This window comes from Paractinoplanes hotanensis, assembly GCF_023717965.1.
Lineage (GTDB): Bacteria > Actinomycetota > Actinomycetes > Mycobacteriales > Micromonosporaceae > Actinoplanes > Actinoplanes polyasparticus.
In genome coordinates this window covers 172105-228748 of record NZ_JAMQOL010000023.1, presented here as the reverse complement: position 1 = coordinate 228748, position 56644 = coordinate 172105, and the positions used below count along the sequence as shown (strand labels likewise).

54 protein-coding genes and 1 pseudogene (1 of these 55 cut by a window edge) are annotated in these 56644 nt (G+C 71.5%); 24 read left to right on the top strand and 31 right to left on the bottom strand.

All coding sequences use genetic code 11. From position 1 onward, the window contains the following. From LXN57_RS19350 to LXN57_RS19320, 7 genes are all read right to left on the bottom strand, one after another. Window positions 1-437, bottom strand: a 437-nt coding sequence (locus LXN57_RS19350; protein WP_251799571.1) for a hypothetical protein, incomplete at its 3' end; no start/stop codon positions are given. Between the two features lie 143 nt (window positions 438-580). Beyond that, the gene (locus LXN57_RS19345) at window positions 581-1408 is read right to left on the bottom strand and encodes an SWIM zinc finger family protein (RefSeq protein ID WP_251799570.1); all 828 of its coding nucleotides are present in this window, start codon (window positions 1406-1408) and stop codon (window positions 581-583) included. Then, window positions 1401-4364, bottom strand: coding sequence for a DEAD/DEAH box helicase (locus LXN57_RS19340; RefSeq protein ID WP_251799569.1), 2964 nt, complete (start codon window positions 4362-4364; stop codon window positions 1401-1403). The genes LXN57_RS19345 and LXN57_RS19340 overlap by 8 nt, the downstream gene beginning before the upstream one ends. Continuing rightward, entirely contained in the window at window positions 4361-4804 is a 444-nt protein-coding gene (locus tag LXN57_RS19335; RefSeq protein ID WP_251799568.1) for a DUF5990 family protein, read from the bottom strand. The genes LXN57_RS19340 and LXN57_RS19335 overlap by 4 nt, the downstream gene beginning before the upstream one ends. A gap of 56 nt (window positions 4805-4860) precedes the next feature. Further along, the gene (locus tag LXN57_RS19330) at window positions 4861-6120 is read right to left on the bottom strand and encodes an ATP-grasp domain-containing protein (protein ID WP_251799567.1); all 1260 of its coding nucleotides are present in this window, start codon (window positions 6118-6120) and stop codon (window positions 4861-4863) included. Between the two features lie 16 nt (window positions 6121-6136). After that, a complete protein-coding gene (locus tag LXN57_RS19325; protein ID WP_251799566.1) occupies window positions 6137-6898 on the bottom strand; it encodes an alpha/beta hydrolase in 762 nt (253 codons plus the stop codon). 54 nt (window positions 6899-6952) lie between these two features. Continuing rightward, window positions 6953-7303: an STAS domain-containing protein gene (locus tag LXN57_RS19320; RefSeq protein ID WP_251799565.1), complete on the bottom strand. Its 351-nt coding sequence runs from the start codon at window positions 7301-7303 to the stop codon at window positions 6953-6955. Between the two features lie 194 nt (window positions 7304-7497). On the opposite strand from LXN57_RS19320, the gene LXN57_RS19315 reads away from it, so the two are divergent. Beyond that, window positions 7498-7683: a universal stress protein gene (locus tag LXN57_RS19315; RefSeq protein ID WP_251799564.1), complete on the top strand. Its 186-nt coding sequence runs from the start codon at window positions 7498-7500 to the stop codon at window positions 7681-7683. A 177-nt stretch (window positions 7684-7860) separates the two neighbouring features. Here LXN57_RS19315 and LXN57_RS19310 read toward each other — a convergent pair whose 3' ends face one another. Next, window positions 7861-8826 carry a serine/threonine-protein kinase gene (locus tag LXN57_RS19310; protein ID WP_251799563.1) on the bottom strand — a complete coding sequence of 322 codons (966 nt, stop codon included), beginning with the start codon at window positions 8824-8826 and terminating at the stop codon, window positions 7861-7863. Window positions 8827-8922: 96 nt separating this feature from the next. Here LXN57_RS19310 and speB point away from each other — a divergent pair, with 96 nt between their 5' ends. Then, a complete protein-coding gene (gene speB / locus LXN57_RS19305) occupies window positions 8923-10023 on the top strand; it encodes an agmatinase (protein WP_251799562.1) in 1101 nt (366 codons plus the stop codon). A gap of 170 nt (window positions 10024-10193) precedes the next feature. Next, complete coding sequence (locus LXN57_RS19300) at window positions 10194-10754, top strand: GntR family transcriptional regulator (RefSeq protein ID WP_221381015.1); 561 nt, start codon at window positions 10194-10196, stop codon at window positions 10752-10754. Between the two features lie 62 nt (window positions 10755-10816). On the opposite strand, the gene LXN57_RS19295 is transcribed toward LXN57_RS19300, so the two are convergent. Continuing rightward, a complete protein-coding gene (locus LXN57_RS19295) occupies window positions 10817-11941 on the bottom strand; it encodes a GNAT family N-acetyltransferase (protein WP_285904643.1) in 1125 nt (374 codons plus the stop codon). 647 nt (window positions 11942-12588) lie between these two features. Here LXN57_RS19295 and LXN57_RS19285 point away from each other — a divergent pair. Further along, window positions 12589-13725, top strand: coding sequence for a M20 family metallopeptidase (locus tag LXN57_RS19285; RefSeq protein ID WP_251799561.1), 1137 nt, complete (start codon window positions 12589-12591; stop codon window positions 13723-13725). Here LXN57_RS19285 and LXN57_RS19280 read toward each other — a convergent pair. From LXN57_RS19280 to LXN57_RS19270, 3 genes and pseudogenes are all read right to left on the bottom strand, one after another. Further along, window positions 13652-14113 carry a response regulator transcription factor gene (locus tag LXN57_RS19280; RefSeq protein ID WP_251799560.1) on the bottom strand — a complete coding sequence of 154 codons (462 nt, stop codon included), beginning with the start codon at window positions 14111-14113 and terminating at the stop codon, window positions 13652-13654. The genes LXN57_RS19285 and LXN57_RS19280 overlap by 74 nt on opposite strands. Before the next feature lie 322 nt (window positions 14114-14435). Continuing rightward, window positions 14436-14765, bottom strand: a complete 330-nt coding sequence (locus LXN57_RS19275; RefSeq protein ID WP_251799579.1) for a hypothetical protein — start codon at window positions 14763-14765, stop codon at window positions 14436-14438. 281 nt (window positions 14766-15046) lie between these two features. Further along, window positions 15047-15241, bottom strand: a pseudogene (locus LXN57_RS19270) (hypothetical protein); the annotation flags it as partial. Between the two features lie 641 nt (window positions 15242-15882). Here LXN57_RS19270 and LXN57_RS19265 point away from each other — a divergent pair. The 5 genes from LXN57_RS19265 to LXN57_RS19245 all read left to right on the top strand — a co-directional run bounded on the left by LXN57_RS19265 (window position 15883) and on the right by LXN57_RS19245 (window position 22073). Further along, window positions 15883-16746, top strand: coding sequence for a glycosyltransferase family 2 protein (locus LXN57_RS19265; protein WP_251799559.1), 864 nt, complete (start codon window positions 15883-15885; stop codon window positions 16744-16746). Window positions 16747-16790: 44 nt separating this feature from the next. After that, window positions 16791-17756 carry a glycosyltransferase family 2 protein gene (locus tag LXN57_RS19260; RefSeq protein ID WP_251799558.1) on the top strand — a complete coding sequence of 322 codons (966 nt, stop codon included), beginning with the start codon at window positions 16791-16793 and terminating at the stop codon, window positions 17754-17756. Beyond that, on the top strand, window positions 17753-19099 hold the full coding sequence (locus tag LXN57_RS19255; RefSeq protein WP_251799557.1) for a glycosyltransferase family 2 protein: 1347 nt from the start codon (window positions 17753-17755) through the stop codon (window positions 19097-19099). The genes LXN57_RS19260 and LXN57_RS19255 overlap by 4 nt, the downstream gene beginning before the upstream one ends. Window positions 19100-19195: 96 nt before the next feature. Continuing rightward, on the top strand, window positions 19196-21637 hold the full coding sequence (locus tag LXN57_RS47930) for a hypothetical protein (RefSeq protein WP_285904640.1): 2442 nt from the start codon (window positions 19196-19198) through the stop codon (window positions 21635-21637). A 67-nt stretch (window positions 21638-21704) separates the two neighbouring features. Further along, window positions 21705-22073 carry a hypothetical protein gene (locus tag LXN57_RS19245; protein WP_251799556.1) on the top strand — a complete coding sequence of 123 codons (369 nt, stop codon included), beginning with the start codon at window positions 21705-21707 and terminating at the stop codon, window positions 22071-22073. A gap of 20 nt (window positions 22074-22093) precedes the next feature. Here the strand turns inward: LXN57_RS19245 and LXN57_RS19240 are convergent, their stop codons facing one another. The 3 genes from LXN57_RS19240 to LXN57_RS19230 are packed head-to-tail and all read right to left on the bottom strand — an operon-like array spanning window position 22094 to window position 25286. After that, a complete protein-coding gene (locus LXN57_RS19240; RefSeq protein ID WP_251799555.1) occupies window positions 22094-23479 on the bottom strand; it encodes a right-handed parallel beta-helix repeat-containing protein in 1386 nt (461 codons plus the stop codon). Beyond that, complete coding sequence (locus LXN57_RS19235; protein ID WP_251799554.1) at window positions 23476-24477, bottom strand: glycoside hydrolase family 26 protein; 1002 nt, start codon at window positions 24475-24477, stop codon at window positions 23476-23478. The genes LXN57_RS19240 and LXN57_RS19235 overlap by 4 nt, the downstream gene beginning before the upstream one ends. Further along, window positions 24474-25286, bottom strand: a complete 813-nt coding sequence (locus LXN57_RS19230) for a polysaccharide deacetylase family protein (RefSeq protein ID WP_251799553.1) — start codon at window positions 25284-25286, stop codon at window positions 24474-24476. The genes LXN57_RS19235 and LXN57_RS19230 overlap by 4 nt, the downstream gene beginning before the upstream one ends. Window positions 25287-25445: 159 nt before the next feature. Between LXN57_RS19230 and LXN57_RS19225 the strand changes: the two genes are divergently transcribed. Together LXN57_RS19225 and LXN57_RS19220 are read left to right on the top strand one after the other, a co-directional pair. Next, a complete protein-coding gene (locus LXN57_RS19225; protein ID WP_251799552.1) occupies window positions 25446-25685 on the top strand; it encodes a hypothetical protein in 240 nt (79 codons plus the stop codon). A 118-nt stretch (window positions 25686-25803) separates the two neighbouring features. After that, entirely contained in the window at window positions 25804-26409 is a 606-nt protein-coding gene (locus tag LXN57_RS19220; RefSeq protein WP_251799551.1) for a hypothetical protein, read from the top strand. On the opposite strand, the gene LXN57_RS19215 is transcribed toward LXN57_RS19220, so the two are convergent. Then, window positions 26398-27039 (bottom strand): ScyD/ScyE family protein, encoded by a 642-nt coding sequence (locus tag LXN57_RS19215; RefSeq protein ID WP_251799550.1) that lies wholly within the window; start codon window positions 27037-27039, stop codon window positions 26398-26400. The genes LXN57_RS19220 and LXN57_RS19215 overlap by 12 nt on opposite strands. A gap of 87 nt (window positions 27040-27126) precedes the next feature. Here LXN57_RS19215 and LXN57_RS19210 point away from each other — a divergent pair, with 87 nt between their 5' ends. The 3 genes from LXN57_RS19210 to LXN57_RS19200 all read left to right on the top strand — a co-directional run bounded on the left by LXN57_RS19210 (window position 27127) and on the right by LXN57_RS19200 (window position 32642). Then, window positions 27127-27813: a nucleoside/nucleotide kinase family protein gene (locus LXN57_RS19210; RefSeq protein WP_251799549.1), complete on the top strand. Its 687-nt coding sequence runs from the start codon at window positions 27127-27129 to the stop codon at window positions 27811-27813. An 8-nt stretch (window positions 27814-27821) separates the two neighbouring features. Further along, the gene (locus LXN57_RS19205) at window positions 27822-29006 is read left to right on the top strand and encodes a metallophosphoesterase (protein ID WP_251799548.1); all 1185 of its coding nucleotides are present in this window, start codon (window positions 27822-27824) and stop codon (window positions 29004-29006) included. 150 nt (window positions 29007-29156) lie between these two features. After that, window positions 29157-32642, top strand: coding sequence for an ATP-binding cassette domain-containing protein (locus tag LXN57_RS19200; RefSeq protein ID WP_251799547.1), 3486 nt, complete (start codon window positions 29157-29159; stop codon window positions 32640-32642). Between the two features lie 49 nt (window positions 32643-32691). Here LXN57_RS19200 and LXN57_RS19195 read toward each other — a convergent pair whose 3' ends face one another. Next, window positions 32692-33753, bottom strand: a complete 1062-nt coding sequence (locus LXN57_RS19195; RefSeq protein WP_251799578.1) for a hypothetical protein — start codon at window positions 33751-33753, stop codon at window positions 32692-32694. A 57-nt stretch (window positions 33754-33810) separates the two neighbouring features. Beyond that, the gene (locus LXN57_RS19190) at window positions 33811-34713 is read right to left on the bottom strand and encodes a S1C family serine protease (RefSeq protein ID WP_251799546.1); all 903 of its coding nucleotides are present in this window, start codon (window positions 34711-34713) and stop codon (window positions 33811-33813) included. A gap of 224 nt (window positions 34714-34937) precedes the next feature. On the opposite strand from LXN57_RS19190, the gene LXN57_RS19185 reads away from it, so the two are divergent. The 3 genes from LXN57_RS19185 to LXN57_RS19175 all read left to right on the top strand — a co-directional run bounded on the left by LXN57_RS19185 (window position 34938) and on the right by LXN57_RS19175 (window position 36597). Then, on the top strand, window positions 34938-35216 hold the full coding sequence (locus tag LXN57_RS19185) for a peptidoglycan-binding protein (protein ID WP_251799545.1): 279 nt from the start codon (window positions 34938-34940) through the stop codon (window positions 35214-35216). Between the two features lie 10 nt (window positions 35217-35226). Next, on the top strand, window positions 35227-35934 hold the full coding sequence (locus LXN57_RS19180; protein WP_251799544.1) for a TIGR03089 family protein: 708 nt from the start codon (window positions 35227-35229) through the stop codon (window positions 35932-35934). Window positions 35935-35997: 63 nt separating this feature from the next. Next, on the top strand, window positions 35998-36597 hold the full coding sequence (locus LXN57_RS19175) for a class I SAM-dependent methyltransferase (protein WP_251799543.1): 600 nt from the start codon (window positions 35998-36000) through the stop codon (window positions 36595-36597). Here the strand turns inward: LXN57_RS19175 and paaE are convergent. From paaE to paaN, 9 genes are all read right to left on the bottom strand, one after another. Continuing rightward, complete coding sequence (gene paaE / locus LXN57_RS19170; protein WP_251799542.1) at window positions 36594-37643, bottom strand: 1,2-phenylacetyl-CoA epoxidase subunit PaaE; 1050 nt, start codon at window positions 37641-37643, stop codon at window positions 36594-36596. The two genes, LXN57_RS19175 and paaE, sit on opposite strands and share 4 nt — an antisense overlap. Before the next feature lies 1 nt (window position 37644). Then, on the bottom strand, window positions 37645-38136 hold the full coding sequence (gene paaD / locus LXN57_RS19165; RefSeq protein WP_438872890.1) for a 1,2-phenylacetyl-CoA epoxidase subunit PaaD: 492 nt from the start codon (window positions 38134-38136) through the stop codon (window positions 37645-37647). A gap of 218 nt (window positions 38137-38354) precedes the next feature. Beyond that, a complete protein-coding gene (gene paaC, locus LXN57_RS19160; protein ID WP_251799541.1) occupies window positions 38355-39305 on the bottom strand; it encodes a 1,2-phenylacetyl-CoA epoxidase subunit PaaC in 951 nt (316 codons plus the stop codon). A 7-nt stretch (window positions 39306-39312) separates the two neighbouring features. Continuing rightward, on the bottom strand, window positions 39313-39609 hold the full coding sequence (gene paaB, locus LXN57_RS19155; protein ID WP_221381041.1) for a 1,2-phenylacetyl-CoA epoxidase subunit PaaB: 297 nt from the start codon (window positions 39607-39609) through the stop codon (window positions 39313-39315). Next, window positions 39606-40529 carry a 1,2-phenylacetyl-CoA epoxidase subunit PaaA gene (paaA, locus tag LXN57_RS19150; protein WP_251799540.1) on the bottom strand — a complete coding sequence of 308 codons (924 nt, stop codon included), beginning with the start codon at window positions 40527-40529 and terminating at the stop codon, window positions 39606-39608. The genes paaB and paaA overlap by 4 nt, the downstream gene beginning before the upstream one ends. Window positions 40530-40694: 165 nt before the next feature. Next, window positions 40695-41567, bottom strand: coding sequence for a 3-hydroxyacyl-CoA dehydrogenase family protein (locus LXN57_RS19145; protein WP_251799539.1), 873 nt, complete (start codon window positions 41565-41567; stop codon window positions 40695-40697). Window positions 41568-41676: 109 nt separating this feature from the next. Beyond that, entirely contained in the window at window positions 41677-42405 is a 729-nt protein-coding gene (locus LXN57_RS19140) for an enoyl-CoA hydratase/isomerase family protein (protein ID WP_251799538.1), read from the bottom strand. After that, complete coding sequence (locus tag LXN57_RS19135) at window positions 42402-43604, bottom strand: thiolase family protein (RefSeq protein ID WP_251799537.1); 1203 nt, start codon at window positions 43602-43604, stop codon at window positions 42402-42404. Before LXN57_RS19135 ends, LXN57_RS19140 begins: the two co-directional genes overlap by 4 nt. An 18-nt stretch (window positions 43605-43622) precedes the next feature. Continuing rightward, on the bottom strand, window positions 43623-45293 hold the full coding sequence (paaN, locus tag LXN57_RS19130; protein ID WP_251799536.1) for a phenylacetic acid degradation protein PaaN: 1671 nt from the start codon (window positions 45291-45293) through the stop codon (window positions 43623-43625). Window positions 45294-45367: 74 nt separating this feature from the next. On the opposite strand from paaN, the gene LXN57_RS19125 reads away from it, so the two are divergent. Further along, window positions 45368-46003, top strand: coding sequence for a TetR/AcrR family transcriptional regulator (locus LXN57_RS19125; protein WP_251799535.1), 636 nt, complete (start codon window positions 45368-45370; stop codon window positions 46001-46003). Window positions 46004-46022: 19 nt separating this feature from the next. After that, window positions 46023-47219: a glycoside hydrolase family 3 N-terminal domain-containing protein gene (locus LXN57_RS19120; RefSeq protein WP_251799534.1), complete on the top strand. Its 1197-nt coding sequence runs from the start codon at window positions 46023-46025 to the stop codon at window positions 47217-47219. Between the two features lie 34 nt (window positions 47220-47253). Here LXN57_RS19120 and ileS read toward each other — a convergent pair whose 3' ends face one another. After that, complete coding sequence (gene ileS / locus LXN57_RS19115) at window positions 47254-50367, bottom strand: isoleucine--tRNA ligase (protein ID WP_251799533.1); 3114 nt, start codon at window positions 50365-50367, stop codon at window positions 47254-47256. 286 nt (window positions 50368-50653) lie between these two features. Then, entirely contained in the window at window positions 50654-51646 is a 993-nt protein-coding gene (locus LXN57_RS19110) for a LacI family DNA-binding transcriptional regulator (protein WP_251799532.1), read from the bottom strand. Between the two features lie 99 nt (window positions 51647-51745). On the opposite strand from LXN57_RS19110, the gene LXN57_RS19105 reads away from it, so the two are divergent. Both LXN57_RS19105 and LXN57_RS19100 read left to right on the top strand, forming a co-directional pair. Next, window positions 51746-52906 (top strand): Gfo/Idh/MocA family protein, encoded by a 1161-nt coding sequence (locus LXN57_RS19105; protein ID WP_251799531.1) that lies wholly within the window; start codon window positions 51746-51748, stop codon window positions 52904-52906. A 13-nt stretch (window positions 52907-52919) separates the two neighbouring features. Next, on the top strand, window positions 52920-53921 hold the full coding sequence (locus LXN57_RS19100; protein ID WP_251799530.1) for a sugar phosphate isomerase/epimerase family protein: 1002 nt from the start codon (window positions 52920-52922) through the stop codon (window positions 53919-53921). Window positions 53922-53934: 13 nt separating this feature from the next. On the opposite strand, the gene LXN57_RS19095 is transcribed toward LXN57_RS19100, so the two are convergent. Next, window positions 53935-54405 carry a hypothetical protein gene (locus LXN57_RS19095; protein ID WP_251799529.1) on the bottom strand — a complete coding sequence of 157 codons (471 nt, stop codon included), beginning with the start codon at window positions 54403-54405 and terminating at the stop codon, window positions 53935-53937. Window positions 54406-54519: 114 nt separating this feature from the next. Between LXN57_RS19095 and LXN57_RS19090 the strand changes: the two genes are divergently transcribed. The 3 genes from LXN57_RS19090 (at window position 54520) to LXN57_RS19080 (ending at window position 55955) form a co-directional block, all read left to right on the top strand. Beyond that, window positions 54520-54837, top strand: a complete 318-nt coding sequence (locus LXN57_RS19090; protein ID WP_251799528.1) for an ArsR/SmtB family transcription factor — start codon at window positions 54520-54522, stop codon at window positions 54835-54837. Further along, entirely contained in the window at window positions 54834-55316 is a 483-nt protein-coding gene (locus LXN57_RS19085) for an SRPBCC family protein (protein ID WP_251799527.1), read from the top strand. The genes LXN57_RS19090 and LXN57_RS19085 overlap by 4 nt, the downstream gene beginning before the upstream one ends. Window positions 55317-55400: 84 nt before the next feature. Continuing rightward, window positions 55401-55955 (top strand): AAA family ATPase, encoded by a 555-nt coding sequence (locus tag LXN57_RS19080; RefSeq protein WP_251799526.1) that lies wholly within the window; start codon window positions 55401-55403, stop codon window positions 55953-55955. Window positions 55956-56040: 85 nt separating this feature from the next. Here LXN57_RS19080 and LXN57_RS19075 read toward each other — a convergent pair whose 3' ends face one another. Then, window positions 56041-56644, bottom strand: partial view of a sugar phosphate isomerase/epimerase family protein gene (locus tag LXN57_RS19075; RefSeq protein ID WP_251799525.1) — the 3' portion only. Its footprint extends 260 nt past the window's final position; 604 of the gene's 864 nt are visible here — the last part of the coding sequence; its start codon lies beyond the right edge, outside the window; it ends in the stop codon at window positions 56041-56043.

Sequence of the window (56644 nt, the reverse complement as noted above, 5' to 3'; positions counted from 1 at the left end):
TCGTGCCGGTCGCGGTCGTGCCGGTCGCGGTCGTGCCGGTCGCGGTCGTGCCGGTCGCGGTCGTGCCGGTCGCGGTCGTGCCGGTCGCGGTCACCGAAGCGGAACGGGAAACGGTCGCCGCCGTGGTGGCGGTGGCCGTGGCCGAACCGGTCGCGGTCCCAGCTGACCTCGAGGGCCCACGTGAAGCGGCCGACGCGGTCGCAGTCGAAGTCGTCCCAACGGCCGAAACGCTCGCCGATACGCCCCGCGATGACGCACTCGCGGCGGCTGTCGAAGTAGCGGATGACGCGGTCGCGGTCGGAACCCTGGGCGGCCGACGCCGTCTTGGCAGGGCCGGCGTCCGTGCTGGTCGCCGCCAGGGCCGGGCCGGCGCCGACGGTAAGACCGGCGAGGATGCCCAGACCGGTGACGGACAGCATCCGGGTAATACGGTTCATTTCACACCTTCTCTTGACAAAACGTCATGTCGAGAGAAGGAGATCATCTACACGGTATGTAACAGAAAGGTTTCGGAGCGTTATGCCCCTAACGGGGAACAACGCCACGGATGGGATTAATCCGAGCGGTCGGCGCTACTCGGCTATTCGTCCGGTAAAGCCAGATACGCGGGCCGCAAGACCTCCACGATCGGCCGGCCGTCCTGCGCCAACGGGGGCGGATCGAGCTGGTCGAGAAGCGCATCCGGCCTGCTCACAGCGCCCGGCCGGCCACCGACCGGCGCCGCTGCGGACAGAGTGCTCCCCCAGAACTCGTCCGCCTCACCCAGGTGCTCCCCCCGCCCGGCGGATGGATTACCGCCTCGCGCCATCCCGCGGTCGTCGGCCGAAGCGGAGGAGCCGGGGGCGGTCGGCAGGAAGCCGTCAGGGTGCGCCGAGGTCGCCGCGACCGCGTGGGCGTTGCGGAGCTCGCGCAGATGAACCAGCAACTCGTCCCGGCCCCGGCCGCGCCAGGTGAACGCGCCGAACGGATCCTCCTGGAAGCTGCGCGCCACGGCGTAGCACGTCGCCGCGAGATGCACGCACGGCATGGGCCACCGTTCGCACGAGCAGTCCATCGCGACCTCGTCGAGTGACAACGGCACCAGACTGAGCCCGGCCGCGGCGAAGACGTCGGCGATCCCGGCCGGCATCCGGCCGCCCAGCAGCGAAGCCGCATAGCGTGCCTCGCCCGCCATGGTCTCTTCCAGCGCCGCCCATTCGGAGGCGCCGAAGGCACGCACCGCTATCCGCGCCCGGAACGCCCGCGGGTCGTCGGGCCCCCGCACCTGCGCCATGACCAGACTGCTGGAGATGGTCAGGCTGCGCACATGCCCCGACCGCTCATCACGCCGCCCGCGTGCGAACGTCGGCCCCATCCGCAGCGACTCGAACGTGCCGAGGAAGGCGACAGCCAGCCGGTCGTCAGTCAACGATGGCCTCCGGGGCGAGGGTCAGCAGGTCGCGGATCTCGGTGGTGGACAGGGCGGTCAGCCAGCCCTCGCCGTTGCCGACCACGCGGGCCGCCAGCACGCCCTTGTCGGCCAGCAGGCGGTCGATGCGTTCCTCGAGCGTGCCCAGGCAGACCAGGGTGTGCACCTGGACGTCGCGCTGCTGGCCGATGCGGAAGGCGCGGTCGGTGGCCTGTTCCTCCGTGGCCGGGTTCCACCAGCGGTCGACGTGCACCACGTGGTTGGCCGCCGTCAGGTTGAGGCCGGTGCCGCCGGCCTTGAGCGAGAGCACGAAGATGCCGGGCCGCTCGTCGGCCTGGAAGTCGGCGACCATCGCGTCGCGGTCCTTGCGGGACGTGCCGCCGTGCAGGTAGCGCACCGGCACCCCGAAGCGGGCGGCCAGATGCGGCGTCAGCATCGACCCGAAGCGGGCGAACTGCGTGAAGCACAGCGCGCTCTCGCCCTGGGCCAGCGCGCCGTCGAGGATCTCTTCCAGGCGTTCGAGCTTGCCCGACCGGCCGGGCAGGGGCGAGCCGTCGCCCAGCAGCAGGGCCGGGTGGACACAGGCCTGTTTCAGCTTGGTCATGGCGGCCAGCACGATGCCCTTGTTCCACCGCTGGGTGGTCTCGTCGAGCCGGTCGGTCATCTCGTCGAGGATCGCCCGGTAGAGGGTGCTCTGCTCGCCGGTCAGCCCGCACAGGTGCCGCACATGGCGCTTGTCCGGCAGGTCGTCGACGATGATCGGGTCGGACTTGGTGCGCCGCAGCATGAACGGGCGGGTGGCCTGGCGCAGCCGGGCAGCCGCGTCCTCGTCGCCGAAGCGCTCGATCGGCACGGCGAAGCGGGCCCGGAACGTGTGCGGCGAGGCGAGCACGCCGGGGTTCAAGTAGTCGAGGATCGACCACAGCTCGGCCAGCCGGTTCTCGACGGGCGTGCCGGTCAGCGCGATGCGCATGCGGGACGGGAAGCGCCGGATGGCCCGGGCTGCCGTGCCGGCGCTGTTCTTGACGTGCTGGGCCTCGTCGAGCACCACCCTGTCCCAGGCGATGGCGGTCAGTTCGTCGGCGTCGCGCACGGCGGTGGCGTAGGTGGTCAGCACCAGGTCGGCGTCCCGGGGGACCACCCGCTCGTCGCCGTGCAGCACCGCGACGCGCAGCGAGGGCGCGAACCGGGCGGTCTCGCGTTGCCAGTTGCCGAGCACCGACAGCGGGCAGATCAGCAGCGCCGGCCCGTCCCGCTTGTGCAGTAGCAGCGCGAGCAGCTGGATCGTCTTGCCCAGCCCCATGTCGTCGGCGAGGCACGCGCCCAGCCCGAGCGAGTCGAGGAAGGCCAGCCAGGAGAAACCGCGCCGCTGATAGGGACGGAGCGAGCCCTGCAACCCGGCCGGCGGATCGAGCAGTTCGAGCCGCTGCTCCAGATCGCCCGCGAGCAGGTCGGCCACCCACCCCTCGCCGCTGCTGGCCGTCACCGGCAGCGGCAGCTCCTCCGGCGGCAGCAGCTTGATCGTCTGCAGCGCGCGGCCGGCGCTCATCGTGCCGCCGCCGCGCGCGAGGAAGCGCAGCCCGGCGTCGAGGCGGTCGGCGTCGAAGTAGACCCAGCGCCCCCGCAGGCGCACGAGGGGGACCTTCGCCTGGGCGAGGTCGGTGAGCTCGTCGGTGGTGAGCATCTGACCGCCGAGTGCGAGGTTCCAGTCGTAGTCGACCAGGTGTGCGAGGTCGGCCGCCTCGTCGCGCAGCACCCGGGGCACCGGCTCGCGGGGGCGGACGTTGAGGCCGAGCCCGAGGCTGGGACGGTCGCGCCACCAGGCCGGCAGCAGCACGCCGTAGCCGGCCCCTTCCAGCGCGGCGGCATGGGTGAGGAAACGGTGGGCCTCTTCGGTGCCGAGCACCATGTCGACCGGGCGGGGCAGGCGCAGCGCGGCCTCGAGGTCGGGGTAGAGCCGGGCCGCCCGGCCCAGACCACCGAGCAGGCGTTCCTGCGGATGGCTGGTCCAGCGGCGCAGCGGGGCGTACCGGTCGCGCCAGACGTCGGCCGCCGTCACCAGGGCGCTCGGTTCGTCGACGGCCTGCAGCAGGAATTCGAGCAGCCACGAGTCGCGGGGGGCGGCGGCCGGGTGGGGGCTCACCGCGTCGGGCTCGTCGGGACCGGGCTCGTCGAGGTGGCTGAGCCGGAAGCAGAGCCGCACGGCGGCGCCGGTCGTGGCGCCGGTGTGCCAGGCGTCAAGGCGCTCGGTCAGCTCGTCGACCAGGGCCGGGGCGGCGGTGAAGGACGGCTCGCCGGTGAGCGCGGCGAGCCAGCCGTCGCCCAGCCGCACGCCGGACTCGGCCAGCCGGGTGCGGACCAGGCCGTCGACCAGCCGCTCGAGGGCTGAGGCCAGCGCGTCCTCGGCGGGCAGGCCGGCCACCTCGCCGGGGCGGGCGCGCTCGGCCCGGGCCGCCGCGGGCAGCCGCCGCAGCAGGTCGTCGCGGTGGATGGCGTCGAAACCGGTGAGCACGGGCCGCCACCGGGCCACCGGACCGTGCGGGTGGACGGCGGGCAGCACGCGGCCCCGGCGGACGAGGTCGGCCGCGAAGTCGCACAGCTCGACCAGCCACTCGACCGAGTGGCCGGGCCGCCCGTCGAACTCGCCCAGCACCTCGTCGTCGACGAACGGCACCACCACGGCCGGAATCTGCCACGGGCGCAACCGCGGCGTGCCGCGCCGGGGCGGCAGGCCCAGCTGCGGGGACGGCAGCGGCCCGGCACTCGTCGAGGGCAGCACCAGCGTGGCCGGCCCCCGTGTTTCGCCCGCCGGCAGACCCGCGGCCGGCACGGCGAACGGGTGCTCGCCCCGCTCCGAGGCGGGCAGCGGACCCGCCTCACCCCACAGATTGATCGAGCCGTCGCGCCCCACGAACCCGTGGAGCACGCGAACCTCGACTGCCACCAGGGAGGTCATCGCACCGACCACTCGATGGCGGGTGGCCGCACCCGGGCGCACACCGGCCCGCCCAGCTCGTCGGTGAGCCCGAGCGAAGCGGTGAGCACGCCGCCGCCCTCGTGCGCCGATCGCAGCACCGCGGTCGGCACGTCGCCGAACATCAACTTGGCCCGACGGAACATGTCGAACCCGAAGTCGCCGACGTTGCCCCAGCTCAAGTACAGGAAGCGGGCCCCCGGACGGCCGTGCACCCAGGGCCCGCCGACGTCGAGCAACTCGTCGACCTCACGCGAGGTGATCTCGAATTCCCAGGTGGCCGACGAATCCCACGCCGGCACCAGCTCGACGACCGCACGCTGCCGCTGCACCCCGACGTGCACGTTAGCCAGGCGCAGGGCATCGGCCTGCGCCCCGCCCCGCTGGGCCGGCAGGTCGTGACCCTCGATCCGGATGTGCACGTCGCCGACCCTAGCCCTGGGGTCTGACAGAAGAGTTGCTCAGCCTTCAGTCCGGTTCAGGGGCGGTGGCCGGGGTGGTTGGACGGGTTGTCGCGGATCCAGGCGTCGGTCAGCCCGCCGAAGTGGGCCAGGAACTTCTCGTGCTCGTGCACCGGATAGGTCGCGCGAACGGTCTCGCGCAGCAGCGAACGGTACTCGTCCGACGTCACCCACTCGTAGACGATCTCGTCGACGTTGCCGAGGTAGCGCGCGCAGAAGTCGGCGTACCGGTCGGCCTCGAAGTAGTCGTCGGCGAGCCGGCGATAGGCGGCCAGCTTCTCGGCGTACGAGAGGGAAGGGTCGTCGCCGATCGCGAAGTAGGCCGCCGTGTCCGTGTCGAGGCGCGGCTTGCGGCCGGTGACGACGCAGTAGACCGTCCAGCGCAGCAGGGCGGCCATGGCCCACGGGAAGTAGTAGTGCAGCGAGGTGATCGCCACGTCGGGACAGGCGTTGGCGTAGTCGATCGGGTGCACGTCGTCGCCGCGCACGAGCGACTCGCACGAGTTGAACTCCCACCGGAAGAACGCGTTGACCAGCCGCGAGATGGTCACCACCTCGTCGCCCTGGGCGGCGGTGAGGAAGCCGTGCTGCACCTCGTAGCGGTTGTGCATGGGCTGCTCGGGCCGGAACTTCATCACCATCGTCTCGGGCCCGATGGACAGCGAGCGCGCGAACACGTCGTACCCCTCGACCGAGGCCTGCAGGTGCATCAGCCGCTCGCCCGAGGCGTCGTACGCGGTGTGCAGCTCATCGGGGTTGCGGATCTTCGAGACGCCGACCCAGGCGCCGCCGTCGTACGGCTTCATGTACATCGGATAGCCCACCTGCGCCGCCGTCGCGTCCAGGTCGAAGGACTGGTTGTAGCGGGCCGCCGTGTACGCGTACCGGCTGTTGTCGAGCGGGTTCTTGTACGGCACCAGCACCGTCTCGGGCACCTTGAGCCCGAGCCGCATCATCGCGCAGTACGCCGCGTGCTTCTCCATCGACTGGAACGTGAACGGGCTGTTCAGCAGGTACACGTCGTCCATCAGCGCGATCTTCTTGAGCCACTCGCGGGGGTGGTAGTACCAGTAGGCGAGCCGGTCGATGACGAGGTCGTGGCGCGGCTTGTCGCGCAGGTTGAACGGCTCGATGGTGACCCGCACCGAGTTGGCCCGGTGCGACTTGCCGTCGGGCCCGGCGACCACCCCGAGCCGCCTCACCAGCGCCTCGTACGCCCGCGGCCAGTCGTCTTCCATCCCGAGCAAGAGTCCGATGGTGTGTTCTACGTCCGCCACGGTTTGCCTCCCCAGATCACATCAGGGCCGTCAGTCGCCTGAGCAGCGAGGTGAGATGCGGTTCGAGGGCGTCGCGCCACGCCGGCCAGTCGTGACCGCCCTCGATCTGCGCGAAGGTGACCGGGTAACCCTGCGCGCGCAGCGCCTCGGCCATGCTCCGGTTGTTCGCCAGGTTCTCCTCGAGCCTGCCGCAAGTCATCGTGACCGGCACGCCGGGGCCGTCGGGCGCCCGCAGCACCCGCCCCGTCCACCGCACGATCGGCAGGTAGCGCGCGAACCCCGATTCCTGCCGGTCGAAGCGGGGCTGGAAGAAGCTGCCGGACTGCAGGAACAGCCCGGCGAACACCTCGGGGTGGCGGCGCTGGCAGTGCAGCAGCGCGAGCGCGCCGACGCTGGCGCCGACGGCGGCCACGGGCCGGCCGGGCGAGAGGCGGTCGGTGAGTTGCGGCAGGATCTCCTGTCCCAGCCCACGGGCGTACGCGGGAAGGGCCGCGTACCACTCGTTGCGGTCCCCCGCCGGCAGCAGCACGACGTGACACGGCTCGACGCGGCCGGCGGTGATCGACGCGGCGACGTAGCGGCCGAGGCCGGCGTGCTTGTCGTAGTCGGGTCCGTCGTGGGCGACCAGCACGCGGCCGGCGTTCCCGGCCGGCGACCAGATCCGGGCGGTCAGGGTGGCTCGCAGATTCTTCGAGGGCAGGTCGAGCGACCACCAGGCGCCGGCGGCCGCGGGCAGAGTCCACCAGTCGGGGTCACGCCGGAGAGAGACCCGTTCCATGAACGCACTCTAAAGGCCGCACGCCCCGGGCGCGCGGCTTGTTGAGGGTGGGATTCAGGGGGTGTACGTCTGGGTGGGCGACGGCTCGGGCGGCAGGCCGAACATCTCGGTCAGGCCGGTTACGCGCAGTTGCCGGTGCACGAACTCGCTCGGGTTGCGCAGCACGAACCGGGTGCCGACCTCGCGGGCCACGTTGTAGCCGCTGACCAGTGTGCCGATGCCCTGCGAGTCCATGAAGGTGACGTACGTGAGGTCGACGATCAGGGTCACCGGGTGCTCGCGCTGCACGGTGCCGATCAGGGTCTCGCGCAGGACGCCCACGGTGGCCGCGTCGAGGCTGCCGCGCACGTCGACGACGAGCGCGCCGTCCGCCTGGCGCCGCGTGGTCATCACCGCCTCGCCCATCACCGAACCTCCGTACCGCCGGCCCCGTCCGTCGCCACCGTACCCCGCAAATCGCCCCACTCGCAGGCTGGCGCGTGTTTTCCGGGACCCCGGCGGACACGCAGTCCGTACACATTTGACCGCCCAGCAGTTGCGGAGTGACCCTCCGTATGCGCAAAGTCACATAGGCGGGAGCCGACGACGGGAGGGGTGACATGGCCACAACTCCGGGACGGCCGGGCCTACGTGGACACGCCGGACGGCCGGGCCGCCCTGAACGCCGCAGCCGAGCAAGCCCGCCGAACCGGTATTGCGGCTCGCGCGGCTACGGCCCGGCCCGCCGGGTGCTGCTGGGCGGCGTCTCCACCCGCCTGGTCCGCCGCGCCTGCCGCCCGCAGTAGGCGCGGGCCGGCATCCAGTTCTATTGGCGTGTCGAGCAAGCCGCCACCGGTGCGCCGCTCGTCTACACCTACATCCTCGACCCCGCAACGGGCCGCTACCGCGACAGCGACGTCTTCACCGGCGTGGTGAAGTTGACCGTGCCCTTCTCCGTCGAGATCGACCTCGGCCGGCTCTGATCAGCCGGCGCGGTGGCGGCCGGCGCCCGCGTCGACGGCGACAGCGACGGCGGTCGGCTCGTCCGCGGCGCGCTGGTCCCAGGGCGAGATCGACGGACGGGGCGAATCGGTGTTCAGGTCCTGGATGGGCACGTAGACGCGGGCGTCGACGGCCTCGGCCAGCAGCAGGGCGGCCACCATCGCGGTCGGCCGCTCCTGCGGGTCGCGGTTGAGGCAGCGCGACACCAGATCCTCCACCTCGGGCGGCAGGCCGTCGAGTTCGGGCAGCGGGTCGGGGTCGAGATAGCGCTGGGCGTGCACCAGCCCGGTGGGCGACTCCGCGCGCCAGGGCAGACGCCCCGTGATGCACTGGTGCAGCACCGTGCCGAGGGCGAACATGTCGCTGGCGGGGGTCGGCGGGTGGTTCTCGAAGAGCTCCGGGGCCACGTACGCGGGGGTTCCCATCACCGGCATGTCGGGGTCCGGGTCGGGCACACCGGCCACGGCCGCGATGCCGAAGTCGAGCACCTTGGCGCCCGACGGGGTGAGCATCACGTTGGCCGGCTTGATGTCGCGGTGGACGACCTCGTGGTTGTGCGCGGCGGCGAGCGCGGCCGCCACCTCGGCGCAGATGCGGACCCCGATGCGCCAGTCCATCGGGCCCGCGGCGAGGTGCGCGCCCAGTGTCTGGCCCTCGACCAGCTCCATCACGATGTACGGCACCTCGTGGCCGCCGGGGTCGGGCCGGGACGTGCCGAAGTCGTGCACCCCGGCCACGTTGGGGTGGGCCAGCCGGGCCGCGGAGCGGGCCTCCGACCGTACGAGATCGACGCCGGCCACCTCGCCCAGCGTGCCCGACACCGCGGGCGCCATGATCTTGACGGCGACCGGGCGGTCGAGCACCCGGTCGTGGCCGCGCCACACCTCGGACATGCCGCCGACGCCGATGCGCCGCACGAGCTGGTAGCGCCCGCCGAGCGTCCGCATGTACCGACCTCCTCGTAATGTTCGGATCGCGGTACCCCTCGATCAGCGGGCAGAAACGCTGTCCGGAGGGACTGTATGGAGATACAGTCCCTTCGCGTGACGCGCTACGGACCGATGTTCGGACCCGACTACACGTTCCTCGGTGTGCCCGCCTGCGACTGGCAGGACCCGCCGACGTACGCCGATGCCGACGTCGTCATCCTCGGTGCCCCCTTCGACGGCGGCACCTCCCACCGCCCCGGCGCACGGTTCGGACCGCAGGTCATCCGGGGTACGGACTATCTGCCGGCCGACGCCTCCCGCCCGCACCTGGCGATGCGCGTCGATGCCCTCAGCGGCGACCTGACCGTGAAGGACGCCGGCGATCTCGAGGTCTTCAGCGGCGAGATCCAGCGCAGCTGCGTCACGATCGAGGACGCGGTCGCCTTCGTCACAGCGCACGGCGCGATCCCGGTGATCCTCGGCGGCGACCACACCATCACCTGGCCGGACGTGGCCGGCGTGGCCCGCCACCACGGCGCGGGCGCCATCTCGGTCATCCACTTCGACGCGCACGCCGACACCGGCGACATCGAGTTCGGCTCGCTCTACGGCCACGGGCAGCCGATGCGCCGGCTCATCGAGTCGGGCGCCGTCCGCGGCGACCGGTTCCTGCAGCTCGGCCTGCGCGGCTACTGGCCCGGCCCCGAGACGCTGGACTGGATGGCCGACCAGGGCATGAACTCGTTCCACATGAGCGAGATCGTCGACCGCGGCCTCGACGCCGTGCTCGACCAGGCGTTCGCGATCGCCCTCGACGGTTGTGACGGCGTCTTCCTCTCGGTCGACATCGACGTCTGCGACCCCGGTCACGCCCCCGGCACCGGCACGCCCGAGCCGGGCGGGTTCACCGCGCGCCAACTGCTCGACAGCGTCTCGCGCGTCTGTCACGAGCTGCCCGTGGTGGGCATGGACATCGTCGAGGTGTCGCCGCCGTTCGACCACGCCGAGATCACCGCGATGCTCGGCAACCGGGTGGTGCTGGAGGCGCTGTCCGGGATGGCCCGCCGGCGCAAGGACGGCAGCGGGCCACGCTGGAACCGCGCCACGCCGCTGCTCGAGGGGCGCGGGACCAGGCCACCGCTCGGCTCGCGCGAGTCACGCCCGCCGCTGGCCGGCCGCGATCACCAGCACTCGCTGCCGCCCGCCGAGAACTGACGCTGAGTTACGTTCCTGAAGCGGCGCGCGTCGATCTTTCCGCGTTGCCGTCCGTCGCATCTTTGCACCGTACGGCGTTTTCCGGACCATCCATGCGCCTTTCGACCAGCTTCCGTGATCCACGCAGCTGCGCACTTGTTCCCCCCAGATCCGTCACGCAGAGTGCCAGCATGTCCCTCGACACCGCCCCGCCCCTGTCGCCCTATCAGCAGATCGCCGCCGAACTCCGCCATCAGATCTTCACGGGCAGCCTGGCCGTCGGCGCCAAGCTCCCGTCCGAGCACACGCTGGCCGGCGCGCACCGCGTCGCCCGCACAACGGTCCAGTCGGCCCTGCGGGTGCTGCGCACCGAGGGCCTGATCTCCTCACGCAAGGGCGCCGGCAACTTCGTCACGGCCCTGGCTGTCGTGGACGCCCACCGCTGCCCGGCCCGCGTCGAGCTCGACCATCAGCAGGTCGGCTGGCTCAGCCGGCTCCCGCGGCCCGCCCACGGCCTCGACCGGTTGCTGCACTGCGAGCTGGAACACCCGCATCCGGGCTCGCACGCCGGCCTGGGCCAGCACGCCGCGGGCATCGGCTGGTGGGTCCAGTGGTCCCTGTCCGCCTCCGAGATCAACGCCATTGCCAACTGCACGGCCGTACGCACCGCGGGCCACCACGACGACAACCACTGCCTGCTCTACCGCGACCATCCCGGCCGCCATCTCTTCGGCAGCGACTACTCAGCCTGATCACGTCAGCCTGATCACGCCCGATGATTCCCGACCTCGTGTGCACACCGAACGCCCCAGCCCTACCCGGCAACCTGCTTCGTGTAGCGCCGGCACGGCACGAGAATCGCCCCGCCCTCGTGCCGCGCCTCGTAGTCGAAGGCCCCCGCGTCGGCCCAGCCCGACCGCTCGTAGAACCGCCGTGCCCGCGAGTTCCCCGGCACGACCGCCAGCCAGGCGTTCGCATGCCCACCCGCGGCCACCAGTCGTTCCGCCTCCGCCAGCAGCACCCCGGCGACCCCGCTCCCGCGAAAGGAAGTATCGACATAAACCTGTTCGATCTCCTCCCCCACGACCATCACAAACCCGGCGACCACGCCACCGACCACAGCGACAGTCGTGTCCGCCATCCGCTCCCCGGCCCGAACCCCGAACGATTCCCCCGTACGAGCCCGCACCAGAACATCCGGAACGTTGCCCAGGTGCCCGTCCCGCCACCCGACAGCCCAAATGACGGCCACCGCCGGCACGTCGGCACGCCGAGCGGGCCGCAAGGCCACCCCAACCGGCCGCCCCTCAGCACCGGCGCCCACCGGAACAGCCGGCCGATCCACCCGTCCCGCTGAGCCCGCCTCGGGTCGCGTCCCGGCTTCAACCCGGCTCACCAACCTCCCCAGCGCATCCACCAGAAGTTCGCGCGCGGTCTCTCGCCCCATCGACGGATCGCCCAGCACCACCGGCAGAGCCAGCCCGTCGATCAACGCCAGTGCCTGCCGGGCGCCGTCGATCGCCGTCGCGTCCGTTCTGAAGACCCCAGCCCGAATCCCCGCGTCGATCTCCGCCGCCAGCAGCTCACGCCACCGCAGGTAGTCGTTCAGCACGTCGGTCCGCAGCTCCGCATCCCGCAGAGCCCACCGCCACGACTCGGCCCAGACCCGCCAGGACGTGTCCCCGTCGACCGCCCCCGTCAGGTAGGAGGCAACAACCACCAGCCGTTCCCACGCCCCGTGCACGCCGGCCAACTGCTCCCCCACGGCAGCGAAGTCGGCCCGGGCCGCATACCGGAAGACGGCTCGCAGCATGTCCTCGCGGCTGCCGAAGTAGTACTGCAGGGTCGACACCCCGACTCCGCTGACCGCGGTTACGTCCGAAAACCCGGTCCCCTCGGCGCCCCGCTCCGCCACGACAGCACAGGCAGCAGCCAGCACGTCATCCCGATTGCGCGCAGCCCGCCCATCCCGCACCGCGCATGTCTACCACGCCCGCCCCGGCTGTTCGCCCTGCGTCACAGCCGGGACGCCACCGAGCGACTCAACGAACAGTGGTCGTCCGCTTCCGGAGAGCAACACCAGCGAGTGACATGGATCAACGCTCCGTGTTCGAGCAGCACGCAGCGTCATCAGAGGCGGCCACGGTTCTGATTCCTCGCGGCGGCTTTTCGTTGACGGAGCAAATGACCGCCGAATTTCGCTACCCGTGGGCAACGGCAGTCGACTGTGAACAATCGCCGAGGGGGTATTCGTCGCATGAGGACCTGACCGATTGTTGCGGGCAGATTACACGCGGAATGGAGCCAGAATTTCCCGGACGATCCGCCGGCAGCTCGACCTCCCCCATTCGGTCGCGAGCGATGATACCGCCCGGCCCACCTCGGTCAAGCACTCCCACCCCCCACGTCACCTCGTCGGCCGCCCTCATCGGCAGACACTCACCGCAAGTGACCAACCGGCTGCCATCCACAGCTCCCGCTGGAAGGACCCCGGGCAGCCGGTGGACAAAGGACGCCGGGCGCAACCGATCGCGCGTAGCGTGAGGCACCGGAGAGGGCGGGTGGGCAGGCGAGGAGGCGTAACGGGTGGATCACCTGATCGACCGGGCCTGCGAGCTGATCGCCATCCCGTCCACAGCAGACCGGCCGCACGAGCTGCATCGCGCTCTCGAGCTGGCCCTGGCCTTCGTCGGTCCCGGCTTCCGCGTCCGGCGCTTCGAGTCCAACGGCAAGCCCAGCGCCCTGGTCCACGCCGGCGACGCGACCGCCTTCCGGATCATCCTCAACGCCCACCTCGACGTCGTCCCCGCCGACGGCGACCAGTTCGTCCCGCGGATCGAGGGTGACCGCCTGTACGGCCGCGGCGCCCACGACATGAAGCTCGCCGCCCTGGTCATGGCCGACGTCTTCCGCGAGCTGGCCCACGACCTGCCGTACGACATCGCCCTGCAGCTGGTCGCCGACGAGGAAGTGGGCGGCGCCGACGGCACCGCCCATCAGATCGCCGCCGGCGTTCGCGGCGGCTTCGTCGTCATCGGGGAGCAGAGCCGGCTCCAGATCGTCACCGAGTCCCGCGGCCTGGCTCACGTCCGGCTCACGGCGACCGGCCGCGCGGCTCACGCCGCCTACCCCTGGCTCGGCCAGAACGCCCTGGTCAGGGTGGCCGACGGTGTCTCCCGGCTGCTGGCGCGCTATCCCGTGCCCGAGGCCGAGGTGTGGCGCACCACCGTCAACGTGGCCCGGTTCGACACGTCCAACCGGGCCGTCAACCAGGTGCCCGACGAGGCCGGCGCCTGGCTCGACATCCGGTTCCCGCCCGAAGACGCCGATTTCGCCGGCCGCACATCCGAGCAGATCGCCGAGCACCTCGGCGGGATCACCGGGCTGACCGCCGCCGTGGAGGCGCTGGGCAGTCCGCACCACGCCGACCCCGGCAGTCTCGAGGTCGGCCTGCTGCGGGCCGCAGCCCGGGAAGCCGGCTTCGCGGGGAATCTGCTGGCCAAGCACGGCGCCGCCGACGGCCGCCACTACACGGCGGTGGGGGTCGACGCCGTCATCTTCGGGCCGGGCGGCGACGGCCAGCACAGTGCGCTCGAGTGGGCCGATCTGACGACCGTCACCCCGTACGGAAACGCCCTGCGATCTTTCCTCAGATCGATCCCGGCAGATCCTCGTTGGCCAGCAGCAGCCAGCGGACCCGGCGGACCAGTTCGGCCGGGTTGAACGGCTTGACCAGGTAGTCGTCGGCGCCGACGGTCATGCCCAGGTCGATGTCGACCTTGCGGCCGTGCCCGCTCATGATGAGGACCGGAATCTGGGCGGTCTCGGCCGACGAGTGCAGTTCGTAGCAGACGCTGAGACCGTCGAGGCCGGGCATCGAGACGTCCAGGATGATCATGTCGGGCTGCTCGGTGACCACCATGCGCAGCGCCGAGGCGCCGTTGTCCGCCGTGACCACCCGGTAGCCGGCCGCGACCAGCTTGTGGGTGACCAACTCACGGACCGCCTCGTCGTCATCGGCCACGAGGATGGTGGGGTCGGCGAGATCGGTGCACCAGTCCGCGACGGGCACGGGATGGCCGAGCTCCGGCGCGACAAACGTGGGAACCATGGATACCGCTGCTCCGACCATTGATCTCTCCCCTTGCGGTTGCGCTTGTCGAACGCCAGCCACCATCGGCGGGGTCGACCGGGGTTGGGAGGAGATCGTCGGTTGCACAACGGGAGCAGGCCCGCCACGGCTTGAACCAAGGGGCTGGAGAAAGAAATGGCGGAGTCCCTCCTTGTGGGAGAAACCCCGCCACCGACAGTGCGGCCGTTTACCGCTCGCACCTCGCGTCAGTCCGGAACGCTAGTGCACCCGGATCGACGCCCGGGCACGGAGCCCGCACTTCGTGATAACGCTCTCATCTGCTGCTACCTGCGGTGACGGCTCAGATCAGCTCCGTACGCGGGTCGTGCGCCCCGTCGTTCCGGGCGGCCTCGTAGTAGACCCGCCGGCGGCCGGCCGGCAGCGCCACCAGCGACAGGTAGCGCAGCCCGTTCGGCGCGTGCGGGCTGCCCAGCGGCTCCCCGGGCTCGGCCGTGAGCTCGCCGAAACTGCCGTCGTCGCGCCGCTTGCCCCGGGCCACGCCGGTGCGCTCCTCCCAGTTCTCGCCCGCCGTCGCACGTCCGTCGCAGGCGACCGTGATCTCGTCACCCTCGATCCGCACCGACGAGACCCGGACACCCCGGGCGTCGCCGCGCTCATGTGGAGCCGCCACCGGCCGTCGTCCGCGCGCACCAGGGCCGGCCGTTCCAGCGACTCGGTGCCCTTGCGGTGCAACAGCGTCAGCAGCGGGCCGCGGGCGGCCGGGCGCACGCCGGGAACCAGTGCCCGAAGGTACCCCAGCCGCGGAGGAGAAAGGCGCAGAACCTGGTTGACGCCGCTGTCCTCGACGACGTGCCGATTCACATGCTCGCGCGGCACGGCGGCGAGCACCCCCGTCCGTACGCCCAGGAACTCGCACACCCGGTCCAGCGTCGCCGCCGGCGCGTCCTCGAGCGCCTTGTAGCGCAGCACCAGAACCTGCTCGCGCGGGAAGTGTTCGTAGAGGTGGCGCAGCTGCTCGCCGTAGCGCCCGAGCCCGGCGTACCGCCAGAACGGCCTCCGTGAGCACTTCAGGTGCGGGACAGCAGCCGCCGCCACCACGTGACGCGCCGGTATCGCGAGCACTCGCCGGGCCCGCACAGAGAGCATTCCGTTCCTCGCCGGTAGTGCCGGTGGGCGTCAGGATCATGCCCGCAGACACACAGGGCTTCATCAGCGTTCATCGTCTCACCAACGGTAAGGCGGCCCGGAGGCTACGGGGGCGCATCGAGTGGGTGACCTGCGTGAATACCTACCCGCGCCGGCATAGTTCGACTCATCGATGAGCCGGCAACCATCCTGCAACCGAACCCCTACGCTGCGTAATGTCCGTATACGGTGACCCAATTCACTGCGAGTAATCCGGCATTCTGGACCTGCCCGATTTACCCGCTCACGGCGGCATATGGAGTGATTGCCGAGTAATGCCGTGACGCGCCATTACTGGGGCTATATGTCCATTACGACTGCTATCAATGTGACGAAAATCGTCGGCAGTTGTCCATGTGAATACACTGCGGTCATCCGGTTGGCGTGAATGATCCACCCGGTCCCCGGTAGGTTGTCTTTTCGGTCAGTTGACGCTTGGTAGCGGCTTGCTACGTTGGTCCACAGAAGCGAAAGCCCTACGCTTCTTACCGTCAGATTTGCCGATCGAACCGCTTTGCCGCCCCCGGGAAGGGACCGACATGGAGTTTTCGACGCCCGCCACGAACACGTGGGGTGACGGAAGTACGTCACCGACTGTAAGCGTGGTGATCCCGACCCTCAACGAGGAGCGCAACCTCCCGCACGTTTTCGCCAAGCTGCCGGCGAACATCGACGAGGTGGTTCTGGTCGACGGCGGCTCGAAGGACCGGACGGTCGAGGTCGCTCGCGAGCTCCGCCCCGACGTGGTCGTGGTTCAGCAGACCCGCACCGGTAAGGGCAACGCCCTGGCCTGCGGCTTCGAGGCGTGCACGGGCGACATCATCGTGATGATCGACGCCGACGGCTCGACCGACCCGGCCGAGATCCCGCTGTTCGTCAAGAAGCTGACCGACGGCGCCGACTTCGTGAAGGGCAGCCGGTTCAACCACGGCGGCCACAGCCACGACATCACCAAGCTGCGCAAGCTCGGCAACGACGGACTCAACGTCGTGGTCAACGTCCTGTTCGGGACGAAGTTCACCGACCTCTGCTACGGCTACAACGCGTTCTGGCGCACGGTCGTGCCGGTGCTCGACCTGCCCGACACCAAGCTGCCCCGCAAGACCGACGGCACCAAGCACTGGGGCGACGGCTTCGAGATCGAGACCATGATCAACATCCGGGCCGCGGTCGACGGGATGAAGGTCGGCGAGGTCGGCAGCATCGAGCACCGCCGCATCCACGGCGAGACCAACCTGAACACGTTCCGGGACGGCTTCCGCGTGCTGCGCACCATCTTCAGCGAGTTCGGCCGCATGCGCAGCCAGAAGCGCACCGGCGAGCGCCGCCCGGGTGGCGTCATCGTGCACCAGCAGCCCGGCACCCGCGCCCACGGCATCAAGCCCACGCCGGCCCCCGCCGCCGAGGTTGCCCGTGAGCGTGACGAGGTCGGCGCCGCGAGCACCGACATCAAGCCGCTGAACTGAGTTCACCGCGCCCGTCCCCACCCCTCGCTTCAGGAGACGCTCCCGTGGATTCCACCCCCCTCGACACGACCATCGTGATCCCGACCCACACCGAGGACCGCTGGTCCTCGCTCGTACGGACGGTCGCCTGCGCCCTGTCGCAGCAGGCCGAGCCGGCCGAGGTCGTCGTGGTCACCGATCACAACCGCGGCCTCTTCGAACGCATCCAGCGTGAGCTGCCGGGCGTGACGGTCCTCGAGAACGCCTACGCCAAGGGCGTCTCCGGCAATCGCAACACCGGCGCCTTCCACGCGAAGACCGCCCTCGTCGCCTTCATGGACGACGACATCACGGCCGGCCCCGAATGGCTGGGCCGGCTCGTCGAGCCGTTCGCCGACCCCCGCGTGGTCGGCACCGGCGGCGGCATCCTCCCCGACTGGGAGGGCCCCGCCCCCCGGTGGATGCCCGAGGAGTTCCTGTGGGCGGTCGGCGGCTCGTACGCCGGCATGCCCACCGAGACCTCGCCGATCCGCAACGTCTGGTCGGCGAGCATGATCGTCCGCCGTGAGGTGTTCGACGCCGTCGGCGGCTTCCGGGTCGGCTTCGGCAAGCTGGGCGACCGCAACCGGCCCGAGGACACCGAGCTCTGCCTGCGGATGAGCGCGCACGACGGCGGCCAGTGGATGTACGTGCCGAGTGCGACGATCCGCCACGAGGTGCCCGCGAACCGCTCGACGTTCCCGTGGTTCGTCAAGCGCTGCTACGCCGAGGGCCGCGGCAAGGTGCAGATGGCCGGCCTCGACGACGGCGGCAGCGACACCCTGGGCGCCGAGCGCTCCTACCTGTGGTCGCTGCCCAAGGCGGCGCTGCGCAACCTCGGCGCCGGCCTGACCGGCAAGGGCGCCGACAACTTCCTGCGCGCCGGCGGCATCGTCGCCGGCGTGGCCGCGGCCGGCTGGGGCGGCGTCGTCGAGACGGTCGCCGCGAAGCGCGCCACCAAGACCCAGAAGACGCTGGAGACCGCCCGATGAGCGCCGACCTCAACAGTGCCGCCATTCCGGCCCAGCGCAGTGCCCCCGCCGCCGAACAGGCCACGGTGCCCGGCATCGTCCGCGACATCGAGCTCGCCGAGCCGCTGCCGCTGCTCCCGGCCGTGCAGGCCGACGGCCGCCGCGCCGAGCAGGCGTGGCTGCTGATCCGCTTGTTCTCCGAGCCGCTGGGCTTCCTGTTGCTCGACCTCCCGGAGCAGGGCCTGACGCCGGCCGAGCTGGCGAAGGCCGTCGAAGCCGAGCTGGGCGACGAGGTGCGCAAGCGTCTCGGTGACGTGCCGGTGCCGGTGCACGGCCTCAACCCGGCCAGCGAGCCCGACTTCCTGGCCCAGCGGCGCGCGGTGCTCACCACCGCCCCGCACATCACCGTGGTCGTCTGCACCCGCGAGCACCCGGCCGAGCTCACCAAGTGCCTCGACAGCCTGCTCGCCCAGGAATACCCGGCCTTCCGGGTCCTGGTCGTCGACAACGCGCCGGTCAGCGACGCGACCGCCGAGGTGGTGCGGGCCGCGGCCGCCCGCGGTCCGGTCGACTACATGGTCGAGCCCAAGGGTGGCCTGTCGTTCGCCCGCAACGCCGCGGTCAAGGCGGCGCCCGGCCAGATCCTGGCCTGGCTCGACGACGACGAGGTGGCCGACCCGCACTGGCTGGCCGAGGTCGCCCGCGCGCTGCACGAGCACCCGGACGCCGACGTGATCTCCGGTGTGATCGTCCCGGCCGAGCTCGAGACGAAGGCGCAGATCTGGTTCGAGCAGTTCGGCGGGCACAGCAAGGGCCGCGGGTTCAAGGCCGACGAGTTCGGCCCGCACACCCGGCACATCCAGAGCCCGCTCTACCCGCTGCCGCCGTTCGGCACCGGCGCCAACATGACCTTCCGGCCCGGCGTCATCGAGCGGATCGGCCTGTTCGACACCGCGCTCGGCGCCGGCACCCCGGCGATGGGCTCCGAGGACACCCTGGCGTTCACCCAGGTGCTGCTCACCGGAGGCACGATCGTCTATCAGCCCAGCGCGGTCACCCGGCACTACCACCGGCGCGACCTCGAGGGCCTGCGCAAGCAGATGGTCGGCTACGGCACGGGGCTGGTCGCCGCGTACACGAGCCTGCTGCTCTCCCGTCCGGTTCTGATCTTTCCGCTGCTCAGGCTGGTGCCGAGCGCGCTGAAGGACATGACCGGAAAGGACACCGCGCGCACTGCCACCATCCGCGAGGACTTCCCCCAGGAGCTACTGTCGGCCAACCGGCGTGGCATGCTGGCGGGACCGCGCGCCTACCTCAGATCGCGCCGCGCGGCACGGGCTAAGGTACGCGCCACCCAGGCTTAGCTCCATCCAGCGCTTTCTCGCGCAGGACAGACCGGGCGCGTTGCCCGTAACGCGTCCCGGCCTCAGCGCCACGACGTACACGGAGGCCCACAACCCATGCAGCAACGCTCGGCCGATACGCCGGAACAGCCGGCGCCGGACTCCACCGTCCGGATCGTGGTCGGCGCCGCCGGCGAAGCCTTCCCGTCGCCGGACGCCACGGCGGTGATCTCGACCGTCGACAAGGACGCCACGACCCGCCTCGAGGTGGGCGACAAGACCGTCAAGATCCCGGTGGGCCCGGACGACTCGTCGGACACCCGCTACATGCCGGCCCCCGTGCTCACCACCACCGGCGGCTCGACCGCCCTGGCCGAGCCGGCCGCGGCCGAGCCCGAGACCGGCGCCGACCACCGGCCCGAGTTCGCCCTCGCCGGCGGCCTCGCGGCCGTGGTCGGCCTGCTGGGCCTGGTCGTGCCGAACGGGCCGCTGAGCCTGTTCCTCGAGCTGGTGTTCGTCCTGCTCGGCCCCGGTGCGGCCATCATGTCGGCGGCCAACGTGCGCAACCGGCTGGTCTCCTGGGCGCTGACCGTGGCCGGCAGCATCGCGGTCGTCACCATGCTGTCCGTGCTCACGCTGTGGGCCAAGGTCTGGGAGCCGGCAGCCTGGCTGGGCGCGCTCGGCGCGGTCACCCTGGTCGGGTCGATCGTCCAGTTCACCCGCCTCACCCGCTCGGGCGTGCCCCTCATCCTGGGCCGGGTCGGCAAGCCCCGCGACACTGTGGACAACGGCGTCGTGCTGGGCGCCGTCCCGTTCGTCACCCTGGTGCTCGGCGTCGGCCTCTGGGCGCTGGCCCTGGCCCAGCTCGACCCGGACGACGTCGGCCTCTACGGCTTCAGCGCCGCGCTGGGCGTGCCGTTCGTCATCGGCGCGGTGCTGCTGTTCATCGGCTTCGCCGTCGAGCTGTTCGGCCGGGCCCGCCCGCTCGTGCTCGTGGCCACCCTGATCGTCGTGCCGATCATCATGCAGGCCACCGTGCCGCTCCTGGACGGCACCATCGAGTACGCCTGGACGTACAAGCACATCGGCGTCGTCGACCTGATCAACGCCAACAGCAGCCTGATCAGCGGCAGCGACATCTACCAGCAGTGGCCCGGCTTCTTCGCCGCGGTGGCCATGCTCTCGAAGGTCTCCGCCGTCGACGGGCTCTCGTTCGCGGCCTGGTCGTCGCTGACGTTCGCCCTCATCACCTCGCTGATGGTGGCCGCCCTGCTGCGCCAGTTCACCAAGGACCGGCGCATCATCGCGCTGGCCGTGCTGCTGTTCCAGGCCTGCATGTGGGTCGACATCGGCTACTTCTCGCCGCAGGCGATGGTGTTCGCGCTCATGCTGGCGTTCTGGGTGGTCGTGACCCGCTGGCTGATCGGCCCGCCCGCGATCAAGGCCGAGCCCAAGGGCCGCATCGGCCGGCTGCGCGCCTGGGCCGTGCAGGGCATGCCGCAGGGCATCCAGACCGACCCGCGCACGCGTCGCTGGGCTGCCTTCGGCGCGGCCGGCCTCTTCGCCGCGATCATCGTCTCGCACCAGCTGACCCCGGTCCTCATGATGGTGCCGCTGTTCGCCCTGACGATCCTGGGCATCCTGCGACCGCGGGTGTTCCTGGTCGGCCTGGTCGCGATCATGCTGATCTTCTTCGTGCCCCGGCTGGGCTCGGTCAACAGCCAGTACAGCCTGTTCAGCTTCGACCTGCTGTCCAACGCCTCGGGCAACTCGGCCAGCTGGAACACGCCGGAGCAGGAGTTCTCGGCCACCGTGTCGCGATTCCTGGCCATCGGCCTGTGGCTGACCGCCCTGGTCGCGGTCTTCCTGACCCGCAAGCGGCTGGGCCGGGTGCTCGTGCCCGCGCTGATCGGCTTCCTGCCGATGGTGACCCTGGTCGCCGGCAACTACGGCGGCGAGGCGATCTACCGGGTCTTCGCGTTCTCGATGCCCTTCGTCGGCCTGCTGATCGGCGTGCTCTGGGCCGGCAAGGGCCGGCGCGGGGTGCCCGCGATGCTCGCCTCCGGCGTGCTGCTGGCCGTGCTCATGCTGGCCGGTCTGCAGGGTCTGCAGGGCCAGCTGATGGTGCACCAGGTGCGGGCGACCGACATCGAGGCGGCGCAGTACTTCTACGCCAACGCCGAGCCCGGCTCGGGCCTCGTGCTGGTGGCGCCGAACTTCCCCACGAAGCTCGAGGCCAACTACGGCGAGTTCAACAAGGGGCACGTCTCGGTCGACATCTCGCTGATCGGCGACCCGCTGTTCACCGGCAACATCAACGGCAGCCGGCTGCCCGACATCGAGACGTACATCCGCGCGATGAACTACCCCACCAACTACCTGGTGGTCAGCGACGCGATGGACGACTACACCGACTACTTCGGCACCGCCGACGACAACGCGATGCAGTCGCTCGACGCGGCGCTGCGCGGGTCGGCCAACTGGCAGGTCTTCTATCAGGGACCCGGCGTGGCGATCTTCAAGCTGGTCGGCGCCGCGGAGACACCGGCGGCCAACTGAGAATTGAGCGATGAGTGAACGCCCGCCCGGCATCCCGGGCGGGCGTTCGTCCGTTTAGTCTCTCGATGTGAAGCTGCTCAAGCTCGGCAAGAAGCAGATCGTCATCGTGGTGATCGTCGTCCTGGTCGTGTTCGCGTTGCTGACCGCGAACCGCGCCGACGACGGCGCGGGCGAGCAGGAGGCCGGCTCGCTCGACAACGGGGCCGTGGTGGCCTGTGACGACTTCGCCGCCGGCTCGGCCCGGGCACGCACGGACGCGACCCGCCTCGCACTGGCCGACAAGGTCACGGCCTCGGCCGCCAAGAGCGACAACGAGGCCGTCCGCACGAGGGCGATGGAGCTGGGCCGCAGCGCCGACGAGGGCAACGCCGCCTGGCGTACGGCCTCGACCGCCCTCACCCAGGCCTGCGAGGACGCCGGCTGGACGGCCCCGTAGCTCTCATAGCTACAGCCGGTTCAGCGCTTGAGCGTCGACGCCTTGTCGAAGCCGGTGCGGGACACCCACTCGTCGTACGTGACCGAGGCCTCGGTGAAGCTGCCGTTGAGGATGCCGAAGTGGTTGTCGCCGGTCTCGTAGTCGTTCTGGTCGATGACCATGTTGGGCGAGGCGCCGCCGTCGATCTGGAGGCGGTAGACGGCCGCGTTGTCGTTGCGGGTCACCGTGTTGCCGGTGATCTTCAGGCCCTCGATGCTGCCCGCGAAGTCGCTGCCGGTCGCCAGCAGGAACGTGAACTTCGACATGTCGCTGAAGACGTTGTTGCTGACCGTCAGGCCGGCCGCGCAGCGCAGCACCAGGCCGGTGTCGTTCGCGAAGCCCTCGGGCCCGGTGCCGCCGATCGCCTTGTTGTTGCTGAAGACGTTGTTGGCGCAGCCGCCCCCGTTGCCGGTGCCGGTCTCCATCACGCCGTCGTTCGTCTCGAACGTGTTCCCGGTGATCGTGGTGTTGGCGGCGTCGTAGATCTCGATCCCGCCGCCGTCGACGCCGTAGTCGGTGGACGGGCCGTAGTTGCGGCGCACGGTGTTGTTGCGGAACACCGGGCCCGGCCGGGCCGTGATGAAGGTGGCCGACAGCCCGTACCCGCCGAAGTCGTCGTCGTCCGGGTCGGTGTTCTGGATGATCCGGTCCTGGTCGTGCACGTCGTTGCCGTCGACCAGCACGCCCTTGCCGCCGCGGCTGATCGAGATGCCGCCGCCGTTGTGGAACACGTCGGAGCCGGTGACCCGCACGTCCTGCGACTCCGTGACGAGGATGCCGTAGCAGCCCACCGGCTTGCCGGCCGCGTTCTCGCCGTGGCTGTCGCGCACGGTCACGCCGCGGATGGTCACCTTGCTCGTCTTGTGCACGCGGATGCCGCTGCCGTGGTCGCCGGTGACGTTCACGTCGGCGTTCGGCTTCGGCACACACCCCCGGACGGTGAGGTCGGCAATCGTCGTGCCGGCGGCCGCCACCAGCACGCCGTCGCGCACCCCGGCCACGCCCTCCACGGTCGCCTCCTCGCCCGGGGCGCTGCTGACGCTCAGGTCGGGCCGCGACACGGTGAAGGGCGCGTAGGTGCCTTCGCGTACGAAGATCTTCGAGCCGGCCGGGGCCACCTGCACGGCGTGCGCGATCGTCTTCCACGGCTTGGCGGGGCTGCCGTCCGCGTCGTCCTCGCCGTGGGTCGACACCCAGTAGCCCGGGCCGGCCCTGTCCACGTCGGGCGCGGACTCGTAGAAGTAGTTGAAGTATCCGGCGGCGGCCGTGCCGGCGAGCAGAAGCACGACGGTCAGGCCCAGCCACCGGCGGCGGGAACCGGCCGGAGCGCGATGGCTGCGCCTCGCCCGGTGGTGCGCTCCGGTCACCCGATGAAGACCGGGTCGTTCGACATCGCCTTGTAGGCCGCCAGGGACGCCGCCGTCGAGTCGATCCGCCAGTTCTCGCGGGAGGTCGGGTGGGTGTCGGTGTCGAACCAGACCGCCGCGCCGACCGCGGGATGCGCCTTGATCCACTCGTGCAGCGAGGCGATCCACTCGGGCTTGGTGCTGCCGCCGCGGTCGATCACCGAGACCTCGGAGATCATGATGGGCTTCCGGTACGCGTACGTCTCGTAGAACTCGTCGAACATCTCAGCCGGCGTCTGCGTCTGGGCGAAGCCCGAAACGCCCGCCCAATCGACGTATTCATCGCCCGGATAGTAGTTCTCGTACGCGTTCCATTCCTCGCTGGGGCGCGAATTCCAGTTCGGGCTCCAGACCCACGAGACGTTGTCCGCCCCCTCCTCCTCGAAGATCCGGTGGATGCGGCGAAATGCCTGGATGTAGCCCTGAGTGTCCTTGTTGTTGGCCGGTCCGCCCCACTTGTAGAAATCGCGGTTCATGTCCCACGCCCAGCGCATCAGGGTGGGTTTCTTCCGGTCGACCATGCGCCGCGCGGCCCGCGCGATGAGTTTGTCCGACGAGCCGTCATTGACCTCTTTGTATTCGGGCCCGCGCCACGAGATCATCAGCGTGCTCTTGTTCGACACGTACCCCAGCGAGACCGGCAGCTTGTCGGTCCACGAGAAGTAGCGGTGCACGATGCGCTCCGGGCGCCCGAGCTGGCGGCGGCGCAGGTCGATCCCCGTGCTCACGCTCCGGCCCTTGAGGTCGACGTACGCCCCGAGCATGACCTTGCCGTTCTCGAACGGCACAGCTCCGCCGCCCTCGGTGACCGGGGTCGCGGCGGGCTCGCCGCTGGACGGCACGGGCGAGTGCGACACGACGGGCGGCACGGCGTCGTTCGACCGGTACTTATGGCAGCCGGCCAGCGGCACGGCGGCAGCGGCGAGGGCGCTCAGGCCCAGCAGGTTCCGGCGCCTCATGTCAGGTTACGACCGAACGTGCGGGCCACCTTGCGGGCCACGCGCCAGCCGGGCTGGGCGATCTGCTTCACCTTGGGGGCCAGGCCGGGCTCGCCGTGCCGGACCAGCTCGACCAGGTCGGCGCCGCTGTGGTCGGGCGTGGGCTGGAGCCGGGGGACGGCGAGCCGCTTCTCCCCCGGGGTGTGCAGCCGGCGGCCGACCTCGGTGGCGTTGTCGTACCCGGTGGACGCCACCAGGTCACGTACGCGACGGCTGTTGTACCCGTGCGGGTAGGCGAAGGACCGTACCTTCACCTGCAGGCGCTGCTCGAGCTGATCGTGGCTGCTGGTGATCTCGTCGCGCAGCTGAGCCGACGGGAGCACGTCGAGCGGGTGGTGGATCAGGCTGTGGTTGCCGATCTCGACGCCCGCGGCGGCCACCTCGCCCAGCTCGTCCCAGGTCAGCATCGGCCCGAAGTCGGGGGCCGACTCGCCGAGCCAGCCCGCCGTGCCGCCGAGGTGACCGACCGAGGCATAGAGCGTCGCGCCCGCTCCGGTCTCCTTCAGCACGGGCACCCCCTCGGTGAGGAAGTCGCGGTAGCCGTCGTCGAACGTGACCGCGATCAGCTTCTCGCCGCTGCCGGCGGCCAGCAGGTCGAGCGCCTCGGTCAGGCCGACCAGCCGGTAGCCCGCCCCGGCGAGCGCCTGCAACTGCTCCCTGAGCAGCGCCGGAGGCACGGCGAGGTCGCGCATCGGGCCGCCCACGGCGGACACGGAGTGGTACATGAGCGCCGGAAGGGTGTTCCAGCCCGGCCTCGTCGTCACGGTCACGCGGTCGTCCTCGTACGCCTGGTGGTCTGAGGTTCCACGCTAGGTGGAACCCTTGCGCTGGTCGCGGGTTTCTCCGTTTTGTCCCTCTGCCGAAAGTCGTAGGCGAAGTCCCGCTCCGGGCAGAGGCGCGCTGGGATCTCCACTCGGAAGAGTGAGGTTATGACATTCGATCCGCTGCGCTGCGCGGAGGCTACTTGTCAGGCGGCCGTCGTGCTAGGGGCCACGCTGGTGCCCGCCGCCTGGCAAGCCCTCGATCCGGGGCTGGCCGCCGTCCTCGCGACCATGTTCGTGGTCGTCTCGGCGGCCATCTACGCCCTGCACGCGGTCACTTTCGACTCGTTCCGGCTAACCGGCCGGCGACTTTTCTCCAGTTTCCCGACCGGACCGCGCGATGAGTGAACCGTCAAGCTTTCCCGCCCGTACCCCCGGTCGACCACGGTTCTTCAGCACCCGGGGGCGACGGGATATGTTCCGATTGATTCACTTGCAGGCCGAGAGCGGCTTACCTCGCATAAGCGTGGCTTCCGACGGTTACGCCAGTGCCCGAATCGCGCTGACCCGATATCGCAGCGCCCCGGCCGCCTATTTCGGCGTCGGCCGGTTCGACCACGAGGGCACCCTGGCCGAGATAATTCTCGACCGGCTCTGCGGCCCGCTCGGCGACTGCCCGCGCCCGGCGACCCTCGTGCACGCCGCCACCTACTATCGCCTCTGCGAGACCTGCGCGACCGGGCTCGACGTGCTCACCGTGCCCGAACTGGCACGCCTGCTGGGCATCGCGTGCCGGCTCGCCCCGGTGCCGGCCCGCGCCGGGCGCCACGCCGCGCCCGAGGAGCACTCGCCCGCCGGCAACCGGATCGCCCGCGAGTTCGCCACCCGCGTCGACGACCCGCAGTGGCGCCGCGAGCTCTGCGCCGAACTGACGCACACGCCCGGCGCGGTCAACGGCCTGCTGATCGGGGTGGGCGCGCTGACCCACCGCGACGTGCTCGATCTCTACCCCCGGCTGCGCACGCTGGCCGACGAGCTGCCCGTCCTGGTGCGCGAGGAACTCGCCCGGGCCACGGTCCGCCCGCTCTCCCCGGCCGGCGTCGCGGGTCTGCGCCTCGGTCTAAGAGCTTAGGCTGATACGGCGTACGCGGGCTGTCGCCGGGCAGTCCGGGCAGGCGGTCACGTACGCGTGGCGGCCGTGGATGGTCAGGCCCGACGGCGTGGTGTGCCGGGCCGAGGCGACGACGCGGTGCCGGCCCGGCCCGGTCACGAGCAGCAGAGCCCAGACGCGGTCGCCGCTGTGCAGGCCGTCGTGCGCGAGCTCGAGCACGTAGAGACCGTCCGGGCCCCAGGCCAGGTCGGTCACAGCGGTGAAGCCACCGGCGTACACCTCGGGCGGCCGGCCGGGCACGACCCGCCACACCCGCGCCCGGCCCGGCGGGAACGGATAACCCGTCAGCTCGCCGACGTACAACGCGCCGTCCGGCCCCTGGGCCACCGCGGTCGGCACCGGCCGCATCCGCACCGGTGTGCCCCGCGGCGTGCCGTCGGGCAGCCGCTCCGGAGCCGGCACCAACCGGCTCGGGAACGACGCCACCGTGGACCGCCGGCCGCGTGGCAGCAGCCGGACCAACGTGTCCCCCTCGGTCACGTAGACCCGGCCCCGGCGGTCGACCGCCGCGTCGAAAGGACCGGCCGTCACACCCGGATCGGGTGGCCCGGCCGGAGCGCCCAGCAGGGCAGCGACCAGCAATGAAGCCATATACATGTGAATCCCCCCGTGCCACCGTTATAGGGCCCCGGCCGGGGGATGTCAGTCCTCGATCCGACCGCCGATACGGTGACGGCCATGACGCTCACGTTCGACGACCTCGTGCGCCGGGCCCGGTCCCTCGTGAGCGGCGGGCAGCGTGCCGTGCTCGGGATCGCCGGACCGCCCGCCGCCGGCAAGACCACGCTCGCCGAGCAGCTCGTCGCCGCGCTCGCCCCGGCGCCGCCACCGGGGCTGACCGCCGGGGCGTGGGTGGCGCACGTGCCGATGGACGGCTTTCACCTGGCCGACGCCGAACTCGAGCGCCTCGGTCGCCGGGAGCGCAAGGGCGCACCGGACACCTTCGACGCCCTCGGCTACGCGGCCCTGCTGCGCCGGCTGCGCGACGACCAGGACGACGTGATCTACGCGCCCGGCTTCGAGCGGACCCTCGAGCAGCCGATCGCCGGGGCGATCCCGATCGGGCGCGCGGCCCGGCTGATCGTCAGCGAGGGGAACTACCTGTTGCTGCCCGGCCCGTGGAGCGCGGCGCGGTCGTTGCTGGCCGAGGTCTGGTACGCCGACCTCGACCAGCCGGAACGCCTGCGCCGGCTGATCGACCGGCATGTGCGTTTCGGCAAGGACGAGACGGCCGCGGCCGCCTGGGCCACGGGCACCGACGAGCACAACGCCGAGCTGATCGCCGCCACCCGCGAGCAGGCCGACCTCGTCGTGCCGGCGTCGGTCATCCACCGGGTGGGCGCGCCGCCGCCGCGGGGTGCATAGTTCAACCCGTGTCCGTGGGTGAAACAGTCGAGACCGAGCCGAGCCGCCGCCGGCCGGGCCGCGCGATCCGGTTCGCGCTGATCCTGATCGCGGTGTTGCTGCTGCTGTTCGGCGTGCCGTGGTTCCTCCTGCTCTTCTCGGGCAACGCGTGGCCGCTGCCGGCGCGTGTGCTCGGCACGATCGTCTTCGCCCTGGTGCTGGTGACGTTCCCGCTGCTGATGTTCGCGGGCCACGGCCGCCACCACCGCGACGGCCCGGCCGTCATCGCCGACACGACGCTCGGCGTCGTCTGGCAGCTGTTCGTGTGGTCGCTGCTCGGCCAGATCCTGACCGGGGTCCTCTGGGTCTCGGGGGTCGACGGCCCGGCCCGCTATCGCATCGCCACCGTCGCCATCCTGGTGGTCGCGCTGGTCCTGCTTCTCTGGGGCTACGCGGAGGCCAGGCGGATTCCCCGGGTACGCCGGGTCGAGGTGACCGTTCCCCGGCTCGGCCGCGGGCTCGACGGCTTGCGGCTCGTGCTGCTGACCGACACCCACTACGGGCCGATCGAGCGGTCACGCTGGTCCCGGCGGGTGACCGAGGTGGTCAACACGCTCGACGCCGACGTGGTGGCTCACACCGGCGACATCGCCGACGGCGAAGTGGCCCAGCGCCGCAGCCAGGCGGCGCCGCTCGGGGACATCCGGGCGTCGATGGCCCGCGTGTACGTCACGGGCAACCACGAATACTTCAGCGGAGCCCAGCGCTGGGTCGAGCACATGGCCTCGCTGGGCTGGGAGGCCCTGCACAACCGTCACGTGGTGGTGTCGCGGGGCGGCGACTCGCTGGTGGTCGCGGGGGTCGACGACCGGACGGCGGCCGGGTCGGGCGTGCCGGGCCACCACGCCGACCACGAGGCCGCGCTGGCCGGCGCCGACCCGTCGCTGCCGGTGCTGCTGCTGGCCCACCAGCCGGCCCAGATCGCGGGGGCGGTGGCGCACGGGATCGACCTGCAGATCTCCGGGCACACGCACGGCGGGCAGATGTGGCCCTTCCACTACCTGGTCCTCACCGACCAGCCGGCGTTGCAGGGGTTGTCGCGGCACTCGGAACGCACCCAGCTCTACACCAGCCGGGGCACGGGGTTCTGGGGGCCGCCGTTCCGGATCTTCGCGCCGAGCGAGATCACGCTGCTGACGCTGCGCGCCGGCTGACGGGGTTTCCGGCGCGGCCGGAAGATCTCGCGCGAACGGTCATGGTGACGGGCGCCATGGTGGTGAGGCCCGTAATTGCGTTGAAGACCTTCGGGTTGGCGATGAGGATGGGAAGACCGCCTCCCCCACCCCGACCAGAGGACTAGTTCAATGCGCCTGCTTCGCGATCTGTGGGCCACCTCGAGGAGCCGATCGGCCCTCGCGATGGCTCTCATCCTGCTCGGCGCAGCGGGGTCGGCGGGAGCGCTGGCGCTGGCCGGGCAGGTTCTCGTCAACCGGTCCATGCCGTTGTTCACCGTGCTGGCCGCCGCGCTCGTCGCGTCCGTGCTCAGCGACGTCTTCGTCGGCCTCGTCACCGCCCGGCTGACCGCCGACTGGGCGGCCAAGGTGCGGCGCGGGCTCAACCGGGTCGCCTTCGGGCAGGACCTCCCGACGCTCGAGAAAACGCCGGTCGGTGAGCTGCTCGACCGCATCGACGCCGACGTGTACGAGGTGGGCTCCCAGCTGCGCGGCAGTGGCGTGCGGATCGCCCAGTCGGTGGCGGTGGCGCTCTTCTCGATCGTGACGGCGTTCTTCGTGTGGTGGCCGGCCGGCATCGGCATGGTGCTGGTGTCGATCCTGCTCTACGTCACGATGAACAAGCCGATCCAGCGCATCTCCCCGCTGCGGATCTCGGAGGAGGAGTCCTGGTCCGACCTGGCCGCGGTCATGGAGGAATCCATCCACGGGCAGGACGACGTGCGCACGAGCCTGGCCGCGCCGTACGTGCGCCGGCTCTACGCCCAGCGGGCGGCCGAGGTGCTGCGGCGGGGACGCCTGGTGTGGCGCTCGTCGGCGCGCATCACGCTGGGGGCCGGCGCGATCACCCGTACGCTGATCGCCGTCCTGGTCGTCGTCGGCGCCTGGGCCCTGATCGGCGGGCACATCGACGGCGCCCGCCTGACGGCCGTGTGGCTGCTCGCGCTCGGCTTCGGCGGCACGCTCGAACACGTCACCCGCATGGTGCCCGAGCTGCAGAACGCGCTGGGCGCGTGGAGCCGCGTGCAGATGCTGCAGGACGTCGCGCAGGAACCGACCGAGGGCGTCGCCCCGGTCAGCGGCGACCTGGTCCTGCGGAATCTGACCTTCCGGTACAGCGAGTCGGACAGCGGCCGGCCACCGGCGCTCCGGGACGTCAACCTGACCTTCGCCCGCGGCCGCTCGTACGCGCTGATCGGCCGGACCGGATCGGGCAAGTCGACGCTGGCCAAGGTGCTGACCCGGGCCGTCGAGGTGCCGCGGGGCACGGTGTTCCTGGGCGGCGTCGATCTCAACGACATGGCGGTCGAGGGGCTGCGCCGCTGGACGGCGATCGTCCCGCAGCGTACGGAGATCCTCGCCGGCACCCTGTCCGAGAACATCGCCCTGTTCGATCCCGAGCTGCTGCCCAAGGCCGCGACCGCGCTCGACGAGCTGGGCCTGACGGCGTGGGCCGCGAGCCTGCCCGAGGGCCTCGACACCAAGCTGGGCGAGGGCGGCTACAAGCTGTCTGCCGGCCAGGAACAGCTGGTCGCGTTCGCCCGCATCCTGGTGCGCGACCCGCAGGTGGTGATCCTCGACGAGGCCACCGCGCGGATGGACCCGGTCACCGAGTCGTGGGTCCAGCGCGCCACCGACCGGCTGCTCACCGGGCGTATCGGCGTGATCGTGGCCCACCGGCTGTCGTCGGTGCAGCGCTGCGACGAGGTGGTCGTGCTGGCCGACGGCGAGGTGCTCGAGTCCGGTCCGCTGCGCGAGTCGCGGCGCTTCGCCGAGCTGATGGCGAGCAGCGCCCTGGCCGTGCCCGCCGCGGCCGGCGGCGGCACCCTGCTCGTCGAGGAGCGGGAACGCGACTGGGACACCGCCGCGCAGGTCGAACTGGGCGCCGAGGCGCTGGCCAACAAGCTGCCGCCGGTCGACCCGCCGCCGCTGCCGGCGGAGCCGCCGACCCGCACCATGCGCGAGATCGTGCAGCTGACCCTGAACGACAAGCGGTACGGTTGGGGCGCGGTCAGCCTCTTCGTCGTGCTCGTGCTGCTGGGCCTGGACGGCGCGATCCTGCCGCTGCTCTGGGCGAACGTGGTCGACGGGCTGGGCAGCCCGCTCTATCCGGCGGTGGGCATCGCGGTCGGTCTGATAGTCGCGATCCCGACGCTCTACTACACGGGCGCCTGGTTCCCGGAGTGGTGGGTCCGGCAGATGCTGCGGATCAGCCTGCGCCTGGTGCACGGCCAGATCGGCCCGCGCCGGGTCAGCAAGCACACGCCGGCCGAGGTCGTGGCCCAGGGCGGCGACACCGAGCGGGTGGTCATGCTGGCCGACAACCTGATCGACAACGCGACCAGCCTGGTGCTGATCGTGGCGATGACGTGGGCGTCGGGCTCGATCGTGCCGGCGCTGTTCTTCCTGGGCACGATGGTCGTCAGCGGACTGGCCGCCACCCTGTTCGGGCCGCGGCTCGAGCGGGCGGCCCGCCGCACGGTCGCGGCCCGGGCCGCGTTCGCCACCGCCCTGGTGTCGTCGCTGTCGGCCGCCCGTACGGTCAAGCTGGCCGGCGCCACCAAGCCGGTGCTGGCCCACCTGGCCCGCCTCGACGGCGTTCGCAGCGAGTTCCAGCGCCGCGAGATCGCCATCCAGGTGTGGGCGCGCTCGACGCCGTCGATCGCCAGCGGCCTGCTGCCGATCGCGGCCTGGGGCCTCTACCTGGCCGGGAGCCTGTCTGCCGCGGCCACCCTCATCGCGGTGGCGACGCTGGGCGCGGCCCGCTGGTTCGCCTGGACCACGGCGTCCCTGGTCTCGCAGTTCCCGTCGGCGCGGGTCTGGACGAGGCGGACGGTGGCCATGACCGGCACGTCCGAGTACTCGTCGGACGTCGCCGGCGTCGACCTGTCGGCCGGCACGGCGCCGGCGCCGCCGAGCGCCCCGCGCAACCCGCTGCGGACGTTGGAGCTGCGCCACTTCAGCGCCGTCCACGAGAACGGCACGGTCGGCGCGCAGGACGTCGACCTCACGGTCGAACGCGGTCAGCTGGTGCTGGTGGTCGGGCCGGTCGGCGCCGGCAAGTCATCGCTGCTGCGCGCCCTCGCGGGGATCGTGCACCACGCCGGCGAGCTGCGCTGGAACGGCGAACCGGTCGACGAGCCGGAGGTCTTCCTGCGGCCCAACCAGGTGGGCTACGTGGCCCAGCTGCCGCGCGTGCTCTCCGGCACGGTCGCCGACAACATCCAGCTGGGGCACGAGGTGGACGCGGCGGACGCGGTGTCGACGGCTCAGCTCGAACACGACCTGGCCGCGGCCGGTGGCGGCCTGCAGCTGCTCATCGGGCACAAGGGCACCCGGCTCTCGGGCGGCCAGCTGCAGCGGCTCGCTCTGGCCCGGGCGCTGGCGCCCCGGACGGAGCTGCTGATCGCGGACGACGTGTCGTCGGCGCTCGACGTGACGACGGAGCTGGAGTTGTGGCGGGCCCTGCGCGCCCACGGCGTCACGGTCGTCGGGTCGACGTCGAAGCGGGCGGCGCTGAGCCAGGCCGACCGCGTGGTGGTGCTGATCGCGGGCAAGGTGGAGGACCAGGGCTCGTGGCACGAGCTGGAGGACCGCTGGGGGCACCTGGCGGGGTGAGAGTGAGCTGAGGCCGGAGTGGGAGGGGGTCCACTCCGGCCTCAGCGGCTCATTCGCCCGGCGGGGGCGGCGAGGGCTCAACCGGTGGGCCGGGCTGCTGTGCCGCAGGGGACGCCGGCGGGGCGGGCGGTGCCCATGGGCCCGGCGGCGGTTGCGCCGCGGGTGGTGCCCATTGGTCCGGCGCTGGTTGCGGGGCGGGCGGCGCCCACGGGCCGGGTGGCTGCGGGGTTGGTGGCTGCGGGGTTGGTGGCGACCATAAGCCGGGCGGGTGCGGAGTTGGTGGCGCCCACGGGTGCTGCGGTGGCGGAAAGGCCGGTGGCGGGCCGGGTGGGTGCGCGGCGGGCGGGGCCCACGGGTGCTGATGTGGCGGGGCTGGATAGGGCGCGCCGGCCGGGCCGGGCGGGTAGTGAAACATCGGGGCGGGTGGGGGGAACGGCTGCGCTCCGGCCGGATGGTAGAGCGCCGGACCCGCGTACGGAATGAGTCGTTGACCTTGATCGGGCCGGAAATAGCGGCCGGATTGCCTGGTCGCCAGCAGCACGATGATCGCGACCGCCAGCAGTGCCGCCGACGGCGCCGTGAACGCCAGGAGCGCGTCGTAGACGAGCGACCAGCCCCCGCTGTCGAGGTCGTAGAGGCGGCCGTAGAAACCGTCGTCCCGCCACTCCTGTTCGAGCAGGATCTCGCCGTCGTCGCCTTCGATCGGCTCGCCGAGTGAGCTGAAGGCGAACACGCCGATCGCGCCCACGAACCCGCCGAGCAGGCACGACACCAGGCACAGAGCCACCGGCGCCGACAGCCCGACCCAGGTCAGGATGCGCGCGACGTTGCTGCCCCGGTCCACGAACGTCACGGTCGCTCCGAGCCACACCGTCAGCACCAGCAACGGCAGGCCGAAAAGCAGCGTGAAGCCCAGGCTGCTGTCGCGTTCGGCCGACACCTCCCACTCATCGGCGCCGCTCACCCGCGCCGCCTGGTCGATCAGCCCGTCGTAGTGGATCGCGTCGGCGATCAGCACTCCGACGGTGAGCAGCAGGAGTCCCACCAGCGTCACCTGGAACCAGAAGGCGACACCGACCACTGTGGGCCGGACGGGCACGGGCGAAGTCACGGACGCACCGTACGGTCCGGCCCCCGGGCGCGGCAGCCCCGATCGGCCACAGTTGGATCAAGAAGAAAGCCGGGACTCCATCCGCTTCACGGCGGCCACGACGGTGTCAGCCGGGATGGCGAAGCCGACCCCGATGCTGCCCGAGTCGGACTGGCTCGCGGTGGCGATCGCGACGTTGATGCCGACCACGTGACCGGACAGGTCGACCAGCGCGCCGCCCGAGTTGCCCTGGTTGATGGCGGCGTCGGTCTGCAGAAGGCCGCCGAGCTGCTCGCTGCCGCCGCCGGTGGCCGACTCGGAAGCCGTGTCGATGCTGCGGTCGAGGGCCGAGACGATGCCCGAGGTGACCGTGTTCTCGAGGCCCAGCGGCGCTCCGAAGGCCAGTACGGTGTCACCCACGGCGACACTGTCGTCGGTGCCGAACGTGACCGGGGTCAGGCCGGACAGCCCGGTCGCCTGCACCAGGGCCAGGTCGTGGGTGGTGTCGGTGGCGACCACCCGGGCCGGCACGGTCTGCCCGGACGAGAGCCGCACGCTGACCGTGCCACCACCCTCGATGACGTGGTTGTTGGTCAGGATGAGCCCGTCGGCGGCGAGCACCACGCCCGAGCCCAGCGACGAGGAGCGGGCGGTGTCGACGAGCACGGTGACCACGCTCGGCTGCACCTGCTTGACGACGGCGGCCAGGTCGTCGCCCTCGGTGACGGTGGCCGCGGCGGCCGCGGCCGTCGGGACGGTGGCAGCGGCCGGGTGGTCGATCAGGTAGCGCTCGGCTACCACGCCGCCCGCGGTGCCGCCGGCGGCGATCAGGGCGAGCACAGCGGCCCCACCGGCGACCCGGCGCGGCCACCGGCGGTCACCGGATCCGCCCGGGGGCGGCACGAACGGCGGCGCCGGCGGGGGCGGCGGCGTCACCTGGTCGTGCTGGTCGTGGGTGGGCCGGTACATCAGGTCGGTCATGGCGACGCCTCGCTTCGTTGGCTGATGAGCCAACAGTGACCCCGAACCTTGTCGGCGACCGGTGAGTCGTCTGTGGGTTCGCTGTACGCGGCGAACAATCCCCTGAGCTGCCCCTAGGCCGAAAGTCGCAGCGGCCTCGGGGTTTCTTGGAACTCGGGTCCGATGTCACGCACAGGCGGCGCCCGGATGCTGGAGTCATCCCCTCACCCAGCAGGAGGCACCAGATGTCGGCACGAGGAATGCTCACGGTCGTCGGTTCCGTGGTCGGCGGCGTTATCGGCTGGAACGCTCCGCCGCCGCCCGACCCGGCCTGCATCCGCGAACTGCTGGCCGAGATCGGCATGCCGCCCGGCCCCACCGGCGATGATCTCACCGAGGCCGTCCGCGCCTTCCAGGCCCGGGTCGGCCTGCAGACCGACGGCGAAGCCGGCCCACGCACAGTTCACCTCCTGACGAGGTACGCGACGGAGCGGCGGGCGTGGCGGCTCGACCTCGCCGCCTAGAGTTCTCCGGATGACGGCGTCCGACCTGATCACGTACTACGACGACGCGACCGGCGAGCGGTTCGGCCTCACGGCGGGCGAGCTCGGCGGCTGGACGGCGGCGACAACCGCGCTGCTCACCGACCACTGCGGGCTGGGCCCGGGCCGCACCGCGGCGGTGCTGCTGCCGCCGCACTGGCAGACGGCGGCCGTCCTGCTGGGAAGTTGGTCGGCCGGTCTCGAGCTCTCGATCCGGGGCTGGGCGACCGCGGGCCTGGAGTCCGCCGGTGACCCGCTCGACGTGACCTTCGTGGAACACCGCCGCATCGGCAACTGGCTCGACGAGGTTCCCGCCGGTCGGCACCAGTTCGTGCTCGGCCTGGCCCCGCACGGCGCCGCCACGGGCGAGGTGCCCGCGGGCTACCACGACTACACCACGGCGCTGCGCCCCTACCTCGGCACCCACCCGCCGCACCACACCGTCGACGAGCTTCGCCCCGCGGTCACCGACGGCACTACCTATCAGCAGTACGCCCGGACGGCGGCCGGCGTCGCCGAGCACAACGGCATCCGGGCCGGCGACCGCGTGCTGATCGACACCGCGCTGCAGGAACAGCCGTTGATCTGGCTGCTCGCCCCGCTCACCGCCGGCGCGTCGATCGTCCTCTGCGCGAACCTCGACCCGTCCCGCCTCGACGAGCGGATCGCCAAGGAGCGCGTCACGGTAGTCCTCCGTTGAGGTCGTCCACTGCGGACGATCACCTCATGGAGATCGACGCGTGCGCCCGGTAACCTGCCGCGCATGGAGGTTTTCGATCAACTCGCCGAGCAGTACCAGGGCGAACACAGCCACAATCCGTTTCAGGCCGCGCTGATCGAACGGATCGCCGCCCTGCTCCCGGCCGGCACGTCGGTGCTCGACCTCGGCTGCGGGACGGGGGTGCCAACCGCCCAGATTCTGACCGGTTCGGATCATCGGGTCGTCGGCGTGGACGTCTCCCAGGGGATGCTGCGCCTGGCCCGCGAGCAGGTACCGGCGGCCGAGTTCGTGCACGCCGACTTCACCCGCCTGGCCGACGACTTCGGTCAGTTCGAGGCCGTGACCGCGTTCTTCTCGCTGCTGATGCTGAGCAAGGCCGACATCGAGCGCACCCTCGACAAGGCCCGAGGCTGGTTGAAGCCCGGTGGCTACCTCGCCCTCGGCATGGTCAACTTCGACGGCGACAGCCTACCGTTCGACTTCATGGGCGTGCCGGTGACCGTTTCCGGCTATCTGCAGGACGATCTCTCAGCCGTGCTCGAGGCGCACGGCTTCACCGTGGTCAGCATCGAGACGGTCTCGTTCACCCCGGCCGACGGCCCCGAGGAGAGCCAGATCTTCGCCCTGGCCCGCACGAGCTAATCGTCGAACGTCACCGTCACCGCGGCCGACGCCGGGATCGTCTGGCAGGTCAGGACGAACCCGGCGGCCACCTCGGCCGGTTCCAGCGCGAAGTTGCGCCGCATGGTCACCTCGCCGTCGACCACCCGGGCCCGGCAGGTGCCGCAGACGCCGCCCTTACAGGCGAACGGCAGGTCGGGCCGGGACCGCTGGGCACCCTCGAGCACGGTGGCGCCCTCGGCGACGGTGACGGTGGTCGACCGGCCGTCGAGCAGCACGGTCACTTCGCTGCCCTCGGTCGGAACACCGGTTTCCCGTACGGGTTCCGGCGGCGCCTCATCGACCCAGAACAGCTCGCGGTGGATCCGCTCGGGCGCGACCCCGGCCTCCCCCAGCACCTCGGTGGCGTCGACGACCATCCCGTACGGTCCGCACAGCCACCAGTGGTCGACGGCCGACACGTCGAGCAGCATCGGCAGCAGGGTGCGCAACTTGGCCCCGTCGAGCCGCCCGCTGAGCAGGTCGACCTCGCGGGCCTCACGCGACAGCAGATGCACCAGCTCGAGCCGGGACGGGTGGCTGTCCTTCAGGTCGGCGAGCTCCTCGGCGAACATCACCGTGTCGGCCCGCCGATTGCCGTAGAGCACCGCGACCTGGGCCTTCGGGTTGCGCAGCAGCGACGTCGCGATCGACAGCACCGGTGTGATCCCCGAGCCGGCCGCGATCATGACGTGCCGCCCGCCCGCCTCCAGGTCGGGCGTGAACGTGCCGGACGGCGGCGCGACCTCGACCGCGTCGCCCACTCGCAGGTCGTGCACCAGCCACCCCGAGACCAGCCCACCGGGCACCTCGCGCACGCCGATCCGGGGCCGCGCGCCGGACGGGGCGCAGATCGAGTACGACCGGCGCTCGTCCCGCACGTCGCCGGGCCGCCGCACGGTGAGCGACTGCCCCGGCCGGAAGTCGTAGACGCCGGCGAGGTCGTCAGGAACGTCGAAGGTCACCGCGACCGCGTCCGCGCAGAGCCGCTCGACGTCGGCAACGCGAAGCGCGTGGAAATCCCGCACGTCAGATCTCCTTCACGTGCTCGAAGGGCTCCCGGCAGGCCGGGCACCGTCGCAACTCCCGGCAGGCGGTCGCGCCGAACGCGGCCAGCCGCTCCGTCTGCCGCTCGCCGCAACGAGGGCAGGCGATCGGCTCCTCGCGGGCGCCCAGTTTGAGTGGCACCGGCCCTGCGGCTCGCCGGGGCGCCGGTCCGGGCGGCGAGATGCCGGCCGCGGCCAGCTTGGCCCGGCCCTCAGCCGAGATCCAGTCGGTGGTCCAGGCGGGTGCCAGCAGCGTCCGGACGCTCACCCTGTCGTAGCCGGCCCGATGCAGCGCCCGCAGCAGGTCAGCGCGGATCGCCTCCATGGCCGGGCACCCCGAGTAGGTCGGCGTGATCGTCACCTCGACACCGTCGCCGGTCTGCCGCACCTCACGCAGGATCCCCAGCTCGGCCAGCGTGACCATGGGCAGCTCGGGATCGGTGACAGTCGCCGCCACCTCGGCCGCGCTCACTATGCCGCCCGGCCCCTGCGACTCGCCCGCGCTCACCACGCCGCCAAGCCCCTGCGACTCGCCCGCGCTCACCACGCCGACCGACCCCGGCGACTCAGCCCCGCTCACCACGCCGACCGACCCCGGCGACTCAGCCCCGCTCACCACGCCGACCGACCCCGGCGACTCGGACGCGCTCACCATCGCAAGGCTGGCTGACCGCAGCTCACCGCCGAGGGCGCTCACCAGACACCGCCGGGCGTCGCACGGGCCAGCCCCTGCATTTCGGCCAGGATCTCCGCCAGCTCGCCACCATGTCGGCCGTCGCGCCCAGGCGTCTTGCCGAGCACTGCTTCGTCGTGCGTCGCCGTTCCAGACACCTGCGCATCGCGCGTCACGCCCCCGGAAGCCGACGCATCGCGCGTTGCGTTCCCCGGTTCCGGCGCGTCGAGCGTGGCCGCGGCGAGCACCTGGGCCAGGACGGCGTCGAACTCGGGGCGCAGCGACGCCGGGTCGACGGCCACGCCGGTCAGTCGCTGCTCGATCGGGTGCGGCTCGAAGAGCTCGTCGATCAGGGGCCACACCGCGTCCAGGCCGGCCTGCATGCGCTCGCGGGAGAGCGGCGTGCCGTCGCCGAGGCGGACCGTCCAGCCCGCCGCGTACTCGCGGTGGTAGGTGACCTCCTTGACGCCCTTGGCGGCGATCGCCGCGAGCACCGGGTCGCGGCTCGCCGACAGCCGGTCGAGCAGGGCCAGCCGCCACGTCGCGAAGACGAGCAGCCGCGCGATCAGGTGGCCGAAGTCGTCGTCGCGCGCCCCGGCCAGGCGGACGTGCCGGAAGTCCGCGGCCTCGCGCAGGTAGGCCAGGTCGTCCTCGTCGCGGCCGGCGCCCTCGGACTCCCCGGCCCGGGTCAGCAGCAGCCGCGCCTGGCCGAGCAGGTCGAGCGCGATGTTGGCGATCGCCATCTCGTCCTCAAGCTCGGGGGCGCGGGTCACCCACTGCTGCAACCGGTGCGACAGGATCAGCGCGTCGTCGCCGATCATCAGGCAGTAGGCGGCCAGGTCGGCGCCGTCCACCCCGTCGGGCAGGGCGGTGGGCACGCCGGCCAGCGGGTCGGCGAACCCGGTGCCGTACGCCCAGCGGGCGTCGTCGTCGTGGTCGGTTAGGGCCTGGTAGGCGTCGTCGAAGCTCATCGCGGCCTCAGATGTGCGGCACGGAGTCGGGGATGGCGTAGTACGTCGGGTGCCGGTAGGCCTTGTCGCCGCTGGGCCCGAAGAACGCGTCCTTGTCGTCCGGCCCCGAGGCCACGACGTCGTCGGACTTCACGACCCAGATGCTGACGCCCTCGTTGCGGCGCGTGTACAGGTCGCGCGCGTGGTGCAGCGCCATCTCGTGGTCGGCGGCCCGCAGCGATCCGACGTGGACGTGGTTGAGGCCACGCTTGGCCCGCACGAAAACCTCGAACAGCGGCCACTCGTGCTTGATCTCGCCGCTCATGCCGGCGCCCCCTGTCGTTTCGCCGCGTGGGCTGCTGCCGCCTCGCGGACCCAGGCGCCCTCTTCGTCGGCCCGGCGCCGGTTGGCGATGCGTTCCTTATTCATCGGCCCGTCGCCCGAGATCACGCGCTTGAGCTCCGACCAGTCGATCTCGCCGAAGTCGTAGTGCTCGCGCTCGGCGTTCCAGCGCAGGTCGCCGTCGGGCAGGGTGACGCCCAGCGCCTCGGCCTGGGGCACGCTCATGTCGACGAAGCGCTGCCGCAGCTCGTCGTTGGTGTGCCGCTTGATCTTCCAGGCCATCGACTGGGCCGTGTTGGGCGATTCCGCGTCGGGCGGGCCGAACATCATCAGCGACGGCCACCACCAGCGGTTCACCGCGTCCTGCACCATCTCGCGCTGGGCCGGCGTGCCGCGCATCATCGTCATCAGCAGCTCGTAGCCCTGCCGCTGATGGAACGACTCCTCTTTGCAGATGCGGATCATCGCCCGCGCGTACGGCCCGAAGGAGCTGCGGCACAGCGGCACCTGGTTGCAGATGGCGGCGCCGTCGACGAGCCACCCGATCACGCCGACGTCGGCGAACGTCAGGGTGGGGTAGTTGAAGATCGAGGAGTATTTCTGGCGGCCCTCGATGAGCCGGCGGGTCAGGTCGCCCCGGTCGGCGCCGAGGGTCTCGGCCGCCGAATAGAGGTAGAGCCCGTGTCCGGCCTCGTCCTGCACCTTGGCCAGCAGGATCGCCTTGCGGCGGAGCGACGGCGCCCGGGTGATCCAGGCGCCCTCGGGCTGCATGCCGATGATCTCGGAGTGGGCGTGCTGGGCGATCTGCCGGATCATGGTCTTGCGGTAGCCCTCGGGCATCCAGTCGCGCGGCTCGATCCGCTGATCCTTGGCGATGGTCGCCTCGAAGACCTGCTCACTCATGACGCCTCCCGGCTCGCTCGCCCCTGACGCTTCCAGCACGCTCGCCCCTGACGCTTCCAGCACGCTCGCCCCTGACGCTTCCAGCTCGCTCGCCCCTGACGCTTCCAGCACGCTCGCCCCTGACGCTTCCAGCACGCTCGCCCCTGACGCTTCCAGCACGCTCGCTCATGGCGCGCCCCAGCTGAAGAACCCTTGCCCGGTCTTGCGGCCCAGCTCTCCGCGCGCCACCTTGTCGCGCAAAAGTTGCGGCGGCGCGAAACGCTCCCCCAGCTCCCGGTGCAGGTGTTCGGCGATCGCCAGGCGTACGTCGAGTCCGATCAGGTCGGTGGAGCGCAGCGGGCCCATCGGGTGCCGATAGCCCAGTTCCATGGCCCGATCGATGTCGGCCGCGTCGGCGACGCCCTCATCGAGCATGCGGATCGCCTCGAGCCCCAGCAGCACGCCGAGCCGGCTGGTGGCGAACCCGGGCGAATCCCGTACGACGATCTCGCTCTTGCCCAGCCCGGCCACCCACCCCCGGGTCGCCTCGCACGCGGCGTCACCGGTCTGCGGGCCGGTCACGATCTCGACCAGCTTGCTGGCCGGCACCGGGTTGAAGAAGTGCATGCCGAGGAACCGCTCGGGCCGCCGCAGCCCGTCGGCCAGCCCGCTGATCGACAGGGAGCTGGTGTTGCTGGCCAGCACCGTGGATTCGCCGACGGCCTGCTCGGCCGCGGCCAGCAGGCGCACTTTGAGCGCCGGGTCCTCCGGCACGGCCTCGACCAGCAGGTCGGTGTCGGCATTGAGTCCCGACAGGTCGTCGAGGAGGATCAGCCGTTCGAGCACCGAGTCGGCCGACTCGCTCAACGCGCCCTTCTCGGAGGCCCGCAGCAGCCCCATCGCCACCCGGTCGCGGGACGCCGCCGCAGCCGCCGGGTCGCGTTCGACCAGGCAGACGACCGCGCCGGCCACGGCGAAGACCTGGGCGATGCCGGCCCCCATGCGCCCGCCACCGACCACAGCCACGACCTTCGGCACGGCCGCTGCCGGCGCGCTCATGACCGACCGCCGGCCACGCTCGCCACGTGCCGGGCGTCCGCGAACGCGTCGCCTGACATCCTCGCCGCCAGCCGTGCAGCCACGAATGCGCCGCCGGTTCGCCGGGCGCTCATGAACGGCCGCCGGCCAGGAAGGCGTCCATCCGCACGCGTTTCTCCTCCGACTCGAAGAGGATCGCCTGGGCCAGGTCGTCGGTCAGCGGGTGTCCGGCGCCGTCGGCGACCAGCTTGGTGAGGCGCAGCGCGAGCGCACCCGAGCGGGCCATCCGATCGAGCATCGCGTGGGCCCGCTTCAGCAGCTCGCCGGCCGGCACGACCTCGGCCAGCAGGCCGAACCGCAGCGCGTCGTCGGCGTCGAGCCGCCGCCCGGCCAGCAGCACCTGCTTGGCGACCGAGGCGCCGACCAGCTCCCGCAGCCGCCAGCAGGCGCCGGCCGCCGCGAGGATGCCGAGACCCGGCTCGGGGTTGCCGAAGATCGCGGCCGGTGAGGCGAGCCGGACGTCGCACGCGTACGCCAGCTCGGCGCCCCCGCCCAGCGCGTAACCGTCCACAGCGGCCACCGTGGGCATCGGCAGCCGGGCCACGCGGTCGAACAACCGGCTGTTGATGCCTTGCAGCGCCTGCTCCCGGCCACGCTCGCGCAGCTCGCCGATGTCGGCCCCGGCGGCGAAGGTGCCGTCGCCGCCGGTGATCAGCAGCAGCCGCGGCCGCTCTTCCAGGGCCGCGCACACGTCGTGCAGCTCGCCGATCATCGCCGCGTTGATCGCGTTGCGGGCCTCGGGGCGCCGCAACGTGACCACCACGCGGTCGTCGAGCTCCTCGACGTGCAGCGTGTTCACGGCCGCTCCACCAACATGGCGACGCCTTGACCGACGCCGACGCAGAGGGTGGCCAGGGCCCGGCGGGCGTTCTCGCGTTCCATGCGGCCCAGCAGCGTCACGGTGAGCCGGGCGCCCGAGCAGCCCAGCGGGTGGCCCAGGGCGATCGCGCCGCCGTCGGCGTTCACCTTTTCCTCGTCGAGCTTGAGCCGCCGGATCACGGCCAGCGACTGCACGGCGAAGGCCTCGTTGAGCTCGACGGCCTCGAGGTCGCTCGCGCCCCAGCCGGCCCGGGCCAGGGCCTTCTCGGTGGCGGGCACCGGGCCCAGGCCCATGATCTGGGGCGGGACGCCCGCGCTGGCCGCCGTGACGATCCGGGCGCGCGGGGTCAGCCCGTACCGCTCGACGGCCTCGCCGCTCGCCACGACGAGCGCGGCGGCGCCGTCGCTGAGCGGGGACGACGAAGCGGCCGTGACGACCCCGCCGACCCGGAAGACCGGCCGCAGAGCGCCCAGCTTCTCGAGAGTGGACCCGCGGCGGGGGATCTCGTCGGTGGTCACCTCGCCGACCGGCACGATCTCGCTCTCGAACCGGCCGGCGTCGATCGCCGCGATCGCCCGCTGGTGGCTGCGCAGCGCGAACGCGTCGCTCTCGGCGCGGGTGATGCCGTCGAGCGCGGCGACCTCTTCGGCCGTCTCGCCCATGCTGAGCGTGATCCGGCGATCCTCGGGGCCGGTGCCGGCCTCTTTGTCGTGCGCCTTGAACTGCGGGTTGGTGAAGCGCCAGCCCAGCGACGTGTCGACGACCTCGCCGGGGCGGGCCCACGGGGTGCCCGGCTTCTGCATCACCCACGGCGCCCGGGTCATCGACTCGACACCGCCGGCCACGATCAGGTCGGCCTCGCCGGCCCGGATCTGGTTGGCGGCCGAGACGATCGCGGTCAGGCCGCTGGCGCAGAGCCGGTTGACGGTGTAGCCCGGAACCGTGTCGGGGAGGCCGGAGAGCAGCACGGCCATGCGAGCCACGTTGCGGTTGTCCTCGCCGGCCTGGTTGGCCGCGCCGAGCACCACCTCGTCGATCGCCTCGGCGGGCACGCCGGCCCGGCCGACCGCCTCGCGGACGACCAGCCCCGCGAGGTCGTCGGGGCGGATGCCGGCGAGCGCGCCGCCGTACTTGCCCTGGGGGGTGCGGACGCCGCCGACGAGGTAGGCCTCAGCCATCGTGTGTTCCTCCGGTGCTCAGACGTGGTGACGGGACTGGAGGGTGAAGAACCGGCCGGTGACGAAGTGGTCGTCGCTCAGCGAGGCCGTGGCGGCCGGGTTGGCGCCGGAGCCGTGCAGGTCGCTGAACGCGGCGGTCTGGTTCACGAACACCCCTCCCGTGAGATTTTCGGCGAGGTGCACCCCGGCGTCGAGCGCCGCCTCCCGCGCAGCGGAAAGGACCTCGGGATTCGTGGAGTGGACGAGCGCGGTGAGCGCCCCGTGGGCCCGGACCGTCTCGACCAGGACGCGCAGGCTGTGCGCGGTCGACTCCGTGGCGATGACGAACGAGACCGGGCCGAACCATTCCCGGGTGTACGCCTTCTCGTCGGCCGCGTCGAGCCGGACCACCACGGGCGTGCGGATCGTGGCGCCCGGGTTGCTCGCGTCGGCGACCTCGGCCGTGCGGTGGATGACGCTGGCCGCGCTGTCGGCCTCGGTGAGCCGGGCCAGGACGCCGTCGTTGACGATCGCGCCCAGCGTGCCCGCGGCCCGGGCCGGGTCGCCCAGCAGCTTGTCGAGGGCGGCGGCCAGGTCGGCGCCGAACTCGTCGACGCTGCGGTGGCCGGCGTCCGTCTCGATGCCGCCCTGCGGGACCAGGATGTTCTGCGGGGTGGTGCACATCTGCCCGCTGTAGAGGGACAGCGAGAAGGACAGGTTGCGCAGCAGGCCCTTGTAGTCGTCGGTGGAGTCGACCACGACCGTGTTGAGGCCGGCTTTCTCGGTGTAGACGACGGCCTGGCGTGCGTTGGCCTCGAGCCAGTTGCCGAACTCGCTGGAGCCGGTGAAGTCGACGATGCGGACGTCGGGGTGGGTGGCCAGGGTGGCCGCGATGCCGTCGCCCGGCTCCTCGACGGCCAGGGTGACCAGGTCGGGGCTCTGGCCGGCCTCGGCCAGCACCTCGCGGCAGATCTGCACGGTGATGGCCAGCGGCAGCACGGCGCCCGGGTGCGGCTTGACGATCACCGGGTTGCCGGTGACGAGGCTCGCGAACAGCCCGGGATAGCTGTTCCAGGTGGGGAACGTGTTGCAGCCGATGACCAGGCCCACGCCGCGGCCGACGACCGTGCTCGTCTTGGCGAGGCGCAGGGGGTCGCCGCCGCGCTGCGGCTTGGTCCACTCGGCGGTGGCCGGAATGCGGGTGGTGGCGGCCAGCGCGTACGCCACGGCTTCGAGAGCCCTGTCTTGCGCGTGCGGGCCGCCGGCCTGGAACGCCATGACGAACGCCTGGCCGGTGGTGTGCTGCACGGCGTGGGCCAGCTCGAACGAGCGGGCGTTGATCCGCTTGATGATCTCAGCGGCGACGCCGGCGCGACCCTGCGGGTTCACGGCGCGCCAGGCCGGGGTGGCGGCGCGGGCTGCGGCGACCAGGGCCAGCGGGTCGGCCTTGGGATAGCTGATGCCGAGCTCGAGGCCCCAGGGCGAGCGCTCGGTGCTGACCGTGCCGGCGGCGCCGGGCACCTCGATCGGGAACGTGCCGCCGAGCAGGGCCCGGAACGCGCGCTCACCATCGGGAGCGGCCTGCTCGCCGTAGACCGACTTGCTCGGCGACTCGGGGAAGGCTGACCAGTAGTCGCGGACGGTCGTCGCCCGGACAGCCTGATCGAGCAGCTCGGCATGCGTCTCGTAGAACCCGGCGGGGGTCGTCATCCTGCGCTCCCTTGCGCTCGCGTGCCATCATTATCTACCGTCCGGTCGGTCGGTAATCAAGCCCGGGAGAGAGAATGGCACCGACACCCGCCCGAGAGCCGCGGCGGCGCGGCCGTCCCGGCTATGACCAGGATGCCGTGCTCGCTGCCGCCGTGCGGCTGTTCAACGAGCGCGGTTACGACTACACCAGCATGTTCGACATCGCCGTCGCCCTGGGCATCACGAAATCCAGCGTCTACCACCACATCAGCGGCAAGGAACAGCTCCTGCAGATGGCGATGGACCGCGCGCTCGACGGGCTCTTCGAGGCGGCCGACGAGGTTCGCGCCCTCGATGTGCCCGCCCGGGAAAGGCTCGAGCAGCTGATCCGCCGGAGCGTGCTCGTGTTGTCGGAGCGGTTCGAATACGTGACCGTGCTGCTGCGGGTCCGCGGCAACACCGAGGCCGAGCAGCACGCGCTGGCCCGGCGGCGCGAGTTCGACGTCGTGGTCACCGAGCTCGTCAAGCAGGCCCAGGCCGAGGGCGGCGTACGCCCCGACATCGAGCCCGCCACCGCCGCCCGCCTGCTCCTCGGCATGGTCAACTCGCTCACCGAGTGGTACCGCCCCCGCCCCGGCGGGGCCGACGCGATCGCCGACGCGGTGACCGCCCTGGCCTTCGAGGGCCTTCACACGATCTCCCCGGGCCGCACACCACCTGATCGACATTGATTGACTACCGTGGCGGTCGATGAAGCGAAGCCTGGCCGCCGCGGCGGTCGCCATGCTCCTGGCAGTCAGCGGCTGCACCACCGGCGCCGCCGACCCCCCGATCGCGGCGCCCTCCTCAGCGGCGGCGCCGTCCGCCACGCCGCCGTTCTCCACGTCGCCGTCGTCCGCGCCCCCGCCGCCGCCCAAGGACTGCCTGACCGAGACCCTCGACGCCCTCGACCTGCCGGAACGCGTCGGCCAGCTGCTCATGATCGGCGCCGCGGTCAACGCGCCCAGCGGCCTGGGCGACACTGTGCGCCGCTACCACCTGGGTGGCGTCTTCCTGCGCGGCCGCAGCACGCATGCGGCCGCCCAACTGAAGTCCGGCATCGCCGCCCTGCAGAAGCAGGCCCCCATGCCGATGCTGCTGGCCGTCGACCAGGAGGGCGGCAGCGTCCAGACCCTCAAGGGCCCCGACTTCCCACGGTTGCCGTCGGCGCAACGGCTCGGCTCCGGGCCGGCCGCGACACTGCGCGACACCACCGGCACGAGCGCCCGCCGGCTGAAGGGAATCGGCGTGAACCTCAACCTCGCTCCGGTCGCCGACACCGTGCCCACCAGCATCGGCACCGGCAACCCGCCGATCGGCGCCTTCCGCCGCGAGTTCGGCTCCGACCCGGCGAAGGTCGCGGCGGCGATCCGTACGGTCGTCCCCGCCTCCCAGGACGCCGGCGTGCTGACGACGCTGAAGCACTTCCCCGGCCTGGGCCGCGTGCGGGTCAACACCGACGTGTCCAGGGGTGCGACCGACACCGTCGCGACCGTTGACGACCCGTACCTGAGCCCGTTCAAGGCCGGCATCGAGTCGGGCTCGGCCGCCGTGATGATCTCTTCGGCCCGCTACCCGAAGATCGACCCTGACGCCATCGCCGCCTTCTCGAAGCCGATCATCACCGGCCTGCTGCGCGAGAAGATCGGCTTCGACGGCCTGGTGATCTCCGACGATCTGGGCGCGGCCCGCGCGGTCACGTCCGTCTCCCCCGCCCAGCGAGCCGTTCGCTTCGTGGCCGCCGGCGGCGACATGGTGCTCACCATCGTGGCCGCCGACGCCGCCCCCATGGCCGGGGCCCTGATCGCCCGGGCCGAAAGCGATCAGTCCTTCCGTGCCCGGGTCGACGAGGCCGCCCGCCACGTCCTGGAGGCCAAGAAGCGAGCCGGCATCCTCCCCTGCCGCTGACCCCGGCGCGGCCCGCGCCGGGGCGCCGTCCGGATCAGGCCTTCCGCAGCCAGAACGTCAGGCCGATCGACTCGTCGGTGAACTCGCGGGCGTCGGGCCAGGTCGCCGGCCCGCTCTCGTAGCTCGTGGCCAGCACCTCGTCGGCGACCAGGGTGGCGTGCTCGACCAGGGCCTGCGCCGTCTCGCCCTCGGCGGACCAGCCCAGGTCGATGCGGTCGGAGACCTCGAGGCCGCTCGCCTTGCGGGCCTCCTGGATCTGCCGCACGGCGTCGCGGGCGATGCCGGCCCGTCGCAGCTCCGGCGTGAGCGAGAGGTCGAGCGCCACCGTGCCGCCCGAGTCGGAGGCGACGGCCCAGCCCGCGCGCGGCGTCTCGGTGATCACGACCTCGTCGGGGGTCAGGGTGATCGGCTCGCCGTCGACCACGAGCGACGCCGTTCCCGACGTGCGGAGGGCGTCCTTGAGCTCGGCGGCGTCGGCCGCGGCGATCGCCTGGGCCACGAGTTGCACCTTCTTGCCGAAGCGCCTGCCCAGCGTACGGAAATTGGCCTTGGCCGTCGTGTCGACGAAGGAGCCGGCGACCGGGCCGACCTCGCCCACGTTGAGCTCCGCGGCGATCTCGGCCAGCAGGCCGGGCGGCAGGTCGCCGAAGCCGTTGGCCGAGGCCAGCGCGCGGGACAGCGGCTGGCGCACCTTCATGCCCGACTCGGCCCGCGCCGCCCGGCCCAGCTCGACCAGCCGCCGGACCAGCGCCATCCGCGTCGACAGGACCGGATCGATCAGCGACTCATCGGGCTCGGGGAAGGCCGCGAGGTGCACCGATTCGGCCGCACCGGGATCGACCGGGGTGACCAGGTCGCCCCACACCCGCTCGGTGACGAACGGGGTCAGCGGAGCCATCAGCAACGTGACCGTGCGCAGGGCCTCGTGCAGGGTGGCCAGCGCGGCCGGCTCCCCGCGCCAGAAGCGGCGGCGGCTGCGGCGCACATACCAGTTGGAAAGGTCGTCGACGAACGCGGCGAGCAGCCGGCCCGCCTCCTGGGTGTCGAACGCCGCGTACGCCGTATCGACCTTGCCGACCAGGTCGTTCAGCTCGGACAGCACCCAGCGGTCGAGCAGCGGCCGGTCGGCCGGCGCCGGATCGGAGGCGGACGGCTGCCAGCCCGCAGCCCGGCCGTAGAGGGCCTGGAACGCGACCGTGTTCCAGTACGTCAGCAGGGTCTTGCGCACGACCTCCTGCAGCGTCGTGTGGCCGACCCGTCGCGCCGACCAGGGCGAGCCCACGCAGGCCATGAACCAGCGGACGGCGTCGGCGCCGTGCGTGTCCATCAGCGGGATCGGCTCGAGGATGTTGCCGAGGTGCTTGGACATCTTGCGGCCGTCCTCGGCGAGGATGTGGCCCAGGCAGACGACAGCCTCGTACGACGAACGGTCGAAGACGATGGTGCTGATCGCCATCAGCGTGTAGAACCAGCCGCGGGTCTGGTCGATCGCCTCGGAGATGAACTGCGCGGGGAACCGCCGTTCGAAGAGCTCCTTGTTCTTGTACGGGTAGCCGAACTGGGCGAACGGCATGGACCCCGAGTCGTACCAGGCGTCGATGACCTCGGGGACGCGGGTGGCCGTCCGCTCGCACTGCGGGCAGGCGAAGGTGACCTCGTCGATGTAGGGGCGGTGCGGATCGAGCCCGGACAGGTCGCGACCGGCCTTGTCGCCCAGCTCGGCCAGCGAGCCGATGCAGGTCAGGTGTCCCTCGGCACACCGCCAGATGGGCAGCGGCGTGCCCCAGTAGCGGTTGCGGGACAGCGCCCAGTCGACGTTGTTCTTGAGCCAGTCGCCGTAGCGGCCGTGCTTGACGGTCTCGGGCTGCCAGGTGGTCTGCTCGTTCTCGCGCAGCATCTTTTCCCGTACGGCGGTGGTGCGCACGTACCAGGAGGGCTGGGCGTAGTAGATCAGCGCGGTGTGACAGCGCCAGCAGTGCGGGTACTGGTGCTCGTACGGATCGAGGCGGAACAGCAGGCCGGCGCGCCGCAGCTCCTCGACGAGCGGCTCGTTGGCCGTACGGAAGAAGAGGCCGCCCACCAGCGGAACCTCAGGCTCGAAGGTGCCGTCGCGCCGGATCGGGTTGACCATGGGCAGCCCGTACGCGCGGCAGCTCGCCAGGTCGTCGGCGCCGAACGCCGGCGACTGGTGCACGAGGCCGGTGCCGCTGTCGGTGGTGACGTAGCCGGCCAGGATCACGATGTGCGCGTCGGGCACCTCGACCAGCTCGAACGGCGGGCGGTAGGTCCAGCGCTCCATCTGCTTGCCGGTGAACGACTCGCCGGTCGCCCGCCACTGTTCGCCCAGCACCTGGGCCATGAGCGGCTCGGCCACCACCAGCTGCTCGTTGCCGTCGGTCGCCACCACGTACGTCACGTCGGGGTTGACCGCGACGGCCGTGTTGGACACCAGCGTCCACGGCGTGGTCGTCCAGACCAGCAGCGACGCCTGACCGGCCAGCGGGCCCGAGGTGAGCGGGAAGCGCACGTAGACGGCCGGGTCGACGTCCGTCTCATAGCCCTGCGCGAGCTCGTGGTCGGAGAGCGTCGTCTGGTCGCGCGGGCACCACGGGGCGACCCGGAAGTCCTCGACCAGCAGGCCTTTGTCGAAGATCTGCCGCAGCGACCACCAGACGGACTCGATGTAGTCCGGGTCCATCGTGCGGTAGGCGTCGGCCGTGTCGACCCAGTAGCCCATGCGCTCGGTGAGCTCGGCGAACGCGTCGGTGTGCCGGGTGACGGAGGCCCGGCAGCGGTCGTTGAAGGCGGCGACGCCGTACGCCTCGATGTCCTGCTTGCCGCTGAAGCCGAGCTCCTTCTCGACGGCGAGCTCGACCGGCAGGCCGTGGCAGTCCCAGCCGGCCTTGCGGGCGACGTGGAAGCCCTTCATCGTGCGGTAGCGCGGGAAGACGTCCTTGAAGACGCGGGCCTCGATGTGGTGGGCGCCGGGCATCCCGTTGGCCGTGGGCGGGCCCTCGTAGAAGACCCATTCGGGGCGGCCCGCGGACTGCTCGAGGCTGCGCGCGAAGATCTTCTGTTCCTGCCAGAACCGCAGGACGTCGTGGTCGAGCGCGGGCAGGTCGACCTGCGCGGGCACCGGGCGATACACCTTGTGTTCCTCCGTCGGACGTGTTCCGTCAGCAACAGAGGGACGAGACCTCATCGGCCCCGCGGTACCACCCTCTTTGGCCGTGAAGCCACGGCCCACTCGAAGTGGGTGCGGTCGGTTCTAGTCGGCCGAAGCCTTTCCTCCGACGGCTCCGGGGTGATCTTCCGGCCGCGCACGCCCCCGGGCTTCCACCGTCCCCAGGTCTCTCGTGACTGCGTGCGACCGTACTCGTCCCCATCAGCGCCTCGCTCCGACGATGGTACCGGCACCGGTGCGGCGGCAGCCATCAGGTTTGCGGCGCGGCGGTGCTGCCCCTGACGACCAGGTGCGGCACCAGCACGATCTCGCTCGGGCGCGTACGGCCGTCGTCGAGGCGCGACACGGCGGCGAGCACCGCCTCGCGCGCCTGGGCCGGCGCGTCCTGGTTGACCGACGTCAGATCGATGTGGGCCAGGTGAGCCAGCGTGCTGTCGTCGTAGCCGACCACGGAGACCCGGCCGGGCACGTCGACGCCGGCGCGGACGAACGCGTCCATCAGGCCCACCGCCAGGCGATCGTTGGAAGCCACGACGGCGGTGGGCAGATCGCCCCCGGCGGCCAGCCGGCGGCCGGCGCGCACGCCGCCCTCTTCGGTGTGGTCGCCCGGCAGCACCACGGCGGCCAGCCCGGCCCGGCGCATCGCCCGGCGGTAGCCCCGGCGGCGGGCAGCGGCCACCGCACCCCGCCCGCCGTCGAGGAACGCGATGCGGGTGTGACCGAGACGGATCAGATGGTCGAGGGCGGCGTCGACCCCCACGTCGTCGGCCGGGCGCACCACGTCGACCGCCACGCCCGGAGCCATGCGCCCGACCACCACGCAGGGCACCTGGGCAGCCAGCCGGCCGAGCTCGTCGTCGGGCGCGTCGGGACCGAGCAGGATCAGCGCCTCGCACCGGAAATCGAGCAGGGTCTCGATGGCGCGGGGCTCGTCGTGGCTGCGGGTGAGGGTGGACAGCACGACCTCGTAGCCGGCCCGGTCGGCCTCGACCTGGATCTCTTCGGCCAGCTCGGCGTGGAACGGGTTGCGCACGTCGAGCAGGACGCCCAGCAGGTGGCGCCGGCGGCGGGCGAGCAGGCTGGCCGTGCGGTCGGCCCGATAGCCGAGCTCGGCCGCGGCCGCCAGCACGCGCTCGCGGGTCTCGGAGCTGGGACCGGGCGCGCCGCGCAGCACGAGGGAGACCGAGGCCGGCGAGACGCCGACGCGGGCGGCCACGTCGGACAGTCGCGGTCGCTGATCCACTCTTTCACTCCTCGTGCACACCTTGACACTCAGCGAGATCAACATCGATAGTACAGGAGTCCTTAAAGCGCTTTAAATTCTCGAGCGAGGCAGGCCTTCATGACACTTGGAGTCGCTGTGATCGGCGCCGGCATGGTCGGCCGGGCCCACGCCAACGCCTACCGCCAGGCGGCCACCGTCTTCGGCCTCGACCAGCCCGCTCCCCGCCTGGTCGCCATCGCCGATGTGCACGAGCCGTTCGCCGCCGACGCCGCCGCGCGCTACGGCTACGCCCGCGCCGAGACCGACTGGCGAGCGGTCGTCGAGGCGCCCGACGTCGACGCGGTGAGCGTCGCCGTCGCCAACAGCCTCCACCGCGAGATCACCGAGGCCGCCCTCGCCGCCGGCAAACACGTGCTCTGCGAGAAGCCCCTGGCCCCGAGCGTCGCCGACGGCGCCGCCATGGCCGCCGCGGCCGCCGCCGCTCCCGGCCTGGTCGGCGCGGTCGGCTTCACGTTCCGCCGCTCCCCCGCCCTCAACGCGCTGAAGCACCAGGTCGAGGGCGCGCTGGGCCCGGTGCGCCACTTCGTCGGCAACTACTGGTGCGACTACGGCTTCGACCCGCAGCGCCCGATGAGCTGGCGCTACCAGGGCGGTCCCGGCTCGGGCGTGCTGGCCGACATCGGCAGCCACCTGACCGACCTGGCCGAGTTCTTCTGCGGCCCCACCAGCGGCGTCCAGGGCACCACGATGGCCACGCTGGTCACCGAACGTCCCCGGCCGCTGGGCGTCGCCGTGGGTCACGCGGGCGGCGTCCAGGTGAGCGACGAGCTCGTGCCGGTCGAGAACGAGGACGTCTGCACGTTCACCACCAGCTACGCGGGCGGGGCGGTGGGCACGTTCTCGCTGTCCCGGGTCGCCTTCGGCCACGCCAACACGCTCCGGGTCGACCTGTTCTGCGAACGGGGCACCGCCTCGTTCGACATGACCCGTCCGGCCGAGTTCGGCATCATCGACGCCGCGCCCGAGGTGTCGGTCAACGGCGCCCGCACCGTCCACATCGGCCCATGGCACCCCTACGTCGCGCGCGGCCTCCCCATGGATTTCCCCACCGTCGGCCACGGCCAGAACGACTTCTTCGTCTACCAGGCCCGCGCCTTCCTCGACCAGATCGCCGGCGTCAAGGGCCTGCCGCCCTGCCCCGATCTGGCCCACGGCCTGCACAACCTGCGCGTCCTCGAGGCGGTCGTGTCCGCCACCGGCAAACCCACAACCCTCTGAGGAGACCCCTGCCATGCGCCTCGGTGCCTACACGGCGTGCCTGCACGACCGTTCCCTCGACGAAACGCTGAAGATCCTCGGCGAGCTCGGTCTGACCAGTGCCGAGATCAACACCGGCGGCTTCATCGCCACGCCCCACATCCCCATCGACGACCTGCTGGCCGGCGCCGGCGCCCGCGAGGACTACCTGGGCCGCTACACCCAGGCCGGCATCACACTGACCGGCCTCAACTGCAACGGCAACCCGCTCAACCCCGACCCGCGGGTCGGCCCGAAGCACGCCGACGACCTGCGACGCAGCATCGAGCTGGCCGCCCTGCTCGGCGTCGGGCGGGTGGTCACCATGTCGGGCCTGCCCGGCAGCGACGCGCGCGCCTCCGTGGCCAACTGGGTGGTGAACCCGTGGGACAGCCAGTTCCTCGACGTCCTCGACTACCAGTGGCACGAGGTGGCCGTGCCCTTCTGGCGCGACATCCAGGCCCGCGCGGCCGACGCCGACGTCAAGGTGTGCATCGAGATGCACCCGCAGAACCTGGTCTTCAACCCGCCCACCCTGCTGCGCCTGATCGAACAGACCAACGCCACCCACATCGGCGCCGAGATGGACCCGAGCCATCTGTTCTGGCAGGGCATCGACCCCGTGGCCGCCATCAGGCACCTGGGCGACAGGGTGTTCCACGCCGCCGCCAAAGACACCCGCATCAACGACGACAACGTGCGCCTGTTCGGCGTGCTCGACGACCGTTTCACCCGCACCCCCGCCGACCGGAACCCGCTCAGCCTGGGCGGCGACAACACCCTCAACCAGTGGCCCACCCAGCCGTCCTGGCAGTTCGTGGCCGTCGGCCGCGGCCACGGCGACGACTTCTGGGTGCCCTTCCTGCAAGCCCTGCACGAGGTCGACCCCGACATGGCCGTCAACATCGAACACGAGGACACCGAACTCGACCAGATCGAGGGCCTGCGCCTGGCCACCGAAAACCTCCTCGCCGCCGCCCGGAAGGCCGGCATCTGACGCTCCACCAGGCCTAGTGTTCGAGGGCCGCCCGCGCGGCGTCGAGGAAGGCCAGCCGGGGCGGGTCCAGGCCGTCCCTCAACTCGAGCCCGCTGGGGGCGCCCTCCCAGACCGCGCCGTTCAGCATCAGGAAGTAGGCGCGGGCGGCATCGTGGACGGGTGGCGGGAACAGCAGGCGGATCATCCGCTCGGCCACCCAGAAGCGATTCATCACGTCCTGGGCCAGGGTCGACCACTCATCCCCGTCCTGCCAGTCGCCGGGCCGCGAGAAGGCGCAGCGTTCTGCTTCGGCGGCCACGCCAACAAAGCGCTCCAGCAAGGCGAGCCGTTCTGCCCGGCGTGCCTCCGTGCGGGCTGTCGCCTGCTTGCCCTCCTCGATGCGGGCGGCCATGCGTTGCGTCGTGCGTTGCACCAGATACGACAGTCCGCCACCGAGAGCCACTCCCCCGAGCGACGTGAGAGCCGTCCATGTCTCCACCGCCATGCGGGCATGATCGCCGACCGCCACCGCGCCGTCGACCCCGGTTCGCCGCCACGTCCGAGAATCGCCGAGCAGGGAGGGTTGACGACTCGATCGGTAAGTCGTAGCTTACCGTTCGTGGCCACTTACCAAGAGCCTGACGGGTGGGAGATTCTGGGGGATCCGAGCCGGCGCGCGATCGTGGAATGTCTGGCGGTGCGGCCGCGTGCCGTCGGTGAGCTGGCGGACGAGCTGCCGATCAGCCGACCGGCGGTGTCGCAGCATCTGCGCGTGCTCAAGGACGCGGGGCTCGTCGAGGACGAAGCGGCCGGCACCCGGCGGGTCTATCGGCTCAATCCGGCGGGGGTCTCCGCGCTCCGCGACCAGCTCGACATGTTCTGGCGGCGGGCCCTGGAGGGTTTTCAAGAGATCGTCGAGGACGAGGAGAAGTCATGACCGAGACAACGGACCAGGTGGTGCTGCGGCAGGTCGTCGTGGCGGCGCCGCAGGCCAAGGCGTTCGAGGTGTTCACCGGGCGCTTCAACGAGATCAAGCCGCGCGACCACACCCTGCTGAGCTCGCCCATTGCCGAGACGGTGTTCGAGCGGCGGGTGGGCGGGCGCATCTTCGACCGTGGGGAGGACGGGTCGGAGTTCTCGTGGGCACGGGTGCTGGCCTACGAGCCGCCGGACCGTGTGGTGTTCACCTGGGACATCGGGGTCCAGTGGACGCTCGAGCAGGATCTGGCGAACACGAGCGAGGTCGAGGTCCGGTTCATCGCGGAGAGTCCCGAGCGCACCCGTGTCGAGCTCGAACACCGCCACCTCGACCGGCACGGGCCGGGCTGGGAGTCGCTGAACGAATCGCTGGGCAACGACCAGGGCTGGCCGCTGTACCTGAGCCGCTTCGCCGCCCTGTTCCCGGCCGAAGGCTGACGAACGGCGGAAGGCTGAGGAACGGCCGGGAACGGAGGCCTACGGTGCCTGCGGAAGGGCCGAAGCGGGTGGCAGGATCGCGGCATGGCTGAGCGCATCGTCCTGGTCAACGGGCTGCCCGGGTCGGGCAAGACGACTCTGGCGACGGCGCTGGCGGCCGAGCTGGCGGTGCCGCTCATCTCGAAGGACGCGATCAAGGAGGCGCTGGCGGCGGCCGCGCCGCAGGTTCCGGCCGCCGCCCTCGGGCGCACGGCTTCTGAGCTCATGTGGACACTGGCCGCCGCCATCCCGGGCGGCGTCGTCTTGGAGTCGTGGTGGTTCCGGCCACGCGATCTGACCTTCGTGCGGGACGGTCTGGGCCGGGCGGGCGCCGGCCAGATCGTCGAGGTGTGGTGCGACGTGCCGGGCGAAGTCGCGCGCGAACGGTACGCCCGGCGCGCGCGGCCGGCCTTCTACGAGGACGACCGGCACCTGACCGAGTCCTGGCCGCGCTGGCTCGTCGAGGCCGCGCCGCTCGGCCTCAGCCTGGAGATGCGGGTCCGCACCGACACCGCCGTCGACATCCCCGGCCTGGCCCGCGCCGTGAACCGGTTGCACGAGCTGGTGCGCACGGCAGTGGAAGCTCCCGACAATGCGTAAGCAGCGGCGGGCCGGACGAGACGTGAAGATCGCCGGCCCGGACGGGAGGCCCTCGGCGGCACGGTAGCGCCGGGGGCCTCGTCGCTCAGTGGCCGGCGTGTTTCTCGACGTACTGGTTGATCTGGGTCAGGTTGAAGCGGGCGCTCTCCTCGGCTCGCTCTTCCCAGGCGAAGACGCAGACCGTGGCGATGCCGTCGAAGCCGACCTCGTTCAGCGTCGCGAAGAAGAGGTCCCAGTCGACCTCGCCCTGGCCCATGTCGAGGTGCTGGTGGACGCGGGCCGTGCTGCCGGGCGGGTTGACGATGTAGCGCAGGCCCGACGACGCGCGGAAGTCGAACGAGTCGGCTATGTGGAGCTGGGTCAGCAGCGGGCCGGCGTAGCGGATGATCTCGGCGAGGTTGCCGCCCTGGTGGAACGTGTGCGGGCAGCAATAGAGGAACGAGACCAGCTCGCTGTTGATGCCGCGGATCAGGTTGACCGCCCCGATGCCGTCCTCGAGAAAGTCGTCGGGATGGGGCTCGAGGACCAGGCGTACGCCCTCGCGCTCGAAGATCGGCAGCAGCTCTTCCATCGAGCGCCAGAACTGGGCCTCGCTCTCGGCGGCCAGCGAGGGGCGGCCGTTGAACTCGGAGTTCATGACGTTGACCCCGAGGTCGACGGTGATCTCGATGGCCCGCTTCCAGTAGCGG

Bases quoted from the DNA above. Each gene is read 5' to 3' on its own strand.
- LXN57_RS19340 (WP_251799569.1), bottom strand. From the start codon at position 4,364: ATGACCTCCCTGGTGGCAGTCGAGGTTCGCGTGCTCCACGGGTTCGTG.
- LXN57_RS19325 (WP_251799566.1), bottom strand. From the start codon at position 6,898: ATGGAACGGGTCTCTCTCCGGCGTGACCCCGACTGGTGGACTCTGCCC.
- LXN57_RS19320 (WP_251799565.1), bottom strand. From the start codon at position 7,303: ATGGGCGAGGCGGTGATGACCACGCGGCGCCAGGCGGACGGCGCGCTC.
- LXN57_RS19315 (WP_251799564.1), top strand. From the start codon at position 7,498: ATGGCCACAACTCCGGGACGGCCGGGCCTACGTGGACACGCCGGACGG.
- LXN57_RS19310 (WP_251799563.1), bottom strand. From the start codon at position 8,826: ATGCGGACGCTCGGCGGGCGCTACCAGCTCGTGCGGCGCATCGGCGTC.
- LXN57_RS19300 (WP_221381015.1), top strand. From the start codon at position 10,194: ATGTCCCTCGACACCGCCCCGCCCCTGTCGCCCTATCAGCAGATCGCC.
- LXN57_RS19280 (WP_251799560.1), bottom strand. From the start codon at position 14,113: ATGGTTCCCACGTTTGTCGCGCCGGAGCTCGGCCATCCCGTGCCCGTC.
- LXN57_RS19255 (WP_251799557.1), top strand. From the start codon at position 17,753: ATGAGCGCCGACCTCAACAGTGCCGCCATTCCGGCCCAGCGCAGTGCC.
- LXN57_RS47930 (WP_285904640.1), top strand. From the start codon at position 19,196: ATGCAGCAACGCTCGGCCGATACGCCGGAACAGCCGGCGCCGGACTCC.
- LXN57_RS19235 (WP_251799554.1), bottom strand. From the start codon at position 24,477: ATGAGGCGCCGGAACCTGCTGGGCCTGAGCGCCCTCGCCGCTGCCGCC.
- LXN57_RS19225 (WP_251799552.1), top strand. From the start codon at position 25,446: ATGACATTCGATCCGCTGCGCTGCGCGGAGGCTACTTGTCAGGCGGCC.
- LXN57_RS19215 (WP_251799550.1), bottom strand. From the start codon at position 27,039: ATGGCTTCATTGCTGGTCGCTGCCCTGCTGGGCGCTCCGGCCGGGCCA.
- LXN57_RS19210 (WP_251799549.1), top strand. From the start codon at position 27,127: ATGACGCTCACGTTCGACGACCTCGTGCGCCGGGCCCGGTCCCTCGTG.
- LXN57_RS19200 (WP_251799547.1), top strand. From the start codon at position 29,157: ATGCGCCTGCTTCGCGATCTGTGGGCCACCTCGAGGAGCCGATCGGCC.
- LXN57_RS19190 (WP_251799546.1), bottom strand. From the start codon at position 34,713: ATGACCGACCTGATGTACCGGCCCACCCACGACCAGCACGACCAGGTG.
- LXN57_RS19185 (WP_251799545.1), top strand. From the start codon at position 34,938: ATGTCGGCACGAGGAATGCTCACGGTCGTCGGTTCCGTGGTCGGCGGC.
- LXN57_RS19180 (WP_251799544.1), top strand. From the start codon at position 35,227: ATGACGGCGTCCGACCTGATCACGTACTACGACGACGCGACCGGCGAG.
- LXN57_RS19175 (WP_251799543.1), top strand. From the start codon at position 35,998: ATGGAGGTTTTCGATCAACTCGCCGAGCAGTACCAGGGCGAACACAGC.
- paaC (WP_251799541.1), bottom strand. From the start codon at position 39,305: ATGAGCTTCGACGACGCCTACCAGGCCCTAACCGACCACGACGACGAC.
- paaB (WP_221381041.1), bottom strand. From the start codon at position 39,609: ATGAGCGGCGAGATCAAGCACGAGTGGCCGCTGTTCGAGGTTTTCGTG.
- paaA (WP_251799540.1), bottom strand. From the start codon at position 40,529: ATGAGTGAGCAGGTCTTCGAGGCGACCATCGCCAAGGATCAGCGGATC.
- LXN57_RS19145 (WP_251799539.1), bottom strand. From the start codon at position 41,567: ATGAGCGCGCCGGCAGCGGCCGTGCCGAAGGTCGTGGCTGTGGTCGGT.
- LXN57_RS19135 (WP_251799537.1), bottom strand. From the start codon at position 43,604: ATGGCTGAGGCCTACCTCGTCGGCGGCGTCCGCACCCCCCAGGGCAAG.
- paaN (WP_251799536.1), bottom strand. From the start codon at position 45,293: ATGACGACCCCCGCCGGGTTCTACGAGACGCATGCCGAGCTGCTCGAT.
- LXN57_RS19125 (WP_251799535.1), top strand. From the start codon at position 45,368: ATGGCACCGACACCCGCCCGAGAGCCGCGGCGGCGCGGCCGTCCCGGC.
- LXN57_RS19120 (WP_251799534.1), top strand. From the start codon at position 46,023: ATGAAGCGAAGCCTGGCCGCCGCGGCGGTCGCCATGCTCCTGGCAGTC.
- LXN57_RS19105 (WP_251799531.1), top strand. From the start codon at position 51,746: ATGACACTTGGAGTCGCTGTGATCGGCGCCGGCATGGTCGGCCGGGCC.
- LXN57_RS19100 (WP_251799530.1), top strand. From the start codon at position 52,920: ATGCGCCTCGGTGCCTACACGGCGTGCCTGCACGACCGTTCCCTCGAC.
- LXN57_RS19095 (WP_251799529.1), bottom strand. From the start codon at position 54,405: ATGGCGGTGGAGACATGGACGGCTCTCACGTCGCTCGGGGGAGTGGCT.
- LXN57_RS19085 (WP_251799527.1), top strand. From the start codon at position 54,834: ATGACCGAGACAACGGACCAGGTGGTGCTGCGGCAGGTCGTCGTGGCG.
- LXN57_RS19080 (WP_251799526.1), top strand. From the start codon at position 55,401: ATGGCTGAGCGCATCGTCCTGGTCAACGGGCTGCCCGGGTCGGGCAAG.